Source organism: Pseudomonas sp. Tun-23181, assembly GCF_057415455.1.
The window spans coordinates 4,326,580-4,382,675 of sequence record NZ_CM171630.1 but is presented as its reverse complement, the minus strand read 5'-3'; the positions used below and the strand labels follow the sequence as shown (position 1 = coordinate 4,382,675).

The following is a 56,096-nucleotide window of genomic DNA, read 5'->3' as shown; positions in this document are numbered from 1 at the left end:
GGAGGTCCCGGTGACCCTGAAGATCCGCACCGGCTGGGACCGGGCGAACAAGAACGGCCTGAACGTGGCGAAGATCGCCGAACAGGCCGGCATCCAGGCGCTTGCGGTGCATGGCCGCACACGCGCCGACCTGTATACCGGCGAAGCCGAATACGACACCATCGCTGCCATCAAGCAAGCGGTGTCGATCCCGGTTTTCGCCAACGGCGACATTACCTCGCCAGAAAAGGCCCGGGCGGTGCTGGACGCCACCGGTGCCGACGGCCTGCTGATCGGCCGTGCCGCCCAGGGGCGGCCGTGGATCTTCCGCGAGATCGAGCATTACCTGCGCACGGGCGAGCATCTGCCAGCCCCGGGGCTGGAAGAAGTGGAACGCATTCTGCTGGAGCACCTGGCCGCGCTGCATGCCTTCTATGGCGATGTGATGGGTGTACGTATCGCCCGCAAGCACGTTGGCTGGTACCTGGCGACACGACCTGGCGGCAAGGAGTTTCGCGGCCGGTTCAACGCTTTGGAAGACACACAAGCGCAGTGCGCCAACGTTCGCGCGTTTTTCCGCGAGCGTCGACAGAGCCTTGAGACAGAGGACGGACAAGGGGTGGCCGCATGACGATGATGACCGAGACTTTAGTGAGTGGAACAACGCCCGTGAGCGACAACGCCAATCTCAAGCAGCACCTCAACACGCCGAGCGAGGAGGGCCAGACCCTGCGCGACAGCGTGGAGAAGGCGCTGCACAACTATTTCGCCCACCTGGAAGGCGCCACCGTCACCGACGTCTACAACCTGGTGCTCTCGGAAGTCGAGGCGCCGCTGCTCGAAAGCGTGATGAACTACGTCAAGGGCAACCAGACCAAGGCCAGCGAGATGCTCGGGCTCAACCGTGGCACCCTGCGCAAGAAGCTCAAGCAGTACGACCTGTTGTAAAGCCAGAATCCCAATCAGAAAAGGCGGCTCCCCTAAAGAGGCGCCTTTTTTGCTGAATCCACCGCGTTATGGAATCCGAAATGACCGACCAGACTACCCGCCTGCCGATCCGCCGCGCCCTGATCAGCGTCTCCGACAAGACCGGGATCCTCGAGTTCGCCCGTGAGCTGCAACAGCTCGGCGTCGAGATCCTGTCCACCGGCGGTACCTACAAGCTGCTCAAGGACAACGGCGTGAACGCGGTGGAAGTGGCCGACTACACCGGCTTCGCCGAAATGATGGACGGCCGGGTCAAGACCCTGCATCCGAAGATCCACGGCGGCATCCTCGGCCGGCGCGGCATCGACGACGCCATTATGAACGAGCACGGCATCAAGCCGATCGACCTGGTCGCCGTCAACCTGTACCCCTTCGAGGCGACCATCGCCAAGCCCGGCTGCGACCTGCCGACCGCCATCGAGAACATCGACATCGGCGGCCCGACCATGGTCCGTTCGGCGGCCAAGAACCACAAGGACGTGGCCATCGTGGTCAACGCCAGCGACTACGCCCAGGTCCTGGAAAACCTCAAGGCCGGTGGCCTGACCTACGCCCAGCGCTTCGACCTGATGCTCAAGGCCTTCGAGCACACCGCTGCCTACGACGGCATGATCGCCAACTACATGGGCACCATCGACCAGTCGAAGGACACCCTGTCCACCGAAGGCCGCAGCGAATTCCCGCGCACCTTCAACAGCCAGTTCGTCAAGGCCCAGGAAATGCGCTACGGCGAGAACCCGCACCAGAGCGCGGCGTTCTACGTCGAGGCCCGCAAGGGCGAGGCCAGCGTCTCCACCGCCCTGCAGTTGCAAGGCAAGGAACTGTCGTTCAACAACGTGGCCGACACCGACGCCGCGCTGGAGTGCGTCAAGAGCTTCGTCAAGCCGGCCTGCGTGATCGTCAAGCATGCCAACCCGTGCGGCGTGGCCGTGGTCCCCGAGGACGAGGGCGGCATCCGCAAGGCCTACGACCTGGCCTACGCCACCGACACCGAGTCGGCCTTTGGCGGCATCATCGCCTTCAACCGCGAGCTGGACGGTGAAACCGCCAAGGCCATCGTCGAGCGCCAGTTCGTCGAAGTGATCATCGCGCCGAAGATCTCCCAGGCCGCCCGTGACGTCGTGGCCGCCAAGCAGAACGTACGCCTGCTCGAGTGCGGCGAATGGCCAGCCGAACGCGCCGCCGGCTGGGACTTCAAGCGCGTCAACGGTGGCCTGCTGGTGCAGAGCCGCGATATCGGCATGATCACCGCCGATGACCTGAAGATCGTCACCAAGCGCGCCCCGACCGAGCAGGAAATCCACGACCTGGTGTTCGCCTGGAAAGTGGCCAAGTTCGTCAAGTCCAATGCCATCGTGTACGCCAAGCAGCGCCAGACCATCGGCGTCGGCGCCGGCCAGATGAGCCGCGTCAACTCCGCCCGCATCGCCGCCATCAAGGCCGAGCACGCCGGCCTGCAGGTACAGGGCGCGGTCATGGCCTCGGACGCCTTCTTCCCGTTCCGTGACGGCATCGACAATGCGGCTAAAGTGGGTATCAGCGCTGTCATCCAGCCAGGTGGCTCGATGCGTGATGCCGAGGTGATCGCCGCGGCCGACGAAGCCGGTATCGCCATGGTGTTCACCGGCATGCGCCACTTCCGCCACTAAGTTGTTACGCGGATCTCCGGGCTGGTGGTGGAGCTTGTGGGAGCGGGCTTGCCCGCGAATGCGGCGGTGAAGGCACCATCGTATTCGCGGGCAAGCCCGCTCCCACAGAGATCCCCGCCAGCATGGAGATCCCCTGAATTCAGCGTCATCGAGGTTTTGACATGAAAGTTTTGATCATCGGCAGCGGCGGCCGTGAGCACGCCCTGGCCTGGAAAGTCGCCCAGGACCCTCGGGTCGAGAAGGTCTACGTTGCCCCGGGCAACGCCGGTACCGCCACCGAAGCCAAGTGCGAGAACGTCGCCATCGACGTCACCGCCCTGGAGCAACTGGCCGACTTCGCCGAGAAGAACGTGCAGATGACCATCGTCGGCCCCGAGGCGCCGCTGGTCGCCGGTGTCGTCGACCTGTTCCGCAGCCGTGGCCTGGACTGCTTCGGCCCAACCAAGGGCGCGGCCCAGCTGGAAGGCTCCAAGGCCTTCACCAAGGACTTCCTGGCACGCCACAAGATCCCCACCGCCGACTACCAGAACTTCACCGAGATCGAGCCGGCCCTGGCCTATCTGAAGGAAAAGGGAGCGCCGATCGTCATCAAGGCCGACGGCCTGGCCGCGGGCAAGGGCGTGATCGTCGCCATGACCCTGGAAGAAGCCGAAGCCGCGGTGCGTGACATGCTCGCCGGCAACGCCTTCGGCGACGCCGGTTCGCGCGTGGTGATCGAGGAGTTCCTCGACGGCGAGGAAGCCAGCTTCATCGTCATGGTCGACGGCCACAACGTGCTGCCCATGGCCACCAGCCAGGACCACAAGCGCGTCGGCAACGCCGACACCGGCCCGAACACCGGCGGCATGGGCGCCTACTCCCCGGCCCCGGTGGTGACCCCGGACGTGCACCAGCGCGTGATGGACCAGGTGATCTGGCCGACCGTGCGCGGCATGGCCGAGGAAGGCAACGTCTACACCGGCTTCCTCTATGCCGGCCTGATGATCGACAAGGCGGGCAACCCCAAGGTCATCGAGTTCAACTGCCGTTTCGGCGACCCGGAGACCCAGCCGGTCATGCTGCGCCTGGAGTCGAGCCTGGTGCTGCTGGTCGAGGCGGCCTTCGCCAAGGCCCTGGACAAGGTCGAGGCCCAGTGGAACCCGCAGCCGAGCCTGGGCGTGGTCCTGGCCGCCGGCGGCTACCCGGGCGACTACCAGAAAGGCGCGGCGATCAGCGGCCTGGACGCCGCCGCCCAGCTGGACGGCAAGGTATTCCACGCTGGCACCGCGCTGAAGGACGGCCAGGTCGTGGCCAACGGCGGGCGCGTACTCTGCGCCACCGCCCTGGGCGACACCGTCGAGGCTGCCCAGCGCCAGGCCTACCGCCTGGCCGAGCAGATCCAGTGGGACGGCAGCTTCTACCGTACCGACATCGGCTACCGGGCCATCGCCCGCGAGCGTGGTGAGCACCAGCAGTAACCTGCACCGGATCGCCGTGCCGCCTTGGGCGCACGGCCTCCGGCTCGTCGACAGGGCCCCCGGGGGGCCTTGCCTTCGCCTTGGCGCGCCGCGCATAGTTGTTATCCGGCACATCAGCTAAGAAGGGACTTCGTCTTGCGTCGGCTTCGGATTGCCATTGCCCTGTTCGTCAGCCTGCTGACCCTGCTCTGCCTTCCTCCGGCCTCGGCCGAACCAGGTGGTGGCTGGTCCGTTCTGCTCGACGAGCAGGCCAACCTGCAATTGAGCGACGTGCGCTCCGACCGCTACCGCAACCAGTTCAGCCCCCTGCAACTGTTCGAGCTCAACGCCGCCTCTGCCGACCAGGCCCTGTGGCTGCACTACCGGCTCGAGCCCCGGGAGCAGGAGCGCCTGCTGCGCATCTTCGCCCCCGACCTGTCACGCCTGGACCTCTACGCCCTGGATGGCGAAAAACTGCTGCGCCAGCTGCACCACGGGCGCCAGGGCGGCAATGCCAGCCCCACCCTGCGCGGCAGCGACCATGTGCTGCCCCTGCCCAACAGCCCCCATGCGCTGGACATCTACGTGCGCCTGGTCTCGGAGCATCAGCTGCGCCCAGCCATCAGCCTGGAGGATGCGGCCTCGGCCGCCACCGACCAGAGCCAACCGCTGCTGTTCGGCCTGCTGTTCGGCGGGCTGGCCATGCTCATCCTGCACAACCTGATCCGTTTTCTGTACACGCGCTCCAGCACGACCCTGGTCCTGGCCCTCTACCACGGCCTGATGCTGCTCAGCGCCCTGATCCTGCTCAACCTCAGCGGCCCCTGGTGGCAGCTGTGGCACAGTGCCCAGACGCCCGCCGCCTACCTGACCCTGGTGCTGGCGGGCCTTGCCGGGCTGTACTTCACCCTGCGTTTCTTCGGCCCCTGCAGCTCGCCCAGGCTCAACCGCCTGCTGCATGGCGAAATGCTGGTCGTCGCGGTCAGCGGCCTGGTGCTGCTGTTCGTCGACACCCTGCCGCTCAACCTGATGACCTACGCCCTGCTCGCCCTCGGCAGCGTGAGCATGCTGCTGGCCAGCGCCTACCACTGGTACAAGGGCTACGGGCCGGCGCGCCTGTTCACCGTCGCCATGCTGGTGTTCAACCTCGGCGGCCTGGTGCTGCTGCCGGCCTTGCTGGGGCTCACCCGCACCTCGACGCCCTGGCTGCTGTGCATCCTCATGGGCCTGACCGTGGCCAGCGGCCTGCTGCTCAACCTGGCGGTCAGCGAACGCCTGCGCAAGATCAGCGACGAGCGTTACCGCGCCAGCCGCGCCCTGGCCGCCAGCGATGCCGAGATCAACGCCAAGGCCGAGTTCCTGGCCAAGATCAGCCACGAGATCCGCACGCCGATGAACGGTGTGCTGGGCATGACCGAGCTGCTGCTCGGCACGCCGCTGTCGGTCAAGCAGCGCGACTACGTGCAGACCATCCACAGCGCGGGCAACGAGCTGCTGACCCTGATCAACGAGATTCTCGACATTTCCAAGCTCGAGTCCCGGCAGATCGAGCTCGATGATGTGCAGTTCGACCTCAACGCGCTGATCGAGGACTGCCTCAACATCTTCCGGGCCAAGGCCGAGCAGCAGAACATCGAGCTGATCAGCTTCACCCAGCCCCAGGTGCCGCGGGTCGTCAGCGGCGACCCGACGCGCCTGCGCCAGGCCCTGTCGAGCCTGCTGGAGAACGCCCTGAAGAACACCGTGCAAGGCGAGATCCTGCTGGTGGTGGCCCTGGACCAGCGCGGCGATGTCCCGCGCCTGCGCATCGCCGTACAGGACAGCGGCGAACCGATGCCCTCGGCCGAGCGCGACGCCCTGTTGCAAGCCGAGCTGCACAGCCACCAGTTCCTCTCCAGCAGCAAGCTCGGCGGGCACCTGGGGCTGATCATCGCCAAGCAACTGATCGGCCTGATGCAGGGCGAGTTCGGCATCAAGAGCAGCACCAGCATGGGCAACACCCTCTGGCTGACCTTGCCCCTCGACCCGCTGCGCCTGGAGCAGCCGCCTGCCGACCTGGACGGCCCGCTGCGCGATGCGCGGGTGCTGGTGGTGGACGACAACGACACCTGCCGCAAGGTCCTGGTGCAGCAGTGCAGTGCCTGGGGCATGAACGTCAGCGCCGTGCCCTCGGGCAAGGAGGCCCTGGCCCTGCTGCGCACCAAGGCGCACCTGCGCGACTACTTCGATGCCGTGCTGCTGGACCAGAACATGCCCGGCATGACCGGCATGCAACTGGCGGCCAAGATCAAGGAAGACCCGAGCCTGAACCACGACATCCTGGTGGTGATGCTCACCGGCATCAGCAATGCGCCAAGCAAGATCATCGCGCGCAACGCCGGGGTCAAGCGCATCCTGGCCAAGCCGGTGGCCGGCTATACCCTCAAGACCACCCTGGCCGAAGAGCTGGCCCAGCGAGGCCGCGAGCAAGCCGCCCCACCCTCCCTGGCCGGCACGCCACCACCGCTGGACCTGCCCAGCGATTTCCGCGTGCTGGTCGCCGAGGACAACAGCATCTCGACCAAGGTCATCCGTGGCATGCTCGGCAAGCTCAACCTCGAGCCGGATACCGCCAGCAACGGCGAGGAAGCCTTGCAGGCAATGAAGGCGCGGCGCTATGACCTGGTGCTGATGGACTGCGAGATGCCGGTGCTCGACGGTTTTTCGGCCACCCAGCAACTGCGCGCCTGGGAAACCGCCAACCAGCGCCAGCGCACCCCGGTGGTGGCGCTGACCGCGCACATTCTCAGCGAGCACAAGGAGCGTGCGCGCTTGGCCGGCATGGACGGGCACATGGCCAAGCCGGTGGAGCTGTCGCAACTGCGCGAGCTGATCCAGTTCTGGGCGAGCCAGCGGGCCGCCACCTCGGACCCGTTGCAGACATCCTGAGATTCAGGGGCGCTCCCCGCGATTGCCGCGCCGCCGCTGCGACTGCTGATACACTTGCCCACACCCTCCCCGCCATGGATCCGGACCATGTTCCATGAGTTGTTCAGCGTCTACCTGAAGATGCTCGTGCTCTACAGCCCATTCTTCGTGCTGTCGTGCTTCATCAGCCTGACCCGCGGCCACTCCAGCAAGGAGCGCAAGCAACTGGCCTGGCGCGTGGCCATCGCCGTGCTGATCGCCAGCGTGCTGCTCTACCTGTTCGGGCGGGTGATCTTCGGCGTGTTCGGCATCACCGCCGACGCCTTCCGCATCGGCGCCGGCAGCGTGCTGTTCATCTCCGCCCTGGGCATGGCCCAGGGCAAGTCGGCGGTGCAGGCCGACAACGTGCAGCAGGACGTGACCATCGTGCCGCTGACCATCCCCCTGACCGTCGGCCCCGGCACCATCGGTGCGCTGCTGGTGATGGGGGTGAGCCAGCCGCACTGGGACGACAAGCTGCTGGCCATCGTCAGCATCGCCCTGGCCAGTTTCACCGTGGGCCTGGTGCTCTACCTCTCGCACCGCATCGAACGCCTGCTCGGCGACCAGGGCCTGCAGATCGTCAGCCGCCTGATGGGGCTGTTCGTCTGCGCCCTGGCGGCGCAGATCATCTTCACCGGGATCAAGGGTTACCTGGTGCCGTAGGGTACCAGCGCGGCGTGTACACCCACTGGCCGCCCCCGGCAGTCTCGAACACGCACGTGGTGGACGAGCCGACCAGCACCAGGGTGCGCATGTCGACCATCTCGGGCACCAGCTCGCCCAGGGTGACGACCCGCAGGGATTGCCCCGGCCGGCCGATGTCGCGGCCGAGCACCACGGGCGTGTGCGCAGCGCGGTGCCGACGCACGATGTCCAGCGCCTGCCCTAGCTGCCACGGCCGGGCCCGGGAGATCGGGTTGTAGAACGCCAGCACCAGGTCGGCCTGGGCCGCCAGGTCCAGGCGTTGCTCGATGATCGACCAAGGCTTGAGGTTGTCCGACAGCGACATCACGCAGAAATCGTGGCCCAGCGGTGCGCCAGCCTGGGCAGCCGTGGCCAGGGAGGCGGATACCCCCGGCAGGACCTGCAGCTCGACCCGGTGCCAGGCTGGGTCGGTGGACATGTGCAGCGCCTCGAGCACCGCGGCGGCCATGGCGAACACGCCTGGATCACCCGATGACACCACCACCACCGAGCGCCCCTGGGCCGCCAGCGCGAACGCATGGCGAGCGCGCTGCATCTCCTCGCGGTTGTCGGTGCAGTGCAGCACCTGGTCGTCGCGGAACGGGCCGGCCATGCGCACGTAGGTCTCGTAGCCGAGCACGTCCTGGGCGCGGGCCAGTTCGGCCTTGACCGCCGGCACCATCAGCTCGGCGGCGCCTGGGCCCAGGCCGATCACGGCCAGGCGACCACGCCGGCGGCCGATCCGTTCGATCGCCACCGGCGCAGCGGCGATGGCCAAGGCCAGAGCGCCGGCGCTCTCCAGGCGTGCCTGGGGCAGCGCCTCGGCGAGCATCTGCGCCGGGCTCGCCGCAGCGGGGGCGAAACGCAGGGCAACGCCCAGCGCTTGCGCAGCCTCGTGCAAGGCAGGCTCGGCCATGTCGGCTTCGCTCGCCAACAGGCAGGCCAACGCAGGTTCGGCGATGCCCGCCGCTTGCAGCGCGGCCCGCACGCGCTGCGTCAGGTCAGCGACACCGGCAGCGACAGCCACCACGACACAGCGCGAATGGATCAGCAGTTCGTCACGGCTGGCCGGGCGCGCGGCGCAGCCCACATGAATGATGCGCTGGGCGCTGTCGCTTGCCGGCAACTGCGCCTGCTCGAGCCAGGGCGCATCGCCCTCGATACGTACCGCCTCGCCCGCGAGCAGGTCGCAGACGAAACGCTTGCCCTGCTCCAGATCCGCCAGGGCATAACCCTCGGGCGGATCGAGCAGGCACGTGCCGAAGCGTAGCTCGCCACTGGTGGTGATCGCCGCTGCCACGCCCAGCGCCTCGCCGAGCACCCGGGCCATGGCGTTGACCCCGCCCAGGCCACCGAGCAGCGGCACCACGGCGCTGCCGTCCTCGGCCACCGCCAGCACCGGCGGCTCGGCGCCCTTTGCGTCCAGCATCGGGGCCAGGCTACGGATGACGATGCCCGCCGCGCACAGGGCGATGATCGGGGTGTCCTGCTGGTAGAGCTGGCGCAGGGTGTCGCCGAAGCGCAGGTACTGCACGTCGACGCCCTCGACACGGCCCTGCAGGCCATGGATCGACGCCCGTGGATAACACTGCTGGATACGCCGCGCCGTGGCCAGGCTGCCGGGGCCGAGCACGACGATGGCGGGTGCCTTGTGCATGTTCATCCCTGCCATTTTTCACCCGGCACGACGATCAGCGAGAAGTACGGCGACGACTGCGGGTCCACCTCGTCCAGCGGGACGATCTTCTGGTTGGCCATGGTCGCCCGCTCGACGTACAGCGCACGCCGCTCCAGCCCCAGCTCGCCCAGCACCTGGCGCACCTTGGGGAAGTTGCGCCCCAGCTTCATGATCACCGCCGCATCGGCATCGGCCAGGCGACGCTTGAGCTCGTCGTGGGGCAGCACGCCCGACAACACCGACAGGCTCTGGTTGCGATACACCAGCGGCGCGCCCAGCACCGAGGCGCCACCGAGCATCGAGCAGACGCCCGGCACCACCTCGGCCGGGTAGCGCTGGGCAAGGCGGTCGTGCAGGTACATATAGGAGCCATAGAAGAACGGGTCGCCCTCGCAGATCACCGCCACGTCGCGGCCAGCATCCAGGTGCGCCGCCACCTGCAGGCTGGCTTCGTCGTAGAAGTCGCTGATCACCTGCTCGTAGGACAACGGTGCCGGCAGCACCTCGGTGGTCACCGGGTAGACCAACGCCAGCAGGGTTTGCGCCGGTTGCAGGTGCGCCTCGATGATGCCGAAGGCATTGCCGCGCTTGCCCTTGGCCACGAAGTAGGCCACCACCGGCGCTTCGCGCAGCAGGCGCAGGGCCTTGACCGTGATCAACTCCGGGTCGCCGGGGCCGACGCCCAGGCCGAGCAGACGTCCACGTGGCTGCATCACTCCACCTCCGTGGCCAGGGCGTTGACGGCGGCGGCGGCCATGGCGCTGCCGCCCAGGCGGCCTTGCATGATCACGAACGGCACGCCACGGCTGTCGGCAGCGAGCATGGCCTTGGATTCGGCCGCACCGACGAAGCCCACCGGGAAGCCGAGGATCAGTGCCGGCCTGGGTGCGCCGGCGTCGAGCATCTCCAGCAGGTAGAACAGCGCGGTCGGGGCATTGCCGATCACTACCACGCTGCCCTCCAGGTGCGGGCGCCACAGTTCCAGGGCCACCGCCGAACGGGTGTTGCCCAGCTCGCGGGCCAGGTCCGGCACGCTCGGGTCGCGCAGGGTGCAGATCACCTCGTTGTGGGCCGGCAGGCGTGCGCGGGTGATGCCTTCGGCGACCATGTGCGCGTCGCAGAGGATCGGCGCGCCCTTGGCCAGGGCTTCGCGCCCGGCACGGCCAGCGCCCTCGGAGAATTGCAGGCCATCGATGGCCTCGACCATGCCGCAGGCATGGATCACCCGCACGGCGAGCTTCTCCAGGTCGGCGGGAATCCGCTCGAGACGGGCTTGCTCGCGGATGATCCGGAAGGAATTGCGATAGATCTCCTGACCATCGCGGATGTAGTCAATCATCAAGGTGCTCCGTGGGCAGGTCGAGCAGGGCGCCTGCTTCTTCTGGGGTGAGGTCGGTCGCGCGCAGCACACCGAATCCTGGCAGGCGCGCATCACGCAAATACAGGTCGTAACGGCCCGGTGCACGGGCCAGCAGGGTGGCCGGGGCGACATGGGCCACGGCGCAGGAACGGGGGCAGCCAGACAGGTGCACGCTGCCCGGGCCGCCCTGGTGCAGCAGGCCGGCGAGCACGACGGCATCGGCCTTGGTATCGGCCTGGGCCTTGGCGCAGCCACGGCTGCCGGTGCAGGCGACCAGGCGCGTCAACGGTTGCCCGGCGCTGCACAGCAGGCCCAGCGCCGCCAGTTCGGCCAGGCCCTCGTGGGCACGCGCAGGGTCGAAGCCGGGCAGCAGCAGGCTTTGCCAGGGGCTCAGGCGCAGGCTGCCATCGCCGGCCTCGCGCGCCAGCCGGGCAGCGCCGCGCAGCATGGCCGGGGTCAGTCGCCCCAAGGGCGGGGCGACGCCCAGGGCAAGGCCCTGGCGCTGGGGCAAAACACCCAGCCATTTGGCCCGGGATGCCGGGCGCCGCCAAGCGAGCACGGCCGCATCACGCCGGATAGCCAGCCCCAGCCCCGCGACGAAGGCGTCGGCCGGGCACGCATCGAGCAGATGGCGCATCCGCGACTGCTCCGGCCTCGCCAGGTCGAGGAAGCGCTCCAGCACCGCGCGAACCAGGGCCAGGCCCTGCTCCACCGGCACGGCGCCCAATGCCCGCTGCTGCGCCGGGCAACCCGCCAGGCCGAAGGCCAGCCAGGTACGCTGCTCCAGCCGCACGGCCGACAGCCATAGGTCATGGGGGTGTTCGAGCATCGCCAGGCCTTCGCCGCCATCGAGCTGCACGGCGAACTTGGCCGACAGCTCGTGCAGGCGCGGGGTGGTTTCCAGCATCCGCAGGAGCTGCGCCGCCAGCGGGCGAACATCGAGCAGCATGAGGGGGTCGAGGCCGGCCAGGGGGCTGAGCATCAGGTTGCGCACATCGTCGCCAGCCGCCTCGCGTGGGCCCAGGCCGGCGGCCAGCAAGGCGTCGAGCAGGCCGTGGTGGTCGGCGCCGATGCCACGGACCTGCAGGTTGCCACGGTTGGTCGCCTCGATCACACCGCCGGCGAAACGCTCGGCGGCATCGGCCACGGCGTCGGCCTGGTCGGCCAGCAGCACGCCACCGGGCAGCTTGATCCGACAGATCCCGCCGTCACGGGCCGTGACGATGCGCCACAACCCCGGGCAGGCCGAGGGGCGGGGCGAAACGTCGGGGGCGAGGACCTGCGTCAAAGGGGCATCCGGCAATCGTGAAAGTGCGCTTGAGTGTAGAAGGCGCGGTATTATGCCTGCTTTGCTCGACGGCATGAAAAACCGGCGGTCGAGCGTGATGATTCCGGGACCGCTTCGCGCCCCCGATTGATGGATGAGCAAGCAAACAATGACCCCCTGGCTGACAGTAGTAGGCATCGGCGAAGACGGCTTCAGCGGCCTGGGCAAGCAGGCCCGCCGCGCCCTGCTCTCGGCCTCGCGGATCTTCGGCAGCCCGCGCCAGTTGGCGCTGCTCCCGCGCTGCGTGGTCGGCGAACGCAACCACTGGCCCAGCCCCTTCGCGCTGGCCCCGCTGCTGGCCCTGCGCGGCGAGCCGGTCTGCGTGCTGGCCAGCGGCGATCCGATGTTCTATGGCGTCGGCGCCAGCCTGGCGCGGCAGCTCCCCGCCGGGGAAATGCAGGTGCTGTCGATGCCGTCCTCCTGCGCCCTGGCCGCCGCCCGCCTGGGCTGGCCCCTGCAGGAGGTGCAGGTGCTGTCGATCGTCGCCCGCCCCCTGGCCACGCTCAACGCCCAGCTCCACAGCGGCGTGCGCCTGTTCGTCCTGAGCAATGACGGCGACAGCCCGGCCGCGATCGCCGCGTTGCTGCGCGAGCGCGGTTTCGGGCCGAGCCGGATGCATGTCCTGGAACACCTCGGCGGGCCACAGGAGCGTCAGCTGTCCGGTACCGCCGAGGACTGGCCGCATACGCACGTCGCCGCCCTCAACCTGGTGGCCCTCGAATGCCTCGCCGCACCCGACGCACCTCGCCTGCCTTGCACCGCCGGCCTACCGGACAGCGCCTTGCGCCACGATGGCCAACTGACCAAGCGCGACGTACGCGCCATCACCCTGGCCCGCCTGGCGCCCACCCCAGGCGAACTGCTCTGGGACGTGGGCGCAGGCTGTGGCTCCATCGGCATCGAGTGGATGCGCGCCCACCCCAGTTGCCGAGCCCTGGCCATCGAGGCCGACGAAGGCCGCCAGGCGTTCATCGAGTACAACCGCGATGAGCTCGGCGTGCCCGGCCTGCAACTGATCCGGGGCAAGGCGCCCGAAGCCCTGGTCGGCCTGGAACGGCCCGATGCGATCTTCATCGGCGGCGGAGTCACCCGTGAAGGCGTGCTGCCCCTGTGCTGGGAACGGCTGCGCCCCGGCGGACGGCTGGTGGCCAACGCCGTGACCCTGCAGAGCGAACTGGCCCTGGCGCATTTTCGCCAGGCCCATGGCGGCGAGCTGACCCGTATCCATGTGGCCCAGGCCCAGCCGCTGGGTGCCTTCGACACCTGGCGCCAGGCCTTGCCGATCACCCTGCTCGAGGTGGTGAAGCCCGCCGATGCGTGAAGAAACCCGCGAACGGCCCGCGCCCCTGCGCAGCGGCCTGACCACTGGCAGCTGCGCCACCGCCACCAGCCTGGCCGCGGCGCGCCTGCTGCTGACCGGCCAGTGCGACGATGCCGTGCGCATCACCCTGCCCAAGGGCAGGCAGGTGCAGATGCGCCTGGAGTTCTGCCGCCGCGAGGGCGAAAGCGCCGAGGCCGGCACCTTGAAAGACGCCGGCGACGACCCGGACGTGACCCACGGCGCCCTGCTCTACAGCCAGGTGCGCCTGCTCGCCGAGCCCGGCATCCGCTTCGTCGCCGGCAAGGGGGTGGGCACCGTCACGCGCCCAGGCTTGGTCCTGCCGGTGGGCGAGCCCGCCATCAACCCGGTACCACGGCGGATGATCAGCGAGCACCTGCAACAACTGGCCGATGCCTGCGCCTACGATGGCGGCTTCGAAGTGACGGTCAACGTGCGCGACGGCGAGCAGCTCGCCCTGAAGACCATGAACCCGCGCCTAGGCATCCTCGGTGGGCTGTCGATCCTGGGCACCAGCGGCATCGTCCGGCCGTTCTCCTGCTCGGCCTACATCGCCTCGATCCAGCAGGGCATCGATGTCGCCCATACCAATGGCTACACGCATATCGCCGCGTGCACCGGCAATGCCAGCGAGGACACCATGCGCCGGGTCTACGGCCTGCCGGAAATCGCCTTGATCGAGATGGGCGACTTCGTCGGCGCGGTGCTCAAGCACCTGCGCAAGGTGCCAGTGGCGCGCCTGAGCCTGTGCGGCGGCTTCGGCAAGATCAGCAAGCTGGCCGCCGGGCACATGGACCTGCACAGCCGCAGTTCGAGCATCGACCTGCCGCAACTGGCCGGCTGGGCGGCACACATCGGCGCCGACGCGGCCCTGCAGGCGGCGATCGTCGGCGCCAACACCAGCCAGCAGGCCCTGGCCCTGGCCCATGCGGCAGGCGTGCCCCTGGGCGATGCGGTGTGCACCCATGCTCTGGCCTTCGCCCGCAGCGTGGTGCCCGCCCAGGTGCAGGTCGAGGTGTTCGCCATCGACCGCCAAGGCGGCATCGTCGGCCAGGCGGGCGTGCAATGAGCAGGCGCATCCTGCTGTTGGGCGGCATCAGCGAGGCGCTGGCCATCGCTCGCCAGTTGGGCCCTGAGCATGTCTACAGCCTGGCCGGCATCGGCCGCGTCCCCCAGGACCTGGCCTGCCAGGTGCGGGTCGGCGGCTATGGCGGCGCCGAAGGGCTGGCGACCTACCTGCGCCAGGGCGGCATCGACCTGTTGCTCGACGCCACCCACCCCTACGCCGCGCAGATCAGCCGCAATGCCGCGCAGGCCGCGCAAGCCGTGGGCATCCCCTGCTGGGCCCTGCGCCGTCCGGCCTGGCAGGCGCAACCCGGTGACGACTGGCGCGAGGTGGCGGGCTGGGCCGAGCTGATCGAAGCCCTCGCGCCCTTCCAGCGCCCGCTGTTCACGCTCGGCCGCGAACCCCTGCAGCACCTGGACGAGATCCCGCCACGGCAGTTCTGGACCCTGCGTGCTCTGGAGGCCTGCCCGGGCAACGCACGCTGCGAGGTGATCGGCGCCCGTGGACCGTTTCGCCTCGAGGACGAGCGCGCGCTGTTCGAACGACGGCGGATCGATGTGCTGGTGAGCAAGAACAGCGGCAGCGCCGCCACCGAACCGAAGCTGGAGGTGGCCCGGGAACGGGGCGTGCCGGTACTGGTGCTGAAGCGGCCGGTGCTGCCTGGCGTGGATCGCGAGTTCTCGGATGTTCGCCTGTTGCGGGAGGCCATTGGCTGCTTCGTATCCGCTCGGGTGTAACATAGATTCCATTGATGTATGTGCACCTCGGCATAGAACGGACGTTCATTGCCAGGGAAGCTCGCCATCTTGCGCGTGGGAGCCTGACTGGCGTCAGCCAACTGACCCGCTCCAGCGAATCCCCTGACAGCGAAAACGGAAAACCTTCCCTGCACAGCGGGCGGCATCGGATGGCCGTTTGCCGCCCCCATGCCTTAAACTCTTTCCCCCTCTCTTGGAAGGCCTTGCCCATATGGAAATGCAATGGTGGATCTGGCTCGTCTTCGGCGTGGCGTTGATCCTGCTGGAACTGGTCCTGCCGACGTTCTTCATCCTCTGGTTCGGCATCGGTGCCGTGCTGGTGGCGTTGATCGCCCTGCTCGCGCCCAGCCTGCAGCTGGACATGCAGGTGTTGCTCTGGGTGCTGCTCTCCTCCGTCACCACCGCCTTGTGGTTCAAGCTGTTCCGGCGCAAGAAGCCGGACGTACGCTGGACCGCCGACAGCGTGATCGGCGAGGTCGGCCTGCTGACCCTGGGCGTCTCGGAGTTTCAGAAAGGCCGCGTGCGTTTCCAGAAGCCTGTGCTCGGCAACGAGGAATGGGTGTGCATCGCCGACAGCGAGATCCCCGCCGGCGAGCGCGTGCGCCTGGCCGCCATCGAAGGCAACACCGCCCGGGTCACCCGGGCCTGAACCCGCATTAAAAGGAAGTTCACCCCATGACCAGCCTCATCGTCGTCGCCGCCCTGGCCCTGTTCGTCCTCGTCACCGTGTTCAAGGGGGTACGTATCGTGCCCCAGGGCGAGGAATGGATCGTCGAGCGCCTGGGCCGCTACCACAACACGCTCAAGCCCGGCCTGAACATCGTCATCCCCTACATGGACGTGGTCGCCTACCGCCTGCCGACCAAGGACATCATCCTCGACGTGCAGGAGCAGGAGATCATCACCCGCGACAACGCGGTGATCGTCGCCAACGCCCTGTGCTTCGCCAAGGTGGTGGACCCGCAGAAGGCCTCCTATGGCGTGCAGAACTTCTCCTTCGCCGTCACCAGCCTGACCATGACCTCGCTGCGAGCCATCGTCGGCGCCATGGACCTGGACGAAGCGCTGTCCAGCCGCGAGCAGATCAAGGCGCGCCTGCGCGAAGCCATGTCCGAGCAGACCGAGGACTGGGGCGTGACCGTGCGCTCCGTGGAGATCCAGGACATCAAGCCGTCGGAGAACATGCAGGTCGCCATGGAGCGCCAGGCGGCGGCCGAGCGTGAGCGCAAGGCCGACGTGACCCGCGCCGAAGGCGCCAAGCAGGCCGCGATCCTCGAGGCCGAGGCGCGCCTGCAGGCGGCCAAGCTGGACGCCGAGGCGCAGATCAACCTGGCCGAGGCCTCGGCCCGGGCCATCTCGCTGGTCAAGGAAGCGGTCGGCAGCGAGACCGTGCCGGCCATGTACCTGCTGGGCGAGCGCTACATCGGCGCCATGGAGAACCTGGCGGGCAGCGACAATGCCAAGGTCGTGGTGCTGCCCGCCGACCTGCAGGAGACCGTGCGCGGGCTGCTGGGGCGCAACAAGGCGGTCTGATCGAGCAACGTTCTTCGCGGGCAAGCCCTTGCCAGACACCGGTGCGGCATTGGGGCTGCTTTGCAGCCCATCGCCGGCAAGCCGGCTCCCACCAGAGTCCTCTGCAAGGCACATGATTCGTGAGCACCACCGGCCCTGTGGGAGCCGGCTTGCCGGCGATGGGGCGCGAAGCGGCCCCAAAATGGCAGTGAACTGACCATCATGGGGGTAAGCCCAATCGACCGCGCTGTGCACAACACCCCGGCCTTATACCGAAGGGCCGCCCCAGCCTGCGGCACTTCACCGCACCCCGGCATTTTTTCCTATACTCGGCCTTACAATGACCACCTGATTCCTGACCGGATCTCTCCATGACCTCACGTCGGCACATCGCCTGGATAGCCTGCTTGGCAGTGCTGTTCAACCTGCTGGCCATGCCGCTGTCCTCGGCCGCGCCCAAGGGGCCGGCCGAGCAGTTGCTGTGGGGTGCCTTCTGTTCCAGCGTCGCCGGCAAGGCCAAGGTCGATGTACAGGCCCTGGCCAAGATCGACCTTGGCCAGCAAGGCGACGATCATTCGGCCATGCAGCACTGCTGGTGCTGCTCCGGCACCGCGCCGCTGCTGGCCCTGCCGGGCCATGCCCCGCAGTTGCGCAGCCCTGCGGCGCAGTTCTTGGGCCATGCCCCCCAACTCGCCGCCTACCAGCCCACACCGCGCCAGCAATGGCCCGCGCTCAATCCCCGCGCCTCTCCCCTGGCTTGAGTTCACCGCACCGTCGCCCTGAACCCGAACAGACCGGAGATCTCAACCATGTTCAAGCACGCCCTCGTCCTGGCCGCCCTGCTGCTGCCCGGCGCCTTCGCCAACGCCCATGAATACACCCAGGGCGACCTGCACATCGCCCACCCCTGGTCGTTGCAGCTGCCACCGAACGCCCCCAACGTGGCCGCGTACTTCATCGTGCACAACAACGGCAAGGCCGATGACCGCCTGCTGGGCGCCGACAGCCCGCTGAGCGATGACGTGCAACTGCACGAACACGCCAAGGCCGCCAGCGGCGCCATGAAGATGCAACAGGTGCCCAACGTGCTCGTCCCCGCCGGCAAGGACCTGACCTTCTCTCCCGGCGCCTACCACGTGATGCTGATGCAACCGAAGGACCGCAGCCTGCTCGTCGATGGCAAGCGCTTCCCGCTGACCTTGCACTTCGAGAAGGCCGGCGACATCACCGTCGAGGTCGCCGTGCAACAGCAGCCGCCGGCCGATCAGCCAGGGCACGACCACGCGCACTGACCGCTGACGGGCGCTCGCCATGAGCCTGCCGCGCAACCGGATCACCCGCTCCACCCGCCCTGTTCGCAGGCGCGTCGGTGGCGGCTGGCTGAGCCTGTTCGCCATGTGGATGATCTTCATCGGCCCACTGGTCTCCCAGTCGATGCCGATGGAGCACCACGCCAGCATGCCCATGCCGATGGACATGTCCATGTCCGCCGGCCATCACCATGGCGATGACGCGCATCACGGCGACGGCCACCAGCATGCCCTTTGGGAAAAGTGCGGCTACTGCAGCCTGCTGTTCAACTGCCCAGCCCTGCCCCAAGCCCTCAGCCCGCTCAGCGTCGGCCTCGTCATTCCCTCCACGCACCTCTTCACCCCAACGCGCCAGGGCCATGCCCGGCAGGCCGTGTTCCCCGGTGCGCGCAGCCGCGCGCCGCCCCTCCCGATCAGCGTCTGAACACTTTTTTTGTCGCACGGAGCCAGGAGGCTTCGCGCCCACTCACGACTGATCGACGGAAAATTCCATGTCCGGCTGTACCCCTGCTTTCGCCTTGTCCCTGCGTGGGACCATCGCCTTGCTCTGCGGCTCGCTGCTCGCGCCCCTGGCCCTGGCCACCGAAACCGGCCACGAAGGCCACGAGCACGACCCGGCCGAACTGAGCCCCACAGTCATCACCGCCATCGCGCCCAGTTCGCCGCTGACCGTGGTCACCAACCCCAAGGACCCACGCCAGCCCGTGCCGGCCAGCGACGGCGCCGACTACCTCAAGACCATCCCCGGCTTCTCGGCGATCCGCTCCGGCGGCACCAACGGCGACCCAGTGCTGCGCGGCATGTTCGGCTCGCGCCTGAACATCCTCACCAACGGCGGCGTGATGCTCGGCGCCTGCCCCAACCGCATGGACGCCCCGACCTCCTACATCTCGCCGGAAACCTACGACCGCCTCACCGTGATCAAAGGCCCGCAAAGCGTGATCTGGGGCCCCGGCGGTTCGGCCGGGACCATTCTCTTCGAGCGCGAACCAGAACGCTTCGGCGAACTGGGCAGCCGCGTCGACGCGAGCCTGCTGGCCGGCTCCAATGGCCGCTTCGACAAGGTGCTGGACGCCGCCGCCGGCAACAGCCAGGCCTATGCGCGCTTCGTCGGCAACCAGTCGCGCTCGGACGACTACGAGGACGGCAATGGCGACACCGTGCCGTCGCGCTGGGACAAATGGAACGGCGATGTCACCCTCGGCTGGACGCCAGACGCCGACACCCTGCTGGAGCTGACCGCCGGCAAGGGCGACGGCGAGGCCCGCTACGCCGGGCGCGGCATGGACGGCTCGCAGTTCAAGCGCGAGAGCCTGGGCCTGCGCTTCGAGAAGTCCAATCTCGGCGAGGTGCTCGACAAGGTCGAGGCGCAGGTCTACTACAACTACGCCGACCACGTGATGGACAACTACAGCCTGCGCACCCCGTCGGGCAGCGGCATGATGGGCATGCCCATGGTCAGCAACGTCGACCGTCGCACCCTGGGCGCGCGGATCAAGGCCACCTGGCGCTGGGCCGACGTGCAACTGGTCAGCGGCATCGACGCACAGACCAACGAACACCGCGCGCGCGGTGGCATGGGGGTGGATGCGCACAAGGGCCAGCCTTGGACCAAGGACGCCGACTTCCACAACTACGGTGCGTTCGGCGAGCTGACCTGGTACGCCACCGGCGAGGACCGCCTGGTCACTGGCGTGCGCCTCGACCGAGCCTCGGCCAGGGACTTGCGTGAAGGCAGCGCCACCGAAGGCGACACCCGCGCCGACACCCTGCCCAGCGGTTTCGTGCGCTACGAGCACGACCTGGCCTCGATCCCGGCGACCACCTACATCGGCCTCGGCCATGCCCAGCGTTTCCCTGACTATTGGGAGCTGTTCTCGCCCAAGCTGGCTCCGGACGGCGCGGCCAACGCCTTCGACGGCATCAAGCCAGAAAAGACCACCCAGCTCGACTTCGGCCTGCAGTACCGCGACGAGCGCCTGGAAGCCTGGGCCTCGGGTTATGTCGGGCAGGTCCGCGACTACATTCTGTTCGACTACCGTCCCGGCATGATGGGCATGCTCAGCTCCCAAGCCCAGAACATCGACGCCCGCATCATGGGTGGCGAACTGGGCGCGGCCTACAAGCTGACCGAGCGCTGGAAGGCCGACGCCACCCTGGCCTACGCCTGGGGCAAGAACAGCAGCGATGGCAAGGCGCTGCCGCAGATGCCTCCCCTGGAAAGCCGGCTGGGCCTGACCTACAGCCGCGATACCTGGAGCGTCGGTGCCTTGTGGCGGCTGGTGGCGGCGCAGAACCGTATCGCCGAGAACCAGGGCAACGTGGTCGGCAAGGACTATGAGAAGAGCGCCGGCTTCGGCGTGTTCTCGCTCAACGGCGCCTACAAGGTCAGCCGCAACCTCAAGCTCAGCGCCGGCGTCGACAACCTGTTCGACAAGGCCTACGCCGAGCACCTGAACCTGGCCGGGAACGCCGGGTTCGGCTACCCGGCCACGGACCCGCGGCCGGTGAACGAGCCAGGCAGGACCTTCTGGACCAAGGTCGACATCAGCTTCTGACAACAACGAACCGGGCGCGGCCAGCACCGCGCCCCAACCTGGTCATATGGGGAGGTTCCCATGAGCACACCACGCATCTCCTTCTACAACCTGGCCTGGCGCTGGCATTTCTACGCCGGGCTGTTCGTCGCGCCGTTCATGATCCTGCTGGCGATCACCGGGATCGTCTACCTGTTCAAGCCGCAGCTCGACCCGCTGATGTACCGCGACCTGATGGTGGTCGAGGCCGGCCATCACCGGCAAGGCGCCGACACCTTGCTGGCCGAGGTGCGCCAGGCTTATCCACAAGGGCATGTGGGGCAGTACCTGCCGCCGCTCAATGCCGAGCGCAGCGCGCAGTTCGTGGTGCACGACGGCGGGCGCGAGCTGAACGTGTTCGTCGACCCTTACAGCGGCAAGGTACTCGGCGAACAGGACGGCAAGAACAACCTGCAGGCGATCGCCCGCACCCTGCATGGCGAGCTGATGGTCGGCACACTGGGCGATCGCCTGGTGGAACTGGCCGCCGGCTGGGGCATCGTGCTGGTGGTGTCTGGCCTGTACCTGTGGTGGCCGCGTGGGCGCAACGGCGCCGGCGTGCTGTGGCCCCGCCTGTCGGCACGCGGCCGTGTGCTGTGGCGCGACCTGCATGCAGTCAGCGGTTTCTGGGGCTCGGCCCTGCTGTTGCTGATGCTGCTCAGCGGCATGACCTGGACCGGCCTGTGGGGCAAGCAGTACGCCGAATTGTGGAACCGCTTTCCCGCTGCCATGTGGAACGACGTACCCACCTCCGACCAGCAGGCCGGCGCGCTCAACCAGGCCCACCGCCAGACCGTGCCCTGGGCCCTGGAGAACACGCCGATGCCGGTCTCCGGCGCCCATGCCGAGCATGCCAGGCACCACGCCATGACCAGCGCACCGGCCGCGCCGCAGGTGAGCCTGCAGCAGGTCGAGGACATCGCCAGCGCACGCCAGGTCGAGCCCGGCTACAGCATCACCCTGCCGACCACGGCGGATGGGGTGTTCACTGTCGCGGTGTTCGCCGACGATCCGCGCAACGACGCCACCCTGCATGTGGACCAGTACACTGGCAAGGTCTTGGCCGATGTGCGCTGGCAGGACTACGGCCCGGTCGCCCGTGCCACCGAACTCGGGGTGATGCTGCATGAGGGGCGGATGTTCGGGCCGTTGAACCAGTTCATCATCCTGGTGGTGTGCCTGATGATCCTGCTGGGCTCGGTCAGTGGCCTGGTGATGTGGTGGAAGCGCCGGCCGACCGGTGGGCTGGGAGTGCCACCGCTGCGGCATGACCTGCCGCGCTGGAAGACCGCCGTGGGGGTGATGCTGGTGCTGGGCCTCGCCTTCCCGCTGGTAGGGGTGTCGATGCTGGTGATGTGGTTGGTCGACAGCCTGGCGGTGCGCCGCAAGGTGCTTGCCAGGGCTTGAGCCCCGGACCGCTTTGCGGCCCATTGCGGGCAAGCTCGCGCCTACAGGTAACCGCTGCCCTCGAGAGCGGCGCCGCCCCTGTGGGCGCGGGCTTGCCCGCGATTGGGCTGCGCAGCAGCCCCTTGCGCGATCCCCGCTGGAGTCGATCTGCCGCGTCCCCCGACCGGAACACGCGTGTTAGCCTACCCGGCTTCCCGACAACAAGACCGACCCTCGATGGAATACAAGCCCATGACACGGACCTCTCCCACACCAGCAGATGACCAGCACCTGCAACGCAACCTGACCAACCGCCACATCCAGCTGATCGCCATCGGTGGCGCCATCGGCACCGGCCTGTTCATGGGCTCGGGCAAGACCATCAGCCTGGCGGGGCCGTCGATCATCTTCGTCTACATGATCATCGGCTTCATGCTGTTCTTCGTCATGCGCGCCATGGGCGAACTGCTGCTGTCGAACCTGAACTACAAGTCGTTCATCGACTTCTCCTCCGACCTGCTCGGCCCCTGGGCCGGCTATTTCACCGGCTGGACCTACTGGTTCTGCTGGGTCATCACCGGCATCGCCGACGTGATCGCCATCGCCGCCTACTCGCAGTTCTGGTTTCCCGACCTGCCCCAGTGGGTACCGGCGCTGGCCTGCGTCGGCGTGCTGCTGTCGCTGAACCTGATCACCGTGAAGATGTTCGGCGAGATCGAGTTCTGGTTCGCCATGATCAAGATCGTCGCCATCCTCGGCCTGGTCGCCACCGGCCTGTACATGGTCGTCAGCGGCTTCGAGTCGCCGGCTGGCCGCACCGCGAGCCTGGCCAACCTGTGGAACGACGACGGCATGTTCCCCCATGGCCCGATGGGCTTCTTCGCGGGCTTTCAGATCGCCGTGTTCGCCTTCGTCGGCATCGAGCTGGTGGGCACCACCGCCGCCGAGGCGAAGAACCCCGAGCGCACCTTGCCACGGGCGATCAACTCGATCCCGGTCCGCATCATCGTGTTCTATGTGCTGGCGCTGATCGCCATCATGGCCGTCACCCCGTGGCGCGACGTGGTGCCGGGCAAGAGCCCGTTCGTGGAGTTGTTCGTCCTGGCTGGCCTGCCGGCGGCGGCGAGCATCATCAACTTCGTGGTGCTGACCTCGGCCGCGTCCTCGGCCAACAGCGGCGTGTTCTCCACCAGCCGCATGCTCTATGGCCTGGCCCAGGAGGGCGACGCGCCCAAGGCCTTCGAGAAACTGTCGCGCCGCGCCGTGCCGGCCAACGGCCTGTACTTCTCCTGCACCTGCCTGCTGCTCGGTGCCGTGCTGATCTACGTGATCCCCGACCTGGTCGAGGCCTTCACCCTGGTCACTACCGTCTCGGCGCTGTTGTTCATGTTCGTCTGGACGCTGATCCTGCTGTCGTACCTGACCTACCGCAAGCAGCACGCCGCCCTGCATGAGGCGTCGAAGTACAAGATGCCTGGCGGGCGCGTGATGTGCTACGTGTGCCTGGCGTTCTTCGCCTTCATCCTGGTGCTGCTGAGCCTGGAAGACGACACCCGTGCGGCCCTGGTGGTCACGCCGCTGTGGTTCGTGATCCTGGCGGTCACCTACCAGTTCGTGCGCAGCAAACGCCAGCTGCGTAGAACGGTGGGCGGTGTGCAGGACAACTGAGGCCCATTTGGGGCCGCCTCGCGGCCCCAATGCCGTGCACACCTGCCCGGCAGGCACCAAGCTGGACCGCCCCGGTGCCCCAGATCGTCGCCAACCCCGCCTGCCTCAAGCCTTTGCGCCTTCGGCACAGCCCTTGCAATCGCCCTCCCCGAGTCGCCACACCCCACCGAACTCAACGGAGAGAGCACATGAAGCGTCGCAGTCTGATCAAGGCCGTCACCCTCAGCGCCAGCCTGGCCGCCATGGGTCTGAGCTGGACCCTCCAGGCCGCCGAGACCATCAAGGTCGGTATCCTGCATTCGCTGTCCGGGACCATGGCGATCTCCGAGACGTCGCTCAAGGACATGGCCCTGATGACCATCGAGCAGATCAACGCCAAGGGCGGGGTGAACGGCAAGCTGCTGGAGCCCGTGGTGGTGGACCCGGCCTCGAACTGGCCGCTGTTCGCCGAGAAGAGCCGCCAGTTGCTGACCCAGGACAAGGTCGCGGTGGTGTTCGGCTGCTGGACCTCGGTGTCGCGCAAGTCGGTGCTGCCGGTATTCGAGGAGCTCGACGGCCTGCTGTTCTACCCGGTGCAGTACGAGGGCGAGGAGATGTCGCCCAACGTCTTCTATACCGGCGCGGCACCGAACCAGCAGGCCATCCCGGCGGTGGAATACCTGATGAGCGAAGACGGCGGCGAAGCCAAGCGCTTCTTCCTGCTGGGCACCGACTACGTCTACCCGCGCACCACCAACAAGATCCTGCGCGCCTTCCTGCACAGCAAGGGCGTGGCCGACAAGGACATCGAAGAGGTGTACACGCCGTTCGGCCACAGCGACTACCAGACCATCGTCGCCAACATCAAGAAATTCGCCGCCGGCGGCAAGACGGCGGTGATCTCCACGGTCAACGGCGATTCCAACGTGCCCTTCTACAAGGAGCTGGCCAACCAGGGCCTGAAGGCCACCGAGGTACCGGTGGTGGCGTTCTCGGTGGGCGAGGAGGAGCTGCGTGGCATCGACACCAAGCCACTGGTGGGCCACCTGGCGGCGTGGAACTACTTCGAGTCGGTGGACAACCCGGTCAACCAACGCTTCGTCGCCGACTGGAAGGCCTATGCCAAGGCCAAGAACCTGCCGGGCGCCGACAAGGCGGTGACCAACGACCCGATGGAGGCCACCTACGTGGGCATCCATATGTGGGCACAGGCCGTGGAGAAGGCCGGCAGCACCGAGGTCGCCAAGGTCCGCGAGGCCCTGGCCGGGCAGAGCTTCCAGGCACCGTCGGGTTACACCCTGACCATGGACAAGAGCAACCACCACCTGCACAAGCCAGTGATGATCGGCGAAATCCAGGACGACGGGCAGTTCAGCGTGGTCTGGGAAACCGAACAGCCGTTGCGGGCGCAGCCCTGGAGCCCGTTCATTCCGGGCAACGAAAAGCGGCCTGACTATGCAGTGAAAGGCAACTGAGTGCCCAGGGGCCGCTCTGCGGCCCAGTCACCGGCAAGCCCGCGCCCACTGCCCTCAAGCGCTGCGGCGTCGTGGTGGGCTTGCCGGCGATGAATTCACCGCTGATCCGGGATACCCTCATGTACCGACTCCTGCTCACGCTCTTGCTCCTGCTGCCCCTGGCAACCCAGGCCAGCGAGGGCGAATTCTTCCTCGCCGCCAAAGCCAACGAACAGGCCCGCCTGCTCCTGGGCTGGGCAGCGCAACCCGAGCCCTCGCGGCTGGCGCTGCTGAGCGCGCTCAAGCAGGGCCGCATCGCCGAAGGCGACACCCGCAAGGTGCGCCTGAACAACCGACTGCGCGGGCTGATCGACAACGCCCTGGCCAGCCACCAGTTGTTCAGCGACGACAGCGACCTGCGCCTGGCCGCTGCCCGTCAATTGCAAAAGAGCGCGCAGCCGGCGCAGGTGGCCTTCCTCGACCGGCGCTTGGCCAGCGAGCCGGACGCCGCCGTGCATGCCGCCCTCGGCCTGGCCCTGGCCAACCTGCAGTTGGGCGCCAGCGAGCCTGCGGTACGCCTGGCGGCCGTGCGCCTGCTCGGCGAAACCGGTGACCCGCTGGCCCGCACGCGCCTGGAGGCCCTGCTGCAACCGGACGCGGAAAGCGACCCGGCCGTACGTACCGCCGCCGAAACCAGCCTGGCCCAGGTCAAGCGCAAGTTGCTGGTCGGCGAGCTGCTCGGCCAGGCCTTCAGCGGCCTGTCCCTGGGCTCGGTCCTGCTGCTGGCGGCCCTGGGCCTGGCGATCACCTTCGGCCTGCTGGGGGTGATAAACATGGCCCATGGCGAGATGCTCATGCTGGGCGCCTACACCACCTACCTGGTTCAGGTACTGGTGCAGCGCCACGCCCCCGGGGCCATCGAGTTCTACCCGTTGATCGCCCTGCCGGTGGCCTTCGCCGTCAGCGCCGGGGTCGGCATGGCGCTGGAGCGCACGGTGATCCGTCACTTGTACGGCCGGCCGTTGGAAACCCTGCTGGCGACCTGGGGCATCAGCCTGATCCTGATCCAGGCCATCCGCCTGCTGTTCGGCGCGCAGAACGTCGAAGTGGGCAACCCGGCCTGGCTGTCCGGCGGCATCCAGGTGCTGCCGAACCTGGTGCTGCCCTACAACCGCCTGGTGATCATCGGCTTCGCCCTGGCCGTGGTGCTGCTCACCTGGCTGCTGCTCAACCGCACACGGTTGGGCCTGCACGTACGCGCCGTGACCCAGAACCGCAACATGGCTGCCTGCTGCGGCGTCGCCACCGGCCGGGTGGACATGCTCGCCTTCGGCCTTGGCTCGGGCATCGCCGGGCTGGGCGGCGTGGCCCTGAGCCAGGTGGGCAACGTCGGCCCCGACCTTGGCCAGGGCTACATCATCGACTCGTTCCTGGTGGTGGTGCTCGGCGGTGTCGGCCAGCTCGCCGGCAGCCTCTGGGCCGCCTTCGGCCTAGGGATCGCCAACAAGCTGCTGGAGCCGCAGATCGGTGCGGTGCTCGGCAAGATCCTCATCCTTGCGCTGATCATCCTGTTCATCCAGAAGCGTCCGCAAGGCCTGTTCGCCCTCAAGGGACGGGTAATCGACTGATGAACCAGCCACTGCTTGTCACTGCCACGCAAAAGGCCGGGCCACGCCTGGCACTGGCCATCGGCGCCGTCGTCGTCCTGGTGCTGCTGGCCCTGCCGCTGTTGTCGCTACTACCGGCGACGCACCCGCTGCAGGTCTCGGCCTACACCCTGACCCTGGTCGGCAAGATCCTCTGCTACGCCATCGTCGCCCTGGCGCTGGACCTGGTCTGGGGCTATGCCGGGTTGCTGTCCCTGGGCCACGGCCTGTTCTTCGCCCTCGGCGGCTACGCCATGGGCATGTACCTGATGCGCCAGGCGGCGGGCGACGGCCTGCCCGGGTTCATGACCTTCCTGTCGTGGAGCGAGCTGCCCTGGTACTGGGCCGGCACCCAGCACTTTGCCTGGGCCCTGTGCCTGGTGGTGCTCGCCCCTGGGCTGCTGGCCCTGGTGTTCGGCTGGTTCGCCTTCCGTTCGCGGATCAAGGGCGTGTACTTCTCGATCATGACCCAGGCCCTGACCTTCGCCGCCATGCTGCTGTTCTTTCGCAACGAGACGGGCTTCGGTGGCAACAACGGCTTCACCAGCTTCCGCACCCTGCTGGGCTTCGACATCGCCGCCCCGGGCACCCGGGCAGTGCTGTTCCTGCTCACCGTGGCCCTGTTGCTGGGCAGTCTGTACCTGTGCTGGCGCCTGACCCAAAGCAAGTTCGGCCGCCTGCTCACCGCGCTGCGCGATGCCGAGAACCGCCTGATGTTCTGCGGCTACGACCCACGCGGCTTCAAGCTGCTGGTGTGGGTGCTCAGCGCCGTGTTGTGCGGCCTGGCCGGAGCCCTGTACGTGCCGCAGGTGGGCATCATCAACCCCAGCGAGATGTCGCCGACCAACTCTATCGAAGCCGCCGTGTGGGTCGCCCTGGGCGGGCGTGGCACGCTGCTCGGCCCGTTGCTCGGCGCAGGCCTGGTCAATGGCATGAAGAGCTGGTTCACCGTGGCCTTCCCGGAGTTCTGGCTGTTCTTCCTCGGCGCCCTGTTCATCCTGGTCACGCTGTACCTGCCCAAGGGCGTGGTCGGCCTGCTGAAGAAAAGGAGCCAGCCATGAAAGGCGTGCCCCCGGTGCATCCGGAATTCATGCTCGAACCGGTGTTCGATCAGCTCGGTGCCGGCCGCGACGCCATCGGCCTCGGCCAGCGCCGCAGCGCCGGCCTCGATGCGCGCCATGGCACGGTGCTGAGCCTGGAGGACATCAGTGTCAGCTTCGATGGCTTCAAGGCGCTCAACGCGCTGAACCTGTACATCGGCGTTGGCGAGCTGCGCTGCATCATCGGCCCCAATGGCGCCGGCAAGACCACGCTGATGGACGTGATCACCGGCAAGACCCGCCCGGACACCGGCAGCGCGTTCTTCGGCGACACCCTCGACCTGACGCACCTGAGCGAGTACCAGATCGCCCAGGCCGGCATTGGCCGCAAGTTCCAGAAGCCCACGGTATTCGAAGCCCTGAGCGTCTACGAGAACCTGGAGCTGGCACTCAAGACGGACAAGTCGGTATGGGCCAGCCTGGTCACGCGGTTGTCGGGCGAACAGCGCCAGCGCATCGAGCAGGTGCTGGCGACCCTGCGCCTGCTGCCACTGGCGCAGCGCCAGGCGGGCCTGTTGTCCCATGGGCAGAAGCAGTTCCTGGAGATCGGCATGCTGCTGGTGCAGGAGCCGCAGTTGCTGTTGCTCGACGAACCGGTGGCGGGCATGACCGATGCCGAGACCGAGTTCACCGCCGAACTGTTCAAGGGCCTGGCCGGCCGGCATTCGCTGATGGTGGTGGAGCATGACATGGGGTTCGTCGGCAGCATTGCCGACCATGTCACGGTGCTGCACCAGGGCAGCGTACTGGCCGAAGGCTCGCTGGAGCAGGTGCAGGCGGATGAACGGGTAGTCGAGGTTTATCTCGGGCGCTGACGCGCCCTCAAGCGCCAAGCGGCAAGATGTCCCGAGCGGCTTTTACTTGCAGCTTGCCGCTCGGGTCTGCCAGTAACGAGGAATGTCGAAGTGCTCCAAATCAGTGAATTGCATCAGTACTACGGCGGCAGCCACATCCTGCGCGGCCTGTCCTTCGAGGCCAAGGTCGGCGAAGTCACCTGCCTGCTCGGCCGCAACGGCGTGGGCAAGACCACCCTGCTGCGCTGCCTGATGGGGCTGGTGCCGGCACGCGAGGGCAGCGTGCACTGGGAGCAGCAGGACATCACTCGCTTCAAGCCCCAGCAGCGGGTCCAGGCTGGCATCGCCTATGTGCCGCAGGGCCGCGAGATCTTCCCGCGGCTCACCGTCGAGGAAAACCTGCTGATGGGCCTGTCGCGCTTCCCCGCCCGCGAAGCGCGCGAGGTACCGGCCTTCATCTACGAACTGTTCCCGGTGCTGGAGCAGATGAAGCAACGCCGTGGCGGCGACCTGTCCGGCGGCCAGCAGCAGCAACTGGCCATCGGCCGTGCCCTGGCCAGCCGCCCACGCCTGCTGATCCTCGACGAACCCACCGAAGGCATCCAGCCGTCGGTGATCAAGGAGATCGGCGCGGTGATCCGCCAGCTGGCCGATCGCGGCGACCTGGCCATCCTGCTGGTGGAGCAGTTCTACGACTTCGCCGAGGCCCTGGCCGACCAGTACCTGGTGATGGCCCGGGGTGAGATCGTCCAGCGTGGCCGTGGCGAAAACATGCAAGCTGAAGGTGTGCGCGGCCTGGTAACCATTTAATCTGCACCGATCCACCCTGCGAGACGCTGTCATGAACCACGTAATCCGCGACGCCCTGCCCGACGACGTGCCGGGGATCCTCGACATCTACAACGACGCCGTGCGCAACACCACGGCGATCTGGAACGAAACGCCGGTCGATTTGGCCAACCGCCAGGCCTGGTTCGAGGCCCGGGCGCAGCAGGGCTACCCGATCCTGGTGGCGGTGGATGACAGTGGCGTGCTGGGCTACGCCTCGTTCGGCGACTGGCGGCCGTTCGAGGGTTTTCGGCATACCGTGGAGCACTCGGTCTACATCCGCGATGACCAGCGCGGCAAGGGCCTGGGGCCGCTGCTGATGCAGGCGCTGGTGGAGCGGGCGCGGGCATGTGGCAAGCATGTGATGGTCGCCGCCATCGAGAGCGGCAACGCGGCGTCGATCCGCCTGCATGAGCGGCTGGGGTTCGTGGTGACAGGGCAGATGCCGCAGGTAGGGGTGAAGTTCGGCAAGTGGCTGGACCTGACCTTCATGCAACTGATGCTCGACCCGGGGGCCGAACCCAAGCGCTGAGGCGAGGGCCGCAAGGCGGCCCCAATCCGCTCACATCTGGATGAACCTGCCCAACCGCTGGCGCAGCATGCTGTTCTCGCTGCGCAGTTGCTGCACCTCTTCCAGCAGCTCCAGCGCCAGCGCCACGCCTTCCCATTCCAGCTCCAGCTCCTCGTGCAGCTTGGCCGCACGCTTGGCGAGCCAGGGTGCCTGGTCGTCGAACAACCAGTCCTCCGGCGTTCGCCCCGAAGGTTCAACGATGCCGTGCTCGACGATTTCGATCACGCAGTCGGCCGTGAGGTCGGCCTCCTGACAGAGGGTTCGCATGTCCAGTTGAACGATCAGGGTGCTGCTCATGATCAACTACTCCATTGTGTCCTCGGATTGAACGCAGCCTTCTCGGCGAGCTTGCTCCAGAGTTCGCGGGCGGCCGCATCCGACTGGCTGGGCATGACCACCTTGAGCTGGGCATAGAGGTCGCCACGCTGGCCCTGCTTGTTGGCCAGGCCCATGCCCTTGACCCGCAGGCGCTGGCCGCTCTGGCTGTCGGGGCGGATGGTCAGGTTGATCTTGCCGGTGAGGGTCGGCACCTCCACCTTGGCGCCCAGGGCAGCCTCCCAAGGCGCCAGGGGCACGGTGATGATCAGGTCATGACCTTCGACATCGAACAGCGGGTGCGGTGCCATGCGGATGGTCAGGAACAGGTCGCCGTTGGCCCCGCCAGCGACGCCCGGCGCCCCCTGGCCCTTGAGGCGGATACGCTCGCCATCGGTGACCCCGGCAGGGATACGCACGTTGAGGGTCTTGGTGGTGAAGCCGGTACGCTGGCCAGCGGCGTTGGTCTGCGGCACCTGGAAACTGATCTGCTTGGACTCCTTGCTCAGGGTTTCCTCGAGGAAGATCGCCAGCTCCAGTTCCACGTCCTGCCCTCGCCTGCCCGCGCTGCGTTGCTGACCACGGCCGAAGGGGTTGCCGCCCCGGGCACCGAAGATCGAACTGAAGAATTCCGAGAAATCCCCTGCCTCGAAGCCACCCTCAGCCCCACGGGCCTCCCAGCCCGGCGGTGCCTGGAAGGGCCGGCCGTGCTGGCCGCCGTACTTGCGGATCTCGTCGTACTCGGCGCGCTTTTGTGTATCGCCCAGCACTTCGTAGGCCTCGTTGGCCTCCTTGAATTTCTCCTCGGCGTCGCGCTCCTTGCTGACGTCGGGGTGATACTTGCGCGCGAGCTTGCGGTAGGCGGTCTTGATCGCCTTCTCGTCCGCCGTCGGCTCGACGCCGAGTATCTTGTAGTAGTCTTTGAAGTCCATCTAGGGGATCACCGTTCAGAATGTGTGCGTTGCATCTGAAGATAAGGGTCAAGCATAGCCTTTCAAGGCCTGCTTGGGGTTGCTCCAGAGCAGACGATCGGTCTTGATTCTGCTGGCCACTGGCATAAACTGCGCGGCCGTTTTGCCTCCGGAAGCCTTCCCCCCCATGTCTGACGTATCCCCGGCCCGTGCCTTGGGCATCGACTTCGGCACCTCCAACTCCACGGTCGGCTGGCACCGCCCCGGCGTGCAATCGCTGATCGCCCTGGAAGACGGCAAGATCACCCTGCCCTCGGTGGTCTTCTTCAATATCGAGGAACGCCGTCCGGTATACGGCCGCCTGGCCCTGCACGAATACCTGGAGGGCTACGAAGGACGCCTGATGCGCTCGCTCAAGAGCCTGCTCGGCTCCAAGCTGATCAAGCACGACACCAGCGTGCTGGGCACCGCCCTGCCGTTCAAGGACCTGCTGGGCATGTTCATCGGCGAGCTGAAGAAACGCGCCGAGGCCAATGCCGGCCGCAGCTTCGACGAGGTGGTGCTGGGCCGCCCGGTGTTCTTCGTCGACGAAGACCCGACCGCCGACCAGGAGGCCGAGGACACCCTGGCCGAGGTGGCGCGCAAGGTCGGCTTCAAGGAGGTTTCGTTCCAGTACGAGCCGATCGCCGCGGCGTTCGACTACGAGTCGGGCATCGACCGTGAGGAACTGGTGCTGATCGTCGACATCGGCGGTGGTACCTCGGACTTCTCGCTGATCCGCCTGTCGCCCGAGCGTCACCTGCTCGATGAGCGCCACAGCGACATCCTCGCCACTGGCGGCGTGCACATCGGCGGTACCGACTTCGACAAGCAGTTGAGCCTGCAAGGCGTGATGCCGCTGTTCGGTTACGGCAGCCGGATGAAAAGCCAGGCGTTGATGCCCACCAGCTACCACCTGAACCTGGCCACCTGGCACACCATCAACGCGCTGTATTCGCAAAAATCCCAGTTGGCCCTGGGCAGCATGCGCTACGACATCGAGGACACCCTGGGTATCGATCGCCTGTTCAAGCTGATCGAGCAGCGTGCCGGGCACTGGCTGGCCATGGAAGTGGAGGCCAGCAAGATCGAGCTGACCGAACAGGAGCGCCGGCACATCGACCTGGGCCGCATCGAACCGGCGCTGGGTGTGGACCTGACCCGTGCGCTGTTCGAGGATGCCATCGAGGGGCTGCTGGGGCGTGTGCGTGGCAGCGTCGGCGAACTGCTGACCAAGGCCGGCGTGCGCGAAAGCCAGGTGGACACGGTGTTCTTCACCGGCGGCTCCAGCGGCATCCCGGCCTTGCGCAACAGCGTCGCGGCGATGCTACCCAACGCCCGCCACGTGGAAGGCAATATCTTCGGCAGCATCGGCAGCGGCCTGGCGATCGAAGCCCGCAAACGCTACGGCGCGCTCTGAAGCTTCTAGCTACAAGCCACAAGCTGCAAGTAAAAGCAGGCCGGTGGGGTAATGCTGTTCACTTAAGTCTGATGTGACATCGATTGGGGCTGCCTTGCAGCCTTCGCGGGCAAGCCCGCTCCCACAGGATCGTGCATTTGCAGCGTACTTGTGGGAGCGGGCTTGCCCGCGAAGGGCCGCAAGGCGGCCCCAATGGCTTAAGTGAACAGCATTAGGCCAGTGGAGTCGCCACTTCAGACCAGCTCGGCACGCTTGAGCTCGCTCTTGAGGTAGGCATAGTAGATCGGCCCCGCCACCACGCCCGGCAAGCCGAATGCCGCCTCGAACACCAGCATCGCCAACAGCAACTCCCACGACTTGGCACTGATCTGCCCGCCGACGATCCGCGCATTGAGGAAGTACTCGACCTTGTGGATCACGATCAAGTAGCCCAGGGCGGCCACCGCCACCCAGATCGACAGGGACAGCCCGACGATGGTGATCAGGGTGTTGGACATCAGGTTGCCGATCACCGGCAACAGGCCCAGCAGGAAAGTCAGCACGATCAAGGTCTTGGTCAGCGGCAGGTGCACCCCGAACAACGGGAACACCACCGCCAGGAAGATGCCGGTGAAGAAGGTGTTGAGCAGGGAAATCTTGATCTGGGCGAAGACGATGTTGCGAAACGCCTGCACCAGCAGGCTCAGGCGCTCGAACAGCGCCGCGGCCAGGGGCTTGCGCCGGGATATGTCGGGAATGCGCTGCAAGGCGACGATGGCACCGAGGATCATGCCGATCAGCAGGGTGACGAACATGTGCGCCATGCCCTTGCCCACCAGTTGCAGCTCGCCCAGGTGGCTCTTGAGCCAGTCGCCGATGGCCACCTTGAACTCCGCAGCGCTGGCCGGCAGGTAGCCGTCGATGAACGGCGGCAACTGGGCGCGCGCCCGCTCCACCAGGGCCATGAACTTGTCCAGCGAAGCACCGGGGTTCTCGGCCTCGTGCAGGAGGAAACTGAAGGCACCGGCGAACACCAAGGTCAGGGTACTGACCACCAGCGTGCCGAGCAGGGCCACGGCCAACCAGCGCGCACGCTGGCCGGCGATCAACGGCTGCAGCCTGGGGGTGAGCATGTTGACCAGCTCGAACACCAGCAGGCCGGCCAGCAGGCTGGGCAGCAACTTCAGGGGGAGCGCCAGCAGCAGGCCGGCAAGCACGATGATCCAACTGGCCAGGGTGATCTGGCGAGGGGTGAAGGTCATACAGCCTCAACGGCAGACAACAGAAAAGACCCGCAGTCTGCCAGCCTTCGTCCTACAAACATAGTGACTCGGCGCAGCTCACTTCTTCTTCAGGCAGTCGCTCATGAACGCCTTGCGCTCATCGCCCTTGAGGGCCTTGGCAGTGGCGTTGGCGTTGCAGGTCTTCATCTTCTCCTGCTGGGTGACCTTGAGGCACTTGCTCATGAACGCCTTGCGTTCATCCCCTTTCAGGGCCTGTTCGGTGGCTTCGGCATTGCAGGTCTTCATCTTTTCCTGCTGGGCGGTGGCGGCGAATCCCTGCGCGCTGATCAACACACCCAACACCAACAACGGCACTTGCAGCACTTTCATGGAGTGGTCTCCTTGTCTCCGTGCCCGCTGCACGGTCGTCGTGCAGAGTGTAGACAAGAATTTTTACATCTCCCTACAAGCCTGCGGCCTTGAGCCGTGCAGCGTGCTCGGTGAACAGCCGCACCGGGTCGGCGCCCTTGCCCACCGCGCCGAGGGACTGGTTGACGATGTCCAGGTGGTCGAGCGGATAGTCGTCGCCGATGACCTGGCCCAGGTGCGAGCTGTAGCGCCCGACCATGCCGTCGCATTGGCCCTTCTCGCGCGTGAAGGTGCGGGCGAACAACCGGCAGAAGCGGTTGCTGCCGTCGAAGCGGTTGCGCCCCTGGTCGGTACGCCCCGGTTGCAGGGTGCCGGACCACGAGTAATAGCGCACGCCATCGACCTCGGCCGGGCCCTCGCCCCCCCAGGAGGTCGGCAGGCCCTGTGGATAAGCCTGGTTGAACAGGGCCACGCCGGCGCTAGTGAGGGACTGGTGCGAGGCGTGCACGTCGATCGGCAGCGGCTCGCGCCGCCAGCCGGTTTCCAGCCATACCAGCAACACCGCAAGGCCATGCAGCACAGCCTTGAGTATCCGCCCCTGGGGTGAGTCGCCCGGGGCCTTGTGCGCCAAGTAGTCGGCCAGCTCCGAGCCCTGGTTGGGCCCGGCCACCGAGGTCACCGACGCCACCCGGTCGGGCCTCTTCGCCGCCGCGTAGCGGGCGCTGAGGGCCCCCTGGCTGTGGCCGATAAGGTTGACCCGTTCGGCCCCGGTCCGCCGGCAGATGTCCTCGATGATCGCCAGCAGCTGTTCGCCACGGACTTCGCTGGCATGCAGCGGCGACACCTGCACCGGGAATACCTGCGCTCCACCCCGGCGCAGCGCCGGAACGATGCCATACCAGTACGGATAGAGCAGCACCCGCACGAAACCGAGCATGCCCGGTACCAGCACCAGTGGGTAGCGCGTGGCCAGGTCCTGGTTCATGGCCTCTCCCTCTCCTTGGTCAGTCGGCCAACACTACAGGGCCGGGGCCAGGCATCGCAATCGAACTCCTGGCGCGCCATGCGGCTCCAACCAGAACAGACCCTGAGCAAGGAGCGGGACCATGTACAAGCAGACCCTGGCAATCCTTCTGGCGGGCGCGACCCTGGCCGCCTGCGGCAGCCGCCCGGAAAACCCGGTGGACTACGTCACCTACCGCGACGAGCCGCTGGTCAAGCAGGTCGAGAACGGCATGACCATGCAGAAGGTCATCGCCATCGGCGGCAGCCCGTCGAAGGTGAGCGACCTGCCCCATGGCGGCACCTGCAACGACTACATCCTCAACCGCGACGGCCACCAGCAGCCCTACTACGTACGCTTCGACGCCACCGGCCATGTCGATGCCAAGGGCTTCAAGACCTGCCAGCAACGAGAAGAGGACCGCGAGGCCGTACCCGGCGCGTGAGCCCTCCCTGACACCCCGTGACCACCCTGATCCTTTCGGAGATGAACATGAACGCTACCGAACTGACCGATGTGCAGACCCTGCGCGAGCGCGCCCGCCAGCATGTCGAGCAAGGCGCCGTGACCGAGGGCTACAGTGCCGATCGCGACAGGATCCTGCGCCTGCTCAATGAATCGCTGGCCACCGAGCTGGTCTGCACCCTGCGCTACAAGCGCCACTACTTCATGGCCAGCGGCATCAAGGCCAGCGTCGCCGCCGAGGAGTTCCTCGAGCATGCCAACCAGGAGGCCGAGCACGCCGACAAGCTGGCCGAGCGCATCGTCCAGCTCGGTGGCGAGCCGGATTTCAACCCGGACAACCTGAGCAAGAACGCCCACGCCCAGTACGTCGCGGGCAGTACCTTGAAAGAGATGGTCCTGGAGGACCTGGTGGCCGAGCGCATCGCCATCGACAGCTACCGCGAGATCATCCAGTACATCGGCGAGAAAGACCCGACCACCCGGCGCATCTTCGAAGACATCCTGGCCCAGGAAGAAGAGCACGCCGACGACATGGCGGACCTGCTCAAAGGCTTGTGATCCACTGGGGCCGCTGTGCGGCCCCAGCGTTTGCCAGCCCCCTGCCCGAAGCTACTTGCGCCCCTTCACCGCCGCCGGCGCCTTGCCGGCCCGCATCTGTTCGAGCAACGGCGTGCACTGGTTCGGCTCGTCCCCACTCGGTGCGATCAGCGCCAGTAGCCCTGCCGCAGGGCCGATCGCCACGCCCAGCGCCACCATCCCGGCGCCTCGCAGGGCTAGCGGCACCGCCTGCACCCCGGCGCTGGGCTTGGCGAACGGCCCACGCACGTACAACGGCGAACGCAGCGAGAACAAGCGCACGCCCTTCGATTCGGGGGTGATCTTCAAGTCCAACTGCTCGCTGGCGAAGTTGGCCGTACCGTCGACATGGATGATCGCGTTCTCGGTATCGAAGACGAACAACCGCGTGGTCGCCAGGCCATCCTTGATGCCCACGTCGGCCGCCGCGCAGTTGATCTTCACCTCCTCGTCGCCGAACAACTTGCCGATCACATAGTTGCCCACGTTGAGCCCGGCGATTTCCATCAGGCCCCGGCTGATGGCGCCATCGTTGATGAGCAGGCGCAGGTCGCCATTGGAGGTGCCGAGCAGGGCCGCCACCGAATTACCGCGCCCACCCAGGTCGGCATCACCGTTGAGCTCGCCGAAGCTGGTCTGCATGGGCGCGAAGCTGGGGAACAGTTGCTTGAGCTTGAAGCCCCGGGCGGTCAGCCGGGCGCGGCCTTGCATCGGCACCGTGCGACCGTCCAGGCGGATGTTGGCATTGAGGTTGCCCCCGGCGACGCCGAAGCGCAGCGGCTCCAGGCGCAACAGGCCGTCCTCGAGCAAGACACGGGCGGACAGGTCGTTGAACGGCAGTTGCTCGCTGTGCACGATGCGCTTGCCGCTGAAGGTAACGTCGGCATCCATCGCCCGCCAGCGCTCGGTGCGAAACTCCTCCACCGGCAAGACCTTGCCTGCCGGCTGCTTGCTGGCGCCACCACGGGCCTTCTGCTCGACGTTGGAGTCAGCGCCGATCAACGGGGCCAGGTCCTTGAACAGCAGTTGGTTGGACACCAGGTTGCCGGCGAGCTTCGGCCGCGGCTGGCTGGCGACGAAGGCCAGGTCGCCATGGATGTCGCTGTCGCCGATCTTGCCGTTGAAGCCTTCGTAGCGGAACCGAGCGCCGTCCGGGTCCTGCAGGTTGGCGGTGAGGTGGCCGTCGGTGGAATAGGCCGGCGTGTCCGGCAAGGTCACGCCAGTCAGGGGATACAGGTTGCCCAGGCTGCTGCCGGACAGGCGCAGGCGCAGGTCGAGCGCGCCGAGGTTGCGTGGGTCGGTCAGGGTACCGGCAAGGGCCGCCCGGGTGTTGCCGATGCGCACGTCGGCCTGCAGCGGGAACGGCTGGCTGGCATCCTGCAGCGCCAGCAGGCCACCGATCTTGCCGGTGCCGGACACCGCCTGGCCTTTGTAACGGCCCTGGGCCTTGAGGCCGAAGGCATAGTCCTGGGCGCCCCCGGCCTTCTCGGCGCTGGCCTTGCCGACGATCTCGCTGAACGGGATCGGCTTGCCCAGCGGGTCGATCTGCACCTTCATGCTGGTTTTCAGGATCTGGTCGTCGAAGCTGACGTTGCCCTGGTCGAAGCCGATGGCGCCGATGTCCAGCACCCACTTGGACGGCTCGGCATTTTCGTCCTCGGGCCCGAAGTCGAAGGTCCAGTTGGCCCGGCCATCGGCCAGGCGGGTAAGGCTGGCGGTGGGCTTGGTCAGGTCTATGCGCGGGATGACGATCTGCTGGAACGCCAGAGGCACGGGCGACAGGCGGAACTCCACGCGCTCCAGGCCGACCATCTGCGGCGTCTTCAGCCAGTCTGGATTGCCCAGGGTCAGGTCTTCGGCGATGAAGTGCGGCCAGGGCACCCAGGCCCGCCAACCACCCTCCTGCGGCTCGGTACGCCACTGCACGGCGAGGTTGCCGTTGATCGCGAACGGCCGGTGCAGGGCCTCGGAGACTTTCTCGTTGAGCAGCGGCTTGATGCGGTTCCAGTCGAACGTGGCGATCACCACCACCAGTATCGCCAACAGGGTCAACAGGCTGGCGAGGCTCCAGGTGAGGATTCTGACGGGACGCATCATTGCGTGATTCTCCTGACGACGACATGGCACAAAGCGGGCGTGACGATGGCACACATTATGTCGGACTGATGAAAGTCCGCTGGGTTTAATTCACCCCCCCTGGAATGACGACTTTCCTGACCCCTTTCTCAGTTTCTGGCCGAGAAACAGATCCGGCGTCAGCTGAAAAACCTGCTAGCACATTGCCTTCAAATCCTCTGACAGCCTTGCCTTAGAGCCTTCACGACCCTGTATCAACGCGGTCGATTGTCACCATTATCCGTATGAACTTTTCTCTGGCGTTACCGAGCGTAGCATTGGCTTCGTACCCACTTTCCAGCCCCCCAGAGGAGCACCGATATCATGAAACGCCACCTGCTGCTGAGCCTGACCCTGTCCATCCTGGCCGCCAATGCCTTCGCCCTGCCAGCCGAAGAACAGCATCTGAGCGCCGAGTCCCGTACCAGCTCGGCCGAAATCGCCCAACCGCTGAAGACCTTGGCCGAGGGTGGCGCTGATCGTCTGCAGGAACGTGCCGCCCGCGTCGCCGAAGGGGGTTCCGACCGCCTGATCGAACGCAACAACCGCGTCGCCGAGGGGGGCTCCGACCGCCTGATCGAGCGCAACAACCGTGTCGCCGAAGGGGGCTCCGACCGCCTGATCGAAATCAGCCGCATGAGCTGATCGTCATGGCCAAGAACAACAACCCGCCGCGCAGTGCCTGCTCTCCCCCAAGCCCGGTCCATTGACCGGGCTTCGTTTTTTTATCCAGAATGCCCAGCCGTACAACCACAGAAGCCCGCCCCATGCTGCCGCGCGCCGAACAGAAGCTACAGACACGCCAGGCCCTGCTGGATGCCGCCTGCCAGCTCATGGAGAGCGGCCGTGGCTTCGGCAGCATCAGCCTGCGCGAAGTGGCCAAGGCCGCCGGCATCGTGCCCACCGGTTTCTACCGACACTTCCCCGACATGGACGCGCTGGGCCTTGCCCTGGTCGCCGAGGTCGACGCGACCTTCCGCCAAACCATCCGTCTGGTGCGGCAAAACGAATTCGAGCTGGGCGGCATCACCGACGCCTCGGTACGCATCTTCCTCGATGTGGTCGCCGCCCACCGCGCCCAGTTCCTGTTCCTCGCCCGCGAGCAGTACGGCGGCTCCCAGGCGGTGCGCCAGGCCATCGCCCGCTTGCGCCAGGACATCAGCGCCGACCTGGCCACCGACCTCGCCCGCATGCCCCGCTGGCAGCACCTGGATGCCGCCGCCCTGGCGGTGATGGCCGACCTGGTGGTCAAGACGGTGTTCGCCACCCTGCCGGAACTGATCGACAGCCCAGGCCCCGACGACCCGCAAGCGCTTACGCCCCAGGAAAAGATCACCCAGCAGCTGCGTTTCATATTCGTCGGCGCGCGGCATTGGCAGGGCCTCGGTAACCCGGGGTAAGCACAGCGGGGATCTGCAAGTAAAAGCAAAAATCAAAATCTGCGCAGGCATGCTTTTTCTTGCAGCTTGCAGCTTGCAGCTTGCCGCTAGCTGCTACCATGACGCACTGCCCGATTGCGACGAGCACGCCCCATGTCCGACCCCCGCCCCACCCCGCCCGAGCTACGCCCCTACGTGGCCCGTTTCCGCCAGCATTTCGCCGAGCGTATCGTGCCCTTGTGGCAAGGCCCTGGCTGGAATGCCGAGATGGCCCTGCCCTACGAGGCGCTCGACGGTCAGCACCGGCCACTGCCGGTGCAGCGCTACCGGGCCATGGCCTGCGCCCGCCAACTGTACCTGTTCAGCAGTCGCATCGAGCAGCCGGGCGCGGCCGAGCGGGCCGCAGCGCTGTTCCGCTCGCTGCAACGGCATTTCCATGATGCCGAGCACGGCGGCTGGTTCTACAGCATCGATGCCGAAGGCCGGCCCCTCGACCGGCGCAAGGACCTCTACACCCATGCCTTCATCGTCTTCGCCTGCGCCCATTACTGGGGCAAGGTGCGCGAGCCACTGGTCGAGGCCAAGCTGAATGCGGCGCTGAGCATCGTCGCCGAGCGTTTCGCCCGGGATGATGGGTTGTACGAGGCAAGCCTGGACGAAGACTGGTCGGCACTGGGCAGCGGCCCTTTGCAGAACCCGCAGATGCATCTGGCCGAAGCCTTCCTGCAAACGCTGGCAGTACGCGAGGACGAGCAGGTACGACAGGCGCTGTTGCAGCTGTGCGAAGCCCTGCAGGTGCATTTCATCGACCCGGCCCACGGCCTGATGCTGGAGAAACCCCGCGGTGCCGTGGATAACTGGTTCGAGCCTGGGCATCAATTCGAGTGGTTCTACCTGCTCGATACCTCGCCACTGCTGCGTGGCGGCCCGTTGCACGGCTCCCTTTACCGCGCCTTCGCATACGCCGAACAACAGGGCGTGACGGATTCGGCGGTGCTGGCGATGCTGGATGCGCAAGGCAATGTGACCGATCCGACCCAGCGCATCTGGGCCCAGGCCGAGTATTTGCGGGCACTGGCGCTGCGGCCGGGTAGCGAGGAAAGGTTGCTACGCCAGTTGCAGGCGCTGGAAACGCGCTTCCTGCATCCAGGCGGCTGGCACGAGTGCCGCGATGGCAACGGCGCGGTCAGCCGGCATGACATGCCGTCGACCACGCCCTATCACCTGGCGACCTGCCTGGAAGGCTTGCGGCAGCTGGGCTGACGCATTCGCGACGCGCCCCCTGAATTCACCCCTTGGCCGACCGATCGATCGCGAACCCCGCCCAATCCTGGCTCACCGGCATCAGCTCGAGGCTGTTGATGTTGATATGCGCCGGCTGGTTGAGGATCCAGAAGATGGTCTCGGCGATATCCTGCGGCTGGATCGGCTCGATACCGGCATAGGTCGCGTCGTAGCGCGCCTGGTCGCCGCCGAAGCGCACCAGGGAGAACTCGCTCTCGCACATCCCAGGCTCGATATTGCTGACCCGTACGCCCGTGCCGCGCAGGTCGCAACGCAGGCTCAGGGAGAACTGACCGACGAAGGCCTTGGTGCCGCCGTACACATGGCTGCCCGGATAGGGGTAGATGCCCGCCACCGAACCGACATTGAGGATGGTCGCGCCACGGCCATGGGCGATCAGCCGTGGCAGCAGCAGGCGGGTGGTGTACATCAGGCCCTTGATGTTGGTGTCGACCATGGTTTCCCAATCGTCCAGGTCGCAGTTCTGCGCCGGCTCCGCGCCCAGGGCGAGGCCGGCGTTGTTGACCAGGCCGCGCAGCGTGTCGAAGGCCGGCGGCAGGTTGGCGATGGCCTGCTCCATGGCCTTGCGGTCGCGCACATCGACCACCAGGCCATGCACCTCGGTCTTGGCCGACAGCTCGGCGCACAGGGCGTCCAGGCGCTCCTTGCGCCGGCCGGTGAGCACCAGCTTCCAGCCCGCTTCGGCGAAACGGCGGGCGGCGGCCTCGCCGAACCCGGAAGTCGCGCCAGTGATGAATACGGTGGACGTCATGCTGTTCTCCTTCGCTGTGCTGTGAATTGCCTCGGCAGGTCTTGAAGCATGCCCGCCACCGGCGTTGCCAGCAAGTCGTCGATGGTACTGCCCAATAAATGAACAGCATGGTAGAACCCTTGTGGTAGAGGGGCTGACGCGTGCTATACGCATCTTATCCACAGGGCTTTCCCCACGGATTGGGGGCAACTCGTCGGGTCGCTGGAACCCTTTTTCATCGGAGCGCTGGGCAACGATGGTCGAGTGATGGCGCAACGCTTTCAAGGATGCCGCCTGCAGCGGTCTGTCCAAGGCTTTCACACAGAGTTATCCACAGGAATCGACGGCACTGGAAATACGTGCGCATGATCCGGAAAACGCAGTGAAATCATCCACATGGGAACTTTGATCAAAAGATGACCAGCAGGCTACAGGGCAGGTATATCAAGGGCTAGAGCGATATGCCACCATGTTTTCCACAGCCGGTTCCACATTTTCCGTGGAAAATTCGGGCCTGTGGAAACAATGACTTGCGAGGCGATCCTAGTGTGCTTCGTGTGAGTTGTGCGACAAGTTGTCCACATGGCCATGAACAGCCGGGGGCGCGAAGCGGCCCCCGTATCGAACGCAATCAATGCCCGCCCAGATAGGCGTTACGCACCTCCTCGTTGACCAGCAGTTCATGCCCCGTCCCGGTCATGCGGATCTGCCCGTTGACCATCACGTAGGCCCGGTCGGACAGCTTCAGCGCATGGTTGGCGTTCTGCTCCACCAGGAAGATGGTCATCCCGGTCTTGGCCAGTTCGCGCAAGGTGGCGAAGATCTGCTTGACCACGATCGGCGCCAGCCCCAGCGAGGGCTCGTCGAGCAGCAGCAGCTTGGGCCGGCTCATCAGCGCACGGGCGATGGCGAGCATCTGCTGCTCGCCGCCGGACATGGTCATGGCACGCTGGTTACGCCGCTCCTTGAGCCGCGGGAACAGCTCGTACATGCGCTGCATGTCCTCGTCGGCGTGCTTGTCGCCGATAGGGATGGTGCCCATCATCAGGTTTTCCTCGACGGTCATGTCGGGGAACACCCGGCGCCCTTCCGGCGACTGGGCGATGCCGTTGGAGGCGATGAAGTGCGACGACTTGCGGGTGATGTCGGTGCCGCGATAGACGATCTGCCCGGACGCCGCCCGTGGCTGGCCGAAGATCGACATCAGCAGGGTCGACTTGCCGGCGCCATTGGCGCCGATCAGGCTCACCGTCTCGCCTTCGTTGATGTGCAGGCTGACTTTCTTCAATGCCTGGATCGGCCCGTAGAACACGTCCAGATCCTTCAGTTCGAGAATGGGTGCACTCATACCAGTTCCTCTTCGTCGGCACCCAGGTAGGCGGCGATCACCGTCGGGTTGTTGCGGATCTCCTGTGGCGCGCCCTCGGCGATCAGTTTGCCGTGGTCGAGCACGACGATATGGTCGGAGATGCTCATGACCATGCCCATGTCGTGCTCGATCAGCACCACGGTGATGTCGTGCTCGTCGCGCAGCACGCGGATCATGCGGCTCAGGGCCTCGGTTTCCTGGGGGTTGAGGCCGGCGGCCGGCTCGTCCAGGCAGATGATCTTCGGCCGCGTGCACATGGCCCTGGCGATCTCCAGGCGGCGCTGCTGGCCGTAGGAGAGTTCGCCGGCCAGGCGGTTGGCGCAGTCGACCAGGTCCACCACCTCCAGCCAGTAGAACGCGTGGTCCAGGGCATCGCTCTCGGCCTTGCGGTAGGCCTTGGTGTTGAGCACGCCGGCCAGCAGGTTGCGGTTGACCCACATGTGCTGGGCCACCAGCAGGTTCTCCACCACCGACATTTCCTTGAACAGGCGGATGTTCTGGAAGGTGCGTGCCAGCCCCGCGCGGTTGACCAGGTGAGTACCGCCGAACATCTTGTAGTACAAGCGGTTGGCGAAACGCGCCGGCGACACGAAGTCCGCCACCTGGAAGCGCTCGCCGAGCAACTGGATGACGTCGGTACGGGTACCGCGCACATTCAGCTCGATGCGCCCGCCACTGGCCTTGTAGAAGCCGGTCAAGCAGTTGAACACCGTGGTCTTGCCGGCACCGTTGGGGCCGATCAGGGCAAAGATCTGGTTGCGCCGGACCTTGAGGCTGACATCGCTGAGCGCCTTGATGCCGCCGAACTGCATCATCAGGTTGTCGACCGAGAGAATGACTTCGTCGTTCATGGCGCCACTCCTTTACGCGGGACCACACCGGTGCGGCTGATGCGGATCAGCCCACGCGGTCGCCAGATCATCATCAGCACCATCAGCACGCCGAACAGCAGCACCCGGTACTCGGAGAAGCTGCGCAGCAGCTCCGGCGCCACGGTCAGCACGAACGCCGCGATCACCACGCCCACGGTCGAGCCCATGCCGCCGAGTACGACGATGGCCAGGATCAGCGCCGACTCGAAGAAGGTGAACGACGACGGGTTGACGAAGCCCTGGTACGTGGCGAAGAACACCCCGGCCAGGCCTGCGGTGGAAGCGCCGATGGTGAAGGCCGAGAGCTTGACCAGCACATGGTTCAGGCCCATGGAACGGCAGGCGATCTCGTCCTCGCGCAGGGCTTCCCAGGCGCGCCCCACCGGCATGCGGGTCAGCCGGTGCTTGATGTACAGCACCGCCAGCACCACCAGGAACAGCACGACGTAGATGAACAGGAATTTCAGGTTGGGGTTGTAGTCGATGCCGAAGAACTCATGGAACGGCACCCCGCCATCCTTGGCCCGACGGCCGAACTCCAGGCCCAGGAAGGTCGGCGATGGCGCCGGCATGCCGTTGGGGCCGCCGGTGAACGACAGCCAGTTGTTCAGCACCAGGCGGATGATCTCGCCGAAGCCCAAGGTCACGATGGCCAGGTAGTCGCCGTGCATGCGCAACACCGGGAACCCGAGGATGCACCCCGCCAGCGCCGCCGCGATCGCCGCCAGCGGCAGCACGCTCCAGAAGCCGAGCCCCAGGTACTGGTAGCCCAGCGCCAGGCCGTAGGCGCCGATGGCGTAGAAGGCCACGTAGCCCAGGTCGAGCAGCCCGGCCAGGCCGACCACGATGTTCAGGCCCAAGCCCAGCAGCACGTAGATCAGGCCGAGGATGACCACGGTCAGCAGGTACTTGTTGGCGAAAACCGGGAAGACGATGGCGACCACGATCAGCAGGGGGATGATGTAACGCAGTCGCGACTTGTAGTCCGGCGCCCGCACGTGCACGCCCGAACCGCCACTCTCGAAGCCGTGCAGGATGTGCCGGCCAGTGCCGCTCTGGAAGAACAGGCTGAGCAAGAAGCGCCCCACCATCACCCCGCCGACCAGCCAGGCCACACGGGTGGGTTCGGCATTGAAGCTGTAGCCATCGAGCACCACCCCGACCACGGGGCCGAACACGATCAGGGCCAGCAAGCCCGCGACGACGGTTTCCAGCAGGCTGCGTTTGATGTCGAAACCGGAAGAAGCAATATTGGCAGCGGACATGTTCACACCTTAGCCACGAGCGGGCGACCCAGCAGGCCTTGGGGACGGAAGATCAGGATCAGCACCAGCAGCGAGAAGCTGAACACATCCTTGTAGTCGGAGTTGATCAAACCGGAGAACAGCGACTCGGAAATCCCCAGGACGATCCCGCCCAGCATGGCGCCAGGGAGCGAGCCGATACCGCCGAGCACCGCGGCGGTGAACGCCTTGATACCGATGATGAAGCCGGCATAGAAGTCGAAAGTGCCGTAGTTCATGGTGATCAGCACGCCAGCCAGGGCGGCCATCACCGCGCCGATGACGAACACGTAGGAGATCACCCGGTCGGTGTTGATCCCCAGGATCGAGGCCATCTTGCGGTCCTGCTGGGTGGCACGGCACATGCGTCCGAGCTTGGTGTACTTGATCACGTAGGTGAGCAGGGCCATGCCGACGAAGGCCGCGACCAGGATGAAAATCTTGGTGTAGGTCAGTTGCACGAAGCCTGTGCCCACCTCGACGCGCCAGGCGCCTTCGAGCAGGGTCGGCACGCCTTGCTGGCGGGCGCCCTGGCTGATCTGCGCGTAGTTCTGCAAGATCAGCGAGATGCCGATGGCGCTGATCAGCGGCGCCAGGCGGGTGGAGTTACGCAGGGGCTTGTAGGCGATGCGTTCGATGGTGAAGCCATAGACGCCGGTGATGACGATGGTGAACAACAAGGTTCCCAGCATCAGCAGCGGAAACGACTCGATACCGAAATAAGCCAGCAATGCCAGGCTGATCGCCGCGAGGTACGCGGAGATCATATACACCTCGCCGTGCGCGAAGTTGATCATGCCGATGATGCCATAGACCATTGTGTAGCCGATGGCGATCAGACCATAGACCGACCCGAGGGTCAGCCCATTGATCAGTTGCTGCAGGAAAATACCATCCATAACGCAATCTCACCTGATTGAGATTGCACGAGCGCCGACCACGGCGGGCCTGGAATGACGCGGCCCTCGCAGCGCAGAACTGGTGCAGATCTACGAGTAGGAACGGGTACCGCAGGGGCAGCGGCCCGGGCACCTGCCCGGGCTTGTGCCTTTGTTATTTTTGTTTTTCCAGTTGGTGGTACTTGCCGTTGGCATCCCACTGGTAGACCACGTAGTCGGAGACGGTCAGGTCGCCCTTGCTATCGAATTTCTTCTCGCCCATGACGGTCTTGACCGAGTTGGCCTTGAGCCACTTGGCGGCATCCTCGCCATTGTTCGACTTGGCGCCGTTGAAGGCTGCGGCCAGCACCTGCAGGGAAGCGTAGGCATACAGGGTGTAGCCCTCAGGCTCGGTGCCGCCCTTGCGGAACTCGTCGACCACCGCCTTGCTGTCTGGCAGCAGGCGTGGGTCGGCGCCGAAGGTCATGTACACACCGTTGGTGTATTGTGGGCCGCCGGCAGTGGCCACCAGTTCGTCGGTGACGATGCCATCGTCGGACATGAACGGAATGTCCTTCAGGCCCTGCTCGCGCAGCTGGCGCACCAGCGGGCCGGCTTCCGGGTGCAGGCCACCGAAGTAGACGACATCGGCACCGGCAGCGCGGATCTTGGTGACCACGGCGCTGAAGTCTTTCTCGCCACGGGTCAGGCCTTCATACAGCACCGGCTTGACGCCGCGTTTCTCCAGCTGGGCCTTGGTCGCGTCGGCAAGGCCCTGGCCGTAGGTGTCCTTGTCGTGCAGCACGACGACCTTCTTGCCCTTGAGCACGTCGACGATGTAGTCGCCGGCGACGATGCCCTGCTGGTCGTCGCGGCCGCACATGCGGAACATCGCCGACAGGCCGCGCTCGGTCACCTGCGGGTTGGTGGAGCCGGGGGTGACGGCGATGATGCCGGCTTCATCGTAGACCTCCGAGGCCGGGATGGTGGACGAGGAACAGAAGTGGCCGATCACCCCGACGACCTTCTCCTGATCGACCAAGCGGTTGGCCACCGCCACGGCCTGCTTCGGCTCACAGGCATCGTCCCCCCTCACCAGGACGATTTTCTCGCCGTTGACCCCACCGGCGGCGTTGATCTTGTCGGCCGCCGCCTGGGCACCTTTCATGTATTGCTCGCCAAACGCTGCGTTGGCCCCGGTCATGGGGCCTGCGACGCCGATCTTGACGTCGGCCTGAACATACGCAGAAACACCCAGTGCCGAAGCTACGGCCAGAGCCAGGAAACCTTTCTTGTAAAACGTCTGCGACATGAGGTGGTGCTCCTAGAGTTTTTTTGATTGGCACTACAACTTCTCAGCCCTGTGCTCCGAGCAAGGGCCGTGCCATTGGTTTTGTCTTGTAGGAAAACGCCAGGGAAAGGCAGGCAAAAGGCGACCGACGGCCTTTTCTTTATTGAGCGTGCAACCGTCTGCCACACAGCAGGCGCCACCCAGCAAGGAGGAAAGGAGCAACCATCGAGTGCCATCATTGCAACCCTGGCAAGTGTTAACGTGCAACCAACCTGTAACAGCCGACGTCACCGAACTGCACACAACTGGTGCGCAACTGCTACAGGCGGCACCGTTTAGAGCCTAGCTGGTGCATGGCGAAACGACCTGGGCTGCGCTGTCGCGCAACGGGTATGTGGGAACGGGCCTGCCCGCGAATGGGCCAGCCCAGCCAGCGCAAAGGGCTCATCTGCACGCTCCACGCAAAAGGCTGGCACAATGGCTGCCAACCCCGCGCTTGCGCCGTTCCAGCGAGCGCCACCGACCTGGAGCCTGCCCATGAGCGTGAGCGCATTCGCCGAGCGCATCGTGCATAACCTGCTCGACACCGACTTCTACAAGCTGACGATGATGCAGGCGGTGCTGCACAACTACCCGGACGCCGACGTGGAATGGGAGTTTCGCTGCCGCAACGGCGAGGACCTGCGCCCTTACCTGGACGAGATCCGCACCCAGGTCGAACGGCTCGGCGAGCTGACCCTGGACGACGGCCAACTGGCCTTTCTCGAACGCATCAGCTTCCTCAAGCCAGACTTCCTGCGCTTTCTCGGCTTGTTCCGCTTCAACCTGCGCTACCTGCACCTGGGGATCGAGAACGACCAGCTGTGCCTGCGCCTGCGCGGCCCCTGGCTGCATGTGATCCTGTTCGAGGTGCCGTTGCTGGCGATCATCAGCGAGGTGCGCAACCGCCACCTGCATCCGCGCATGCGCCTGGCCGAGGCCCGTGACCAGTTGTACCGCAAGTTCGACTGGCTGCGCGCCCACGCCAGCGACGACGAGCTGGCCGAACTGCAAGTCGCCGACTTCGGCACACGCCGGCGCTTCTCCAGCCGGGTCCAGGAGGAGGTGGTGCGGGTCCTGCGCGACGACTTCCCGGCGCGCTTCGTCGGCACCAGCAATGTCGACCTGGCATGGAAACTGGATATCAAGCCACTGGGCACCATGGCTCATGAATGGATCATGGCCCACCAGCAGCTCGGCCCGCGGCTGATCGACAGCCAGATCGCCGCCCTGGACTGCTGGGTCCGCGAGTACCGCGGGCTACTGGGCATCGCCCTGACCGACTGCATCACCATGGATGCGTTCCTGGGCGATTTCGACCTGTACTTCGCCAAGCTGTTCGATGGCCTGCGCCACGACTCGGGCGAGCCGGTGGCCTGGGCCGAGAAGGCCATCGCCCACTACCAGAGACTGGGTATCGACCCCATGACCAAGACACTGGTGTTTTCCGACGGCCTCAACCTCACCCGGTCGCTGGAAATCTTCCGTGCCCTGCGCGGCCGCATCAACGTCAGCTTCGGCATCGGCACCAACCTGACCTGCGATATCCCCGGTGTGGCACCGATGAGCATCGTGCTTAAAATGACCGACTGCAATGGCTCGCCGGTGGCGAAGATCTCCGACGAGGCCGCCAAGACCCAATGCCGCGACGAGAATTTCGTTGCCTACCTGCGTCACGTATTCAAAGTCCCCAGCAAGGAGTAACCCATGCAAGCCGTCCAGCGAGAGATTGCGCAAGCGCTCAAGGTGCAGCCGCCGTTCGCCGACGCCGCGGCGCTCGAGGCCGAAGTCGCCCGGCGCGTGGCCTTCATCAAGGACTGCCTGGCCAATGCCCGGCTCAAGACCCTGGTCCTGGGTATCAGTGGCGGAGTCGACTCGCTGACCGCCGCCCTGCTCGCCCAGCGCGCCGTCAACGAATTGCGCGCCGAGACCGGCGATGACGGCTACCGCTTCATCGCCGTGCGCCTGCCCTACCAGGTGCAGCACGACGAGCACGACGCCCAGGCCTGCCTGGATGTCATCAAGGCCGACGAGGTCCATACCGTCGACATCGCACCGGCAGTGCGCGCCCTGGCGGGAGAGGTGAAGGCCCTGGAAGGCGGTTCGCCGACCTTGGTCGACTTCGTCGTCGGCAACGTCAAGGCGCGCATGCGCATGGTTGCCCAATACAGCATCGCCGGCGCCCGCCAGGGCCTGGTGATCGGCACCGACCATGCCGCCGAGGCGGTGATGGGCTTCTTCACCAAGTTCGGTGACGGAGCCTGCGACCTGGCGCCGCTGAGCGGCCTGGTGAAAAACCAGGTGCGCGCCATCGCCCGTAGCTTCGGCGCACCGGAGTCGCTGGTGGAAAAGGTGCCGACGGCGGACCTGGAAGACCTGGCGCCGGGCAAGCCGGACGAAGCATCCCATGGCGTGACCTACCAGCAGATCGATGCCTTCCTGCATGGCGAGCCGGTCAGCCAGGAGGCGTTCGACATCATCGTCGCCACCTACCGCAAGACCCAGCACAAGCGCGAGCTGCCGTTCGCCCCCTGAAAAGCTTCGCGGGCAAGCCCGCTCCACAGGGTCATCACTGTCCTCGAGACCAGTGGTCAACCTGTGGGAGCGTGCTTGCCCGCGAAGAGGCCAGTAAGCCCTACATGGCTTTACTTACTTGACGATAACCTTGCCCTTCATCATCGAGATATGGCCCGGGAAGGTGCAGAAGAAGCTGTAGTCACCGCCCGCTTCCAGCTTGGAGGTGTCGAACTTCACCTCGGTTTCCTTCTCTGGCGCACCGATCATCGCGGTGTGGGCGATGATCGCGGCGTTGTCTTCCTTCAGGTAGCCCTTGTCGATGCCCTGGGTCATGCCTTCGGTGGCAATGCCCTGCATGTCGGCGGTCTTGCTGATCACCAGGTTGTGGCCCATGACGTTCTTCGGCAGGTTGCCGGAGTGGGTCAGCTTGACGGTGAACTCCTTGCAGCTCTTGTCGACGGTGAATTCCTTGGTGTTGTAAGACATCTGGTCGGTCGAGTCGACAGTCACCGAACACTCGGCTGCGAAGACAGAGGCGCTGGCGAGGGTCAGCAGGGATACCGCTACAGCTTTCGCAAACATCGTGAATCTCCTTGGCAGGGTTTTATCAATTGCGAGACTGCCTGAAACCGCCATGCCCCTTCCTGATGTGCGTCAAGGGGCGTCAAGTGGTCAGCCAGTTGATTTGTTCAATGGATTGTATACAACCAATCTAAGTGCACATCATGCCTTCTTAGCGGACGATGAGACAACCTCTCATTAAGGAGCAATGAACATGTCCCTCGGTAGCTTGATGAACAGTCTGTTGGCCGCCTACGCCCATGGTGCGAGCGGTGCCGTCCACGAATTCTCGCGCCCGGAGTGAAACTGGCCTTGGAAGCGGCAGGCATGCGCCTTACCCTGTTTACGCATGTAACTGGAGATAAGCAATGCCTGTACGTTCCGTTTGTGTCTTCTGCGGTGCCAGCATCGGCGCCAACCCAGCCTATCGCGAGGCGGCCATCGCACTCGGCCAGGCCATCGCCCGCCGTGGCCTGACCCTGGTCTACGGCGGCGGCGCGGTCGGCCTGATGGGCACCGTGGCCGACGCGGCCATGGCCGCTGGTGGCGAGGTCATCGGCATCATCCCGCAGAGCCTGATGAATGCCGAGATCGGCCACACCGGCCTGACCCGCCTGGAGGTGGTCGACGGCATGCATGCCCGCAAGGCGCGCATGGCAGAGCTCAGCGATGCCTTCATCGCCCTGCCCGGTGGCCTGGGCACGCTGGAGGAGCTGTTCGAGGTGTGGACCTGGGGGCAGTTGGGCTATCACGCCAAGCCGCTGGGGCTGCTGGACGTCAATGGCTTCTATGAAAAGCTTGGTGGGTTCCTCGACCATATTGTCGAGGAAGGCTTCGTGCGACCGCAGCACCGGGCGATGCTGTTGCTCGGCAAGCAGCCGGATGAGCTGCTGGACGGGATGGAAGCGTTCGAGGCGCCGGTGTTGCCAAAATGGGTCGACCGCAAGCCTGACTGATACCCGGGGGCTGCTTCGCAGCCCCACATGCCCCCCTTCAGCGCGGAATGACTGGCTGGCGCGGCTTCTTCTTGCCCTTGCCGCCCTTGGCCGCTTCCTTGCGCTCCTTGGCCGCCTGCTGGTTGCGGGCGAACGCCTCGGCCTTGGCCTTCTCACGCTTGTCCCACGGCTTGCTGCCATCGCTGGCGCGCGGAGGCAGGCCGGTGTGCTGGGTCAGGATCTTCTGCTCCTTGCCCACCTTGTGGCTACCCGCCGGCGTCGAATTCTTGCGCCGGGCACTCTGGTAGTGGTCGGTCTGCGGCTGGTGCAGCGGGATCAACTGGTGCTTGCCAGGCCCGATCAGGTCGGCACGGCCCATGCGCTGCAGGGCCTCGCGCAGCAGCGGCCAGTTCTTCGGATCGTGGTAGCGCAAAAACGCCTTGTGCAACCGGCGCTGCTCCTCGCTCTTGACGATGTCCACCCCTTCGCTCTTGTAGGTGACCTTGCGCAGCGGGTTCTTGCCCGAGTGGTACATGGCCGTGGCCGAGGCCATCGGCGAGGGATAGAACGCCTGCACCTGGTCGGCGCGGAAGCCGTTGTTCTTCAGCCACAGGGCGAGGTTCATCATGTCCTCGTCGGTGGTGCCCGGGTGCGCAGCGATGAAGTACGGGATCAGGTACTGCTCCTTGCCCGCCTCTTTGGAGAACTTCTCGAACATGCGCTTGAAGCGGTCGTAGGTACCGATGCCCGGCTTCATCATCTTGTCCAGCGGGCCACGTTCGGTGTGCTCCGGGGCGATCTTGAGGTAGCCGCCGACGTGGTGGGTCACCAGTTCCTTGACGTACTCCGGCGATTCCACGGCCAGGTCGTAGCGCAGGCCCGAGGCGATCAGGATCTTCTTCACCCCCGGCAAGGCACGAGCCTTGCGGTACAACTCGATCAGCGAACTGTGGTCGGTGTTGAGGTTCTCGCAGATGCCAGGGAACACGCACGACGGCTTGCGGCAGTGCTTCTCGATGTCGTGGCTCTTGCAGGCGATGCGGTACATGTTGGCGGTCGGCCCACCGAGGTCGGAGATGACCCCGGTGAAACCCGGCACCTTGTCGCGCATTTCCTCGATCTCGCGGATGATCGATTCGTGGGAGCGGTTCTGGATGATCCGCCCCTCGTGCTCGGTGATCGAGCAGAAGGTACAGCCACCGAAGCAGCCCCGCATGATGTTCACCGAGAAGCGGATCATCTCGTAGGCCGGGATGCGCTCCTTGCCATACACCGGGTGCGGCACGCGCGCATAGGGCATGTCGAACACGTAGTCCATTTCCTCGGTGCTCATGGGAATGGGCGGAGGATTGAACCAGACGTCCACCTCGCCATGCTTCTGCACCAGGGCACGGGCGTTACCCGGGTTGGTCTCCAGGTGCAGCACGCGGTTGGCATGGGCGTAGAGCACTGGGTCGTTGCGCACCTTCTCGAACGACGGCAGGCGGATCACCGTCTTGTCGCGGGTCATGCGCGGGCTGTCGAGGATCTGCACCACCTTGGCCTCGTTCGGGTCCTCGACCTCGCCCTTGGCCTGCTCGATGGCGCAGGCGTCCATGTCCTGGGTGTTGACGTAGGGGTTGATGATCTTGTCGACCTTGCCAGGGCGATCGATGCGGGTCGAATCGATCTCGTACCAGCCCTGGGGCGTGTCGCGACGGATGAACGCCGTGCCGCGCACGTCGGTGATGCTCTCGATCTTCTCGCCATTGGCCAGGCGCTGGGCCACCTCGACCACCGCGCGTTCGGCGTTGCCGAACAGCAGGATGTCGGCGCTGGCATCGACCAGGATCGAATGACGGACCTTGTCCTGCCAGTAGTCGTAGTGGGCGATGCGGCGCAGGGAGGCCTCGATGCCACCGAGGACGATCGGCACGTGCTTGTAGGCTTCCTTGCAACGCTGGCTGTACACCAGGCTGGCGCGATCGGGCCGCTTGCCGGCCATGCCACCGGGAGTGTAGGCGTCATCGGAGCGGATTTTCTTGTCCGCGGTGTAGCGGTTGATCATCGAGTCCATGTTGCCGGCCGCGACGCCGAAGAACAGGTTCGGCTCGCCGAGCTTCATGAAGTCGTCCTTCGACTGCCAGTTCGGCTGGGCGATGATGCCCACGCGAAAGCCCTGGGCTTCCAGCAGGCGGCCGATGATGGCCATGCCGAAGGAGGGATGGTCGACGTAGGCATCACCGGTCACGATGATGATGTCGCAGGAATCCCAGCCGAGCTGATCCATCTCCTCCCTGCTCATGGGCAGGAACGGCGCTGGTCCGAAGCATTCGGCCCAGTACTTGGGATAGTCGTAGAGTGGCTTGGCTGCTTGCATGTCAGTGACCGGTTCTGGTGTGCAGGGAAATCGCGGGCGCGGAATATAGCACAAATTTTGATCAAATCCGACGACAGGGGTCGGATTCATGAAAGACACAGAACCCTGTGGGGCCGCAGGGCAAGCGCTCCCCAGGGGGCCTTCCGCGGTTATTCGTCGTCGTCGAAGTTGTACATGCCCGGCGCAAGGTTCTCGAAGCGGGTGTACTTGCCGATGAACGCCAGGCGGATGAAGCCGATGGGGCCGTTACGCTGCTTGCCGATGATGATCTCGGCGATGCCCTTGTGCTCGGTCTCCGGGTGATACACCTCGTCACGGTAGACGAACATGATCACGTCGGCGTCCTGCTCGATCGCCCCGGATTCACGCAGGTCGGAGTTCACCGGGCGCTTGTTCGGCCGCTGCTCCAGGGAGCGGTTGAGCTGCGACAGGGCGATCACCGGGCAGTTGAACTCCTTGGCCAGGGCCTTGAGCGAGCGGGAGATCTCGGAGATCTCGTTGGTGCGGTTGTCGCCGCTGGAGCCGGGGATCTGCATCAGCTGCAGGTAGTCGACCATGATCAGGGCGACATCGCCGTGCTCACGCACCAGGCGACGGGTACGGGCGCGCATTTCCGAGGGGCTGATGCCAGCGGTATCGTCGATGAACAGCTTACGGTCGTTGAGCAGGTTGACCGCCGAGGTCAGCCGCGGCCAGTCGTCGTCGTCCAGTTGGCCGGAGCGGACCTTGGTCTGGTCGATCCGCCCCAGCGACGACAACATACGCATGATCAGCGCCTCGCCGGGCATCTCCAGGGAGAACACCAGCACCGCCTTGTCGCTGCGCAGCACGGCGTTCTCCACCAGGTTCATGGCGAAGGTGGTCTTGCCCATCGACGGACGACCGGCAACGATGATCAGGTCGGCCGGCTGCAGGCCGCTGGTCTTCTCGTCCAGGTCGGTGTAGCCGGTGGACAGGCCGGTGATGTCGCTGTCGGAGTTGAACAGCGTGTCGATGCGGTCGATGGCCTTGGTCAGCAGCTCGTTGACGCCCACCGGGCCGCCGGTCTTTGGCCGCGCCTCGGCGATCTGGAAGATCTGCCGCTCGGCATCGTCGAGGATTTCCTCGGCGTTGCGCCCCTGCGGGTTGAAGGCGTTGTCGGCGATGTCGGTGCTGATGCTGATCAACTGGCGCAGCGTGGCCCGCTCGCGGATGATCGCCGCATAGGCCTTGATGTTGGCCACCGACGGGGTGTTCTTGGCCAGCTCGGCGAGGTAGGCCAGGCCACCGACCTGGGACGACAGGCCTTCCTTGTCCAACTGCTCGTGCAGGGTCACCACGTCGAACGGCTGGTTCTGGTCCACCAGCTTGTGGATGGCGCGGAAGATCAGGCGATGGTCATGCCGATAGAAATCACCGTCCGAGACCTGGTCCAGCACCCGTTCCCAGGCGTTGTTGTCCAGCATCAGGCCACCGAGCACGGCCTGTTCGGCCTCGATGGAATGCGGCGGCACCTTGAGGGCGGCGGTCTGCAGGTCGAGTTGCTCGGGGTTGCTGATCTCGTTCATGTCCACGCGAAAAATCTGGGTGATGAAAAAGACAAAGGGCACGACCTGCATGAAGCAGGACCGTGCCCGATGTTACCGGCTGGCCCACGAGGAGCCAACCGATCGCTGCAGCTTAGGCTGCGACGACAACCACGCGTACGGTGGCTTCGACGTCGCTGTGCAGGTGCACGGCAACGTCGTATTCGCCGACGTTACGGATGGTGCCGTTCGGCAGACGAACTTCAGCCTTGGCCACTTCGACGCCGGAGGCGGTCAGGGCGTCAGCGATGTCGTGGGTGCCGATCGAACCGAACAGCTTGCCTTCGTCACCGGCGGTGGCAGTGATGGTCACTTCCAGCTCGGCCAGTTGGGCAGCGCGGCTTTCAGCCGAAGCCTTACGGTCGGCAGCAGCTTTTTCCAGCTCGGCGCGGCGCTCTTCGAACGCGGCCAGGTTGGCGGCGTTGGCAACGACGGCCTTGCCGAAAGGCAGCAGGAAGTTACGGCCGTAACCACCTTTTACTTTTACTTTGTCGCCCAGGTTGCCCAGGTTGGCGACTTTTTCCAGCAGGATCAGTTCCATTTGGTAAAACCTCTTAACTTT

General features: G+C 65.9%; 53 protein-coding genes (2 of these 53 only partly in view). 32 read left to right on the top strand and 21 right to left on the bottom strand.

Features of this window, described 5'->3' with window-relative positions; all coding sequences use genetic code 11:
* From dusB to ACDI39_RS20750, 6 genes are all read left to right on the top strand, one after another.
* Positions 1–610, top strand: the 3' portion of a protein-coding gene (gene dusB / locus ACDI39_RS20775) for a tRNA dihydrouridine synthase DusB (protein ID WP_225790630.1). Its footprint begins 404 nt before the window's first position; the window shows 610 of its 1,014 coding nt (coding positions 405–1,014); the start codon falls outside the window, past its left edge; its stop codon occupies positions 608–610.
* A complete protein-coding gene (fis, locus tag ACDI39_RS20770) occupies positions 607–927 on the top strand; it encodes a DNA-binding transcriptional regulator Fis (protein ID WP_008093076.1) in 321 nt (106 codons plus the stop codon). Before dusB ends, fis begins: the two co-directional genes overlap by 4 nt.
* Positions 928–1,007: 80 nt before the next feature.
* Complete coding sequence (gene purH / locus ACDI39_RS20765; protein WP_253081005.1) at positions 1,008–2,615, top strand: bifunctional phosphoribosylaminoimidazolecarboxamide formyltransferase/IMP cyclohydrolase; 1,608 nt, start codon at positions 1,008–1,010, stop codon at positions 2,613–2,615.
* A gap of 161 nt (positions 2,616–2,776) precedes the next feature.
* On the top strand, positions 2,777–4,072 hold the full coding sequence (gene purD / locus ACDI39_RS20760; RefSeq protein ID WP_225790628.1) for a phosphoribosylamine--glycine ligase: 1,296 nt from the start codon (positions 2,777–2,779) through the stop codon (positions 4,070–4,072).
* Between the two features lie 135 nt (positions 4,073–4,207).
* Positions 4,208–6,979, top strand: coding sequence for a hybrid sensor histidine kinase/response regulator (locus tag ACDI39_RS20755; RefSeq protein WP_253081003.1), 2,772 nt, complete (start codon positions 4,208–4,210; stop codon positions 6,977–6,979).
* 87 nt (positions 6,980–7,066) lie between these two features.
* Entirely contained in the window at positions 7,067–7,663 is a 597-nt protein-coding gene (locus ACDI39_RS20750; protein WP_225790626.1) for a MarC family protein, read from the top strand.
* On the opposite strand, the gene cobJ is transcribed toward ACDI39_RS20750, so the two are convergent.
* The 4 genes from cobJ to cobG are packed head-to-tail and all read right to left on the bottom strand — an operon-like array spanning position 7,641 to position 12,025.
* Entirely contained in the window at positions 7,641–9,341 is a 1,701-nt protein-coding gene (cobJ, locus tag ACDI39_RS20745) for a precorrin-3B C(17)-methyltransferase (RefSeq protein ID WP_225790625.1), read from the bottom strand. The genes ACDI39_RS20750 and cobJ overlap by 23 nt on opposite strands.
* 2 nt (positions 9,342–9,343) lie before the next feature.
* Positions 9,344–10,075 (bottom strand): precorrin-2 C(20)-methyltransferase, encoded by a 732-nt coding sequence (locus ACDI39_RS20740; protein WP_225790624.1) that lies wholly within the window; start codon positions 10,073–10,075, stop codon positions 9,344–9,346.
* On the bottom strand, positions 10,075–10,701 hold the full coding sequence (locus ACDI39_RS20735; protein ID WP_225790623.1) for a precorrin-8X methylmutase: 627 nt from the start codon (positions 10,699–10,701) through the stop codon (positions 10,075–10,077). The genes ACDI39_RS20740 and ACDI39_RS20735 overlap by 1 nt, the downstream gene beginning before the upstream one ends.
* Positions 10,694–12,025 (bottom strand): precorrin-3B synthase, encoded by a 1,332-nt coding sequence (gene cobG / locus ACDI39_RS20730; RefSeq protein WP_225790622.1) that lies wholly within the window; start codon positions 12,023–12,025, stop codon positions 10,694–10,696. Before cobG ends, ACDI39_RS20735 begins: the two co-directional genes overlap by 8 nt.
* A gap of 133 nt (positions 12,026–12,158) precedes the next feature.
* Between cobG and cbiE the strand changes: the two genes are divergently transcribed.
* The 17 genes from cbiE to ACDI39_RS20645 all read left to right on the top strand — a co-directional run bounded on the left by cbiE (position 12,159) and on the right by ACDI39_RS20645 (position 29,997).
* Positions 12,159–13,370 (top strand): precorrin-6y C5,15-methyltransferase (decarboxylating) subunit CbiE, encoded by a 1,212-nt coding sequence (gene cbiE / locus ACDI39_RS20725; protein ID WP_225790633.1) that lies wholly within the window; start codon positions 12,159–12,161, stop codon positions 13,368–13,370.
* Positions 13,363–14,457, top strand: a complete 1,095-nt coding sequence (locus ACDI39_RS20720) for a cobalt-precorrin-5B (C(1))-methyltransferase (protein WP_225790621.1) — start codon at positions 13,363–13,365, stop codon at positions 14,455–14,457. The genes cbiE and ACDI39_RS20720 overlap by 8 nt, the downstream gene beginning before the upstream one ends.
* Positions 14,454–15,191 carry a cobalt-precorrin-6A reductase gene (locus tag ACDI39_RS20715; RefSeq protein ID WP_225790620.1) on the top strand — a complete coding sequence of 246 codons (738 nt, stop codon included), beginning with the start codon at positions 14,454–14,456 and terminating at the stop codon, positions 15,189–15,191. Before ACDI39_RS20720 ends, ACDI39_RS20715 begins: the two co-directional genes overlap by 4 nt.
* A 232-nt stretch (positions 15,192–15,423) precedes the next feature.
* Positions 15,424–15,861 carry an NfeD family protein gene (locus ACDI39_RS20710; protein ID WP_225790619.1) on the top strand — a complete coding sequence of 146 codons (438 nt, stop codon included), beginning with the start codon at positions 15,424–15,426 and terminating at the stop codon, positions 15,859–15,861.
* A 26-nt stretch (positions 15,862–15,887) separates the two neighbouring features.
* Positions 15,888–16,745 carry an SPFH domain-containing protein gene (locus ACDI39_RS20705; RefSeq protein ID WP_225790618.1) on the top strand — a complete coding sequence of 286 codons (858 nt, stop codon included), beginning with the start codon at positions 15,888–15,890 and terminating at the stop codon, positions 16,743–16,745.
* Positions 16,746–17,095: 350 nt separating this feature from the next.
* Positions 17,096–17,485, top strand: a complete 390-nt coding sequence (locus ACDI39_RS20700) for a DUF2946 domain-containing protein (RefSeq protein WP_225790617.1) — start codon at positions 17,096–17,098, stop codon at positions 17,483–17,485.
* 48 nt (positions 17,486–17,533) lie between these two features.
* Positions 17,534–18,016, top strand: coding sequence for a copper chaperone PCu(A)C (locus ACDI39_RS20695; protein ID WP_225790616.1), 483 nt, complete (start codon positions 17,534–17,536; stop codon positions 18,014–18,016).
* A gap of 19 nt (positions 18,017–18,035) precedes the next feature.
* Positions 18,036–18,458 carry a DUF2946 domain-containing protein gene (locus ACDI39_RS20690; protein ID WP_225790615.1) on the top strand — a complete coding sequence of 141 codons (423 nt, stop codon included), beginning with the start codon at positions 18,036–18,038 and terminating at the stop codon, positions 18,456–18,458.
* A gap of 67 nt (positions 18,459–18,525) precedes the next feature.
* Positions 18,526–20,592, top strand: a complete 2,067-nt coding sequence (locus tag ACDI39_RS20685; RefSeq protein WP_253102595.1) for a TonB-dependent copper receptor — start codon at positions 18,526–18,528, stop codon at positions 20,590–20,592.
* Positions 20,593–20,652: 60 nt separating this feature from the next.
* On the top strand, positions 20,653–22,017 hold the full coding sequence (locus ACDI39_RS20680) for a PepSY-associated TM helix domain-containing protein (RefSeq protein WP_253102597.1): 1,365 nt from the start codon (positions 20,653–20,655) through the stop codon (positions 22,015–22,017).
* Between the two features lie 231 nt (positions 22,018–22,248).
* A complete protein-coding gene (gene cycA / locus ACDI39_RS20675; RefSeq protein ID WP_253168066.1) occupies positions 22,249–23,664 on the top strand; it encodes a D-serine/D-alanine/glycine transporter in 1,416 nt (471 codons plus the stop codon).
* Between the two features lie 188 nt (positions 23,665–23,852).
* Positions 23,853–25,118: an urea ABC transporter substrate-binding protein gene (gene urtA, locus ACDI39_RS20670; protein WP_225790611.1), complete on the top strand. Its 1,266-nt coding sequence runs from the start codon at positions 23,853–23,855 to the stop codon at positions 25,116–25,118.
* A 119-nt stretch (positions 25,119–25,237) separates the two neighbouring features.
* Positions 25,238–26,725 carry an urea ABC transporter permease subunit UrtB gene (urtB, locus tag ACDI39_RS20665; protein WP_225790610.1) on the top strand — a complete coding sequence of 496 codons (1,488 nt, stop codon included), beginning with the start codon at positions 25,238–25,240 and terminating at the stop codon, positions 26,723–26,725.
* Entirely contained in the window at positions 26,725–27,804 is a 1,080-nt protein-coding gene (urtC, locus tag ACDI39_RS20660; protein ID WP_253168063.1) for an urea ABC transporter permease subunit UrtC, read from the top strand. Before urtB ends, urtC begins: the two co-directional genes overlap by 1 nt.
* The gene (urtD, locus tag ACDI39_RS20655) at positions 27,801–28,658 is read left to right on the top strand and encodes an urea ABC transporter ATP-binding protein UrtD (RefSeq protein WP_253080998.1); all 858 of its coding nucleotides are present in this window, start codon (positions 27,801–27,803) and stop codon (positions 28,656–28,658) included. The genes urtC and urtD overlap by 4 nt, the downstream gene beginning before the upstream one ends.
* Before the next feature lie 90 nt (positions 28,659–28,748).
* A complete protein-coding gene (gene urtE, locus ACDI39_RS20650) occupies positions 28,749–29,447 on the top strand; it encodes an urea ABC transporter ATP-binding subunit UrtE (RefSeq protein WP_253080997.1) in 699 nt (232 codons plus the stop codon).
* 31 nt (positions 29,448–29,478) lie between these two features.
* Positions 29,479–29,997 carry a GNAT family N-acetyltransferase gene (locus tag ACDI39_RS20645; RefSeq protein ID WP_225790606.1) on the top strand — a complete coding sequence of 173 codons (519 nt, stop codon included), beginning with the start codon at positions 29,479–29,481 and terminating at the stop codon, positions 29,995–29,997.
* Between the two features lie 30 nt (positions 29,998–30,027).
* On the opposite strand, the gene ACDI39_RS20640 is transcribed toward ACDI39_RS20645, so the two are convergent.
* Positions 30,028–30,333, bottom strand: a complete 306-nt coding sequence (locus tag ACDI39_RS20640) for a chaperone modulator CbpM (RefSeq protein ID WP_225790605.1) — start codon at positions 30,331–30,333, stop codon at positions 30,028–30,030.
* Positions 30,334–30,335: 2 nt separating this feature from the next.
* A complete protein-coding gene (cbpA, locus tag ACDI39_RS20635) occupies positions 30,336–31,283 on the bottom strand; it encodes a curved DNA-binding protein (RefSeq protein WP_225790604.1) in 948 nt (315 codons plus the stop codon).
* 166 nt (positions 31,284–31,449) lie between these two features.
* On the opposite strand from cbpA, the gene ACDI39_RS20630 reads away from it, so the two are divergent.
* Positions 31,450–32,721, top strand: a complete 1,272-nt coding sequence (locus ACDI39_RS20630; RefSeq protein WP_225790603.1) for an Hsp70 family protein — start codon at positions 31,450–31,452, stop codon at positions 32,719–32,721.
* A 233-nt stretch (positions 32,722–32,954) separates the two neighbouring features.
* Here the strand turns inward: ACDI39_RS20630 and ACDI39_RS20625 are convergent, their stop codons facing one another.
* The 3 genes from ACDI39_RS20625 to ACDI39_RS20615 all read right to left on the bottom strand — a co-directional run bounded on the left by ACDI39_RS20625 (position 32,955) and on the right by ACDI39_RS20615 (position 35,277).
* Positions 32,955–33,962 (bottom strand): AI-2E family transporter, encoded by a 1,008-nt coding sequence (locus ACDI39_RS20625; protein WP_225790602.1) that lies wholly within the window; start codon positions 33,960–33,962, stop codon positions 32,955–32,957.
* 78 nt (positions 33,963–34,040) lie between these two features.
* Positions 34,041–34,313, bottom strand: coding sequence for a PsiF family protein (locus tag ACDI39_RS20620; RefSeq protein WP_225790601.1), 273 nt, complete (start codon positions 34,311–34,313; stop codon positions 34,041–34,043).
* A gap of 73 nt (positions 34,314–34,386) precedes the next feature.
* Positions 34,387–35,277, bottom strand: a complete 891-nt coding sequence (locus tag ACDI39_RS20615) for an esterase/lipase family protein (protein WP_225790600.1) — start codon at positions 35,275–35,277, stop codon at positions 34,387–34,389.
* Between the two features lie 121 nt (positions 35,278–35,398).
* Here ACDI39_RS20615 and osmE point away from each other — a divergent pair, with 121 nt between their 5' ends.
* The gene (gene osmE / locus ACDI39_RS20610) at positions 35,399–35,740 is read left to right on the top strand and encodes an osmotically-inducible lipoprotein OsmE (protein ID WP_225790599.1); all 342 of its coding nucleotides are present in this window, start codon (positions 35,399–35,401) and stop codon (positions 35,738–35,740) included.
* A gap of 47 nt (positions 35,741–35,787) precedes the next feature.
* Positions 35,788–36,318 carry a ferritin-like domain-containing protein gene (locus ACDI39_RS20605; RefSeq protein ID WP_225790598.1) on the top strand — a complete coding sequence of 177 codons (531 nt, stop codon included), beginning with the start codon at positions 35,788–35,790 and terminating at the stop codon, positions 36,316–36,318.
* A 51-nt stretch (positions 36,319–36,369) separates the two neighbouring features.
* Here the strand turns inward: ACDI39_RS20605 and ACDI39_RS20600 are convergent, their stop codons facing one another.
* A complete protein-coding gene (locus ACDI39_RS20600) occupies positions 36,370–38,433 on the bottom strand; it encodes an AsmA family protein (RefSeq protein WP_253104348.1) in 2,064 nt (687 codons plus the stop codon).
* A gap of 342 nt (positions 38,434–38,775) precedes the next feature.
* Here ACDI39_RS20600 and ACDI39_RS20595 point away from each other — a divergent pair, with 342 nt between their 5' ends.
* The 3 genes from ACDI39_RS20595 to ACDI39_RS20585 all read left to right on the top strand — a co-directional run bounded on the left by ACDI39_RS20595 (position 38,776) and on the right by ACDI39_RS20585 (position 41,093).
* Positions 38,776–39,096, top strand: coding sequence for a hypothetical protein (locus tag ACDI39_RS20595; RefSeq protein ID WP_486537004.1), 321 nt, complete (start codon positions 38,776–38,778; stop codon positions 39,094–39,096).
* A 122-nt stretch (positions 39,097–39,218) separates the two neighbouring features.
* Positions 39,219–39,851 (top strand): TetR family transcriptional regulator, encoded by a 633-nt coding sequence (locus ACDI39_RS20590; RefSeq protein ID WP_225790595.1) that lies wholly within the window; start codon positions 39,219–39,221, stop codon positions 39,849–39,851.
* Positions 39,852–39,983: 132 nt separating this feature from the next.
* On the top strand, positions 39,984–41,093 hold the full coding sequence (locus tag ACDI39_RS20585; RefSeq protein ID WP_486537003.1) for an AGE family epimerase/isomerase: 1,110 nt from the start codon (positions 39,984–39,986) through the stop codon (positions 41,091–41,093).
* A gap of 25 nt (positions 41,094–41,118) precedes the next feature.
* Here the strand turns inward: ACDI39_RS20585 and ACDI39_RS20580 are convergent, their stop codons facing one another.
* The 6 genes from ACDI39_RS20580 to ACDI39_RS20555 form a co-directional block, all read right to left on the bottom strand.
* Positions 41,119–41,886: an SDR family oxidoreductase gene (locus ACDI39_RS20580; RefSeq protein WP_225788974.1), complete on the bottom strand. Its 768-nt coding sequence runs from the start codon at positions 41,884–41,886 to the stop codon at positions 41,119–41,121.
* 610 nt (positions 41,887–42,496) lie between these two features.
* Positions 42,497–43,213, bottom strand: a complete 717-nt coding sequence (locus ACDI39_RS20575; protein WP_225788973.1) for an ABC transporter ATP-binding protein — start codon at positions 43,211–43,213, stop codon at positions 42,497–42,499.
* Positions 43,210–44,085 (bottom strand): ABC transporter ATP-binding protein, encoded by an 876-nt coding sequence (locus ACDI39_RS20570; protein ID WP_225788972.1) that lies wholly within the window; start codon positions 44,083–44,085, stop codon positions 43,210–43,212. The genes ACDI39_RS20575 and ACDI39_RS20570 overlap by 4 nt, the downstream gene beginning before the upstream one ends.
* The gene (gene livM, locus ACDI39_RS20565; protein ID WP_225788971.1) at positions 44,082–45,371 is read right to left on the bottom strand and encodes a high-affinity branched-chain amino acid ABC transporter permease LivM; all 1,290 of its coding nucleotides are present in this window, start codon (positions 45,369–45,371) and stop codon (positions 44,082–44,084) included. The genes ACDI39_RS20570 and livM overlap by 4 nt, the downstream gene beginning before the upstream one ends.
* Before the next feature lie 2 nt (positions 45,372–45,373).
* On the bottom strand, positions 45,374–46,288 hold the full coding sequence (locus ACDI39_RS20560) for an ABC transporter permease subunit (RefSeq protein WP_225788970.1): 915 nt from the start codon (positions 46,286–46,288) through the stop codon (positions 45,374–45,376).
* 154 nt (positions 46,289–46,442) lie between these two features.
* The gene (locus ACDI39_RS20555) at positions 46,443–47,579 is read right to left on the bottom strand and encodes a branched-chain amino acid ABC transporter substrate-binding protein (RefSeq protein ID WP_225788969.1); all 1,137 of its coding nucleotides are present in this window, start codon (positions 47,577–47,579) and stop codon (positions 46,443–46,445) included.
* Between the two features lie 516 nt (positions 47,580–48,095).
* On the opposite strand from ACDI39_RS20555, the gene pncB reads away from it, so the two are divergent.
* Both pncB and nadE read left to right on the top strand, forming a co-directional pair.
* Positions 48,096–49,301 (top strand): nicotinate phosphoribosyltransferase, encoded by a 1,206-nt coding sequence (gene pncB / locus ACDI39_RS20550; protein WP_225788968.1) that lies wholly within the window; start codon positions 48,096–48,098, stop codon positions 49,299–49,301.
* Between the two features lie 3 nt (positions 49,302–49,304).
* Entirely contained in the window at positions 49,305–50,132 is an 828-nt protein-coding gene (nadE, locus tag ACDI39_RS20545; protein ID WP_225788967.1) for an ammonia-dependent NAD(+) synthetase, read from the top strand.
* Positions 50,133–50,246: 114 nt separating this feature from the next.
* Here the strand turns inward: nadE and azu are convergent, their stop codons facing one another.
* A complete protein-coding gene (azu, locus tag ACDI39_RS20540; RefSeq protein ID WP_225788966.1) occupies positions 50,247–50,696 on the bottom strand; it encodes an azurin in 450 nt (149 codons plus the stop codon).
* 347 nt (positions 50,697–51,043) lie between these two features.
* Between azu and ACDI39_RS20535 the strand changes: the two genes are divergently transcribed.
* Positions 51,044–51,631 carry a cytokinin riboside 5'-monophosphate phosphoribohydrolase gene (locus ACDI39_RS20535; RefSeq protein ID WP_225788965.1) on the top strand — a complete coding sequence of 196 codons (588 nt, stop codon included), beginning with the start codon at positions 51,044–51,046 and terminating at the stop codon, positions 51,629–51,631.
* A 37-nt stretch (positions 51,632–51,668) separates the two neighbouring features.
* On the opposite strand, the gene ACDI39_RS20530 is transcribed toward ACDI39_RS20535, so the two are convergent.
* The 4 genes from ACDI39_RS20530 to ACDI39_RS20515 all read right to left on the bottom strand — a co-directional run.
* Positions 51,669–53,969 (bottom strand): YgiQ family radical SAM protein, encoded by a 2,301-nt coding sequence (locus tag ACDI39_RS20530; RefSeq protein ID WP_225788964.1) that lies wholly within the window; start codon positions 53,967–53,969, stop codon positions 51,669–51,671.
* 149 nt (positions 53,970–54,118) lie between these two features.
* Complete coding sequence (gene dnaB / locus ACDI39_RS20525; protein ID WP_225788963.1) at positions 54,119–55,516, bottom strand: replicative DNA helicase; 1,398 nt, start codon at positions 55,514–55,516, stop codon at positions 54,119–54,121.
* A 112-nt stretch (positions 55,517–55,628) separates the two neighbouring features.
* On the bottom strand, positions 55,629–56,075 hold the full coding sequence (gene rplI / locus ACDI39_RS20520; protein ID WP_225788962.1) for a 50S ribosomal protein L9: 447 nt from the start codon (positions 56,073–56,075) through the stop codon (positions 55,629–55,631).
* Positions 56,076–56,095: 20 nt separating this feature from the next.
* On the bottom strand, position 56,096 holds a 1-nt sliver of the coding sequence (locus ACDI39_RS20515) for a YybS family protein (protein ID WP_253081069.1). Its footprint extends 893 nt past the window's final position; a 1-nt sliver of its 894-nt coding sequence is all that appears in the window; its start codon lies off the right edge, out of view; only part of the stop codon is in view: it crosses the right edge, with 1 base visible at position 56,096.

Bases quoted from the DNA above. Each gene is read 5' to 3' on its own strand.
- ACDI39_RS20645 (WP_225790606.1), top strand. From the start codon at position 29,479: ATGAACCACGTAATCCGCGACGCCCTGCCCGACGACGTGCCGGGGATC.
- ACDI39_RS20605 (WP_225790598.1), top strand. From the start codon at position 35,788: ATGAACGCTACCGAACTGACCGATGTGCAGACCCTGCGCGAGCGCGCC.
- cycA (WP_253168066.1), top strand. From the start codon at position 22,249: ATGACACGGACCTCTCCCACACCAGCAGATGACCAGCACCTGCAACGC.
- ACDI39_RS20595 (WP_486537004.1), top strand. From the start codon at position 38,776: ATGAAACGCCACCTGCTGCTGAGCCTGACCCTGTCCATCCTGGCCGCC.
- ACDI39_RS20575 (WP_225788973.1), bottom strand. From the start codon at position 43,213: ATGAGTGCACCCATTCTCGAACTGAAGGATCTGGACGTGTTCTACGGG.
- ACDI39_RS20705 (WP_225790618.1), top strand. From the start codon at position 15,888: ATGACCAGCCTCATCGTCGTCGCCGCCCTGGCCCTGTTCGTCCTCGTC.
- cbiE (WP_225790633.1), top strand. From the start codon at position 12,159: ATGACCCCCTGGCTGACAGTAGTAGGCATCGGCGAAGACGGCTTCAGC.
- ACDI39_RS20720 (WP_225790621.1), top strand. From the start codon at position 13,363: ATGCGTGAAGAAACCCGCGAACGGCCCGCGCCCCTGCGCAGCGGCCTG.
- ACDI39_RS20685 (WP_253102595.1), top strand. From the start codon at position 18,526: ATGTCCGGCTGTACCCCTGCTTTCGCCTTGTCCCTGCGTGGGACCATC.
- ACDI39_RS20700 (WP_225790617.1), top strand. From the start codon at position 17,096: ATGACCTCACGTCGGCACATCGCCTGGATAGCCTGCTTGGCAGTGCTG.
- fis (WP_008093076.1), top strand. From the start codon at position 607: ATGACGATGATGACCGAGACTTTAGTGAGTGGAACAACGCCCGTGAGC.
- ACDI39_RS20555 (WP_225788969.1), bottom strand. From the start codon at position 47,579: ATGTCGCAGACGTTTTACAAGAAAGGTTTCCTGGCTCTGGCCGTAGCT.
- ACDI39_RS20710 (WP_225790619.1), top strand. From the start codon at position 15,424: ATGGAAATGCAATGGTGGATCTGGCTCGTCTTCGGCGTGGCGTTGATC.
- purD (WP_225790628.1), top strand. From the start codon at position 2,777: ATGAAAGTTTTGATCATCGGCAGCGGCGGCCGTGAGCACGCCCTGGCC.
- ACDI39_RS20570 (WP_225788972.1), bottom strand. From the start codon at position 44,085: ATGAACGACGAAGTCATTCTCTCGGTCGACAACCTGATGATGCAGTTC.
- urtB (WP_225790610.1), top strand. From the start codon at position 25,238: ATGTACCGACTCCTGCTCACGCTCTTGCTCCTGCTGCCCCTGGCAACC.
- urtA (WP_225790611.1), top strand. From the start codon at position 23,853: ATGAAGCGTCGCAGTCTGATCAAGGCCGTCACCCTCAGCGCCAGCCTG.
- cbpA (WP_225790604.1), bottom strand. From the start codon at position 31,283: ATGGACTTCAAAGACTACTACAAGATACTCGGCGTCGAGCCGACGGCG.
- ACDI39_RS20695 (WP_225790616.1), top strand. From the start codon at position 17,534: ATGTTCAAGCACGCCCTCGTCCTGGCCGCCCTGCTGCTGCCCGGCGCC.
- ACDI39_RS20640 (WP_225790605.1), bottom strand. From the start codon at position 30,333: ATGAGCAGCACCCTGATCGTTCAACTGGACATGCGAACCCTCTGTCAG.
- ACDI39_RS20530 (WP_225788964.1), bottom strand. From the start codon at position 53,969: ATGCAAGCAGCCAAGCCACTCTACGACTATCCCAAGTACTGGGCCGAA.
- ACDI39_RS20740 (WP_225790624.1), bottom strand. From the start codon at position 10,075: ATGCAGCCACGTGGACGTCTGCTCGGCCTGGGCGTCGGCCCCGGCGAC.
- ACDI39_RS20715 (WP_225790620.1), top strand. From the start codon at position 14,454: ATGAGCAGGCGCATCCTGCTGTTGGGCGGCATCAGCGAGGCGCTGGCC.
- cobJ (WP_225790625.1), bottom strand. From the start codon at position 9,341: ATGCACAAGGCACCCGCCATCGTCGTGCTCGGCCCCGGCAGCCTGGCC.
- nadE (WP_225788967.1), top strand. From the start codon at position 49,305: ATGCAAGCCGTCCAGCGAGAGATTGCGCAAGCGCTCAAGGTGCAGCCG.
- osmE (WP_225790599.1), top strand. From the start codon at position 35,399: ATGTACAAGCAGACCCTGGCAATCCTTCTGGCGGGCGCGACCCTGGCC.
- ACDI39_RS20630 (WP_225790603.1), top strand. From the start codon at position 31,450: ATGTCTGACGTATCCCCGGCCCGTGCCTTGGGCATCGACTTCGGCACC.
- ACDI39_RS20625 (WP_225790602.1), bottom strand. From the start codon at position 33,962: ATGACCTTCACCCCTCGCCAGATCACCCTGGCCAGTTGGATCATCGTG.
- ACDI39_RS20615 (WP_225790600.1), bottom strand. From the start codon at position 35,277: ATGAACCAGGACCTGGCCACGCGCTACCCACTGGTGCTGGTACCGGGC.
- ACDI39_RS20585 (WP_486537003.1), top strand. From the start codon at position 39,984: ATGTCCGACCCCCGCCCCACCCCGCCCGAGCTACGCCCCTACGTGGCC.
- ACDI39_RS20580 (WP_225788974.1), bottom strand. From the start codon at position 41,886: ATGACGTCCACCGTATTCATCACTGGCGCGACTTCCGGGTTCGGCGAG.
- rplI (WP_225788962.1), bottom strand. From the start codon at position 56,075: ATGGAACTGATCCTGCTGGAAAAAGTCGCCAACCTGGGCAACCTGGGC.
- pncB (WP_225788968.1), top strand. From the start codon at position 48,096: ATGAGCGTGAGCGCATTCGCCGAGCGCATCGTGCATAACCTGCTCGAC.
- ACDI39_RS20590 (WP_225790595.1), top strand. From the start codon at position 39,219: ATGCTGCCGCGCGCCGAACAGAAGCTACAGACACGCCAGGCCCTGCTG.
- livM (WP_225788971.1), bottom strand. From the start codon at position 45,371: ATGTCCGCTGCCAATATTGCTTCTTCCGGTTTCGACATCAAACGCAGC.
- ACDI39_RS20680 (WP_253102597.1), top strand. From the start codon at position 20,653: ATGAGCACACCACGCATCTCCTTCTACAACCTGGCCTGGCGCTGGCAT.
- purH (WP_253081005.1), top strand. From the start codon at position 1,008: ATGACCGACCAGACTACCCGCCTGCCGATCCGCCGCGCCCTGATCAGC.
- ACDI39_RS20600 (WP_253104348.1), bottom strand. From the start codon at position 38,433: ATGATGCGTCCCGTCAGAATCCTCACCTGGAGCCTCGCCAGCCTGTTG.
- dnaB (WP_225788963.1), bottom strand. From the start codon at position 55,516: ATGAACGAGATCAGCAACCCCGAGCAACTCGACCTGCAGACCGCCGCC.
- urtD (WP_253080998.1), top strand. From the start codon at position 27,801: ATGAAAGGCGTGCCCCCGGTGCATCCGGAATTCATGCTCGAACCGGTG.
- ACDI39_RS20620 (WP_225790601.1), bottom strand. From the start codon at position 34,313: ATGAAAGTGCTGCAAGTGCCGTTGTTGGTGTTGGGTGTGTTGATCAGC.
- ACDI39_RS20690 (WP_225790615.1), top strand. From the start codon at position 18,036: ATGAGCCTGCCGCGCAACCGGATCACCCGCTCCACCCGCCCTGTTCGC.
- urtC (WP_253168063.1), top strand. From the start codon at position 26,725: ATGAACCAGCCACTGCTTGTCACTGCCACGCAAAAGGCCGGGCCACGC.
- ACDI39_RS20750 (WP_225790626.1), top strand. From the start codon at position 7,067: ATGTTCCATGAGTTGTTCAGCGTCTACCTGAAGATGCTCGTGCTCTAC.
- ACDI39_RS20535 (WP_225788965.1), top strand. From the start codon at position 51,044: ATGCCTGTACGTTCCGTTTGTGTCTTCTGCGGTGCCAGCATCGGCGCC.
- azu (WP_225788966.1), bottom strand. From the start codon at position 50,696: ATGTTTGCGAAAGCTGTAGCGGTATCCCTGCTGACCCTCGCCAGCGCC.
- ACDI39_RS20560 (WP_225788970.1), bottom strand. From the start codon at position 46,288: ATGGATGGTATTTTCCTGCAGCAACTGATCAATGGGCTGACCCTCGGG.
- ACDI39_RS20735 (WP_225790623.1), bottom strand. From the start codon at position 10,701: ATGATTGACTACATCCGCGATGGTCAGGAGATCTATCGCAATTCCTTC.